Annotated in this window: 55 protein-coding genes and 1 tRNA gene (1 of these 56 running past the window's edge); 25 read left to right on the top strand and 31 right to left on the bottom strand. The window is 62.9% G+C overall.

Annotation, left to right across the window (positions count from 1 at the left end):
• Window positions 1–153, top strand: the 3' end of a protein-coding gene (locus tag ACI3KW_RS20095) for an alpha/beta hydrolase (protein ID WP_404849564.1). It extends 858 nt beyond the left edge of the window; 153 of the gene's 1,011 nt are visible here — the last part of the coding sequence; its start codon lies off the left edge, out of view; it ends in the stop codon at window positions 151–153.
• A 34-nt stretch (window positions 154–187) separates the two neighbouring features.
• Entirely contained in the window at window positions 188–799 is a 612-nt protein-coding gene (locus ACI3KW_RS20090; RefSeq protein WP_404849563.1) for a nucleotidyltransferase family protein, read from the top strand.
• On the opposite strand, the gene ACI3KW_RS20085 is transcribed toward ACI3KW_RS20090, so the two are convergent.
• From ACI3KW_RS20085 to ACI3KW_RS20065, 5 genes are all read right to left on the bottom strand, one after another.
• Window positions 800–1,210 (bottom strand): VOC family protein, encoded by a 411-nt coding sequence (locus tag ACI3KW_RS20085; protein ID WP_404849562.1) that lies wholly within the window; start codon window positions 1,208–1,210, stop codon window positions 800–802. It abuts the gene before it with no gap.
• A gap of 68 nt (window positions 1,211–1,278) precedes the next feature.
• Window positions 1,279–1,764 carry a bacterioferritin gene (gene bfr, locus ACI3KW_RS20080; protein WP_035103068.1) on the bottom strand — a complete coding sequence of 162 codons (486 nt, stop codon included), beginning with the start codon at window positions 1,762–1,764 and terminating at the stop codon, window positions 1,279–1,281.
• Window positions 1,730–2,041 (bottom strand): (2Fe-2S)-binding protein, encoded by a 312-nt coding sequence (locus ACI3KW_RS20075; RefSeq protein ID WP_113123676.1) that lies wholly within the window; start codon window positions 2,039–2,041, stop codon window positions 1,730–1,732. The genes bfr and ACI3KW_RS20075 overlap by 35 nt, the downstream gene beginning before the upstream one ends.
• 110 nt (window positions 2,042–2,151) lie before the next feature.
• Window positions 2,152–2,847 carry a DUF599 domain-containing protein gene (locus ACI3KW_RS20070; protein WP_404849561.1) on the bottom strand — a complete coding sequence of 232 codons (696 nt, stop codon included), beginning with the start codon at window positions 2,845–2,847 and terminating at the stop codon, window positions 2,152–2,154.
• An 81-nt stretch (window positions 2,848–2,928) separates the two neighbouring features.
• On the bottom strand, window positions 2,929–3,966 hold the full coding sequence (locus ACI3KW_RS20065; protein ID WP_404849560.1) for an aldo/keto reductase: 1,038 nt from the start codon (window positions 3,964–3,966) through the stop codon (window positions 2,929–2,931).
• Window positions 3,967–4,189: 223 nt separating this feature from the next.
• On the opposite strand from ACI3KW_RS20065, the gene ACI3KW_RS20060 reads away from it, so the two are divergent.
• From ACI3KW_RS20060 to ACI3KW_RS20020, 9 genes are all read left to right on the top strand, one after another.
• Window positions 4,190–4,266, top strand: a tRNA-Met gene (locus ACI3KW_RS20060).
• 276 nt (window positions 4,267–4,542) lie between these two features.
• Window positions 4,543–4,635 carry a K(+)-transporting ATPase subunit F gene (gene kdpF / locus ACI3KW_RS20055; RefSeq protein WP_162740466.1) on the top strand — a complete coding sequence of 31 codons (93 nt, stop codon included), beginning with the start codon at window positions 4,543–4,545 and terminating at the stop codon, window positions 4,633–4,635.
• Between the two features lie 16 nt (window positions 4,636–4,651).
• Complete coding sequence (gene kdpA / locus ACI3KW_RS20050; RefSeq protein WP_404849559.1) at window positions 4,652–6,361, top strand: potassium-transporting ATPase subunit KdpA; 1,710 nt, start codon at window positions 4,652–4,654, stop codon at window positions 6,359–6,361.
• Between the two features lie 9 nt (window positions 6,362–6,370).
• Window positions 6,371–8,425, top strand: a complete 2,055-nt coding sequence (gene kdpB, locus ACI3KW_RS20045) for a potassium-transporting ATPase subunit KdpB (RefSeq protein ID WP_404849558.1) — start codon at window positions 6,371–6,373, stop codon at window positions 8,423–8,425.
• A 162-nt stretch (window positions 8,426–8,587) separates the two neighbouring features.
• Window positions 8,588–9,154 (top strand): potassium-transporting ATPase subunit KdpC, encoded by a 567-nt coding sequence (kdpC, locus tag ACI3KW_RS20040; RefSeq protein ID WP_404849557.1) that lies wholly within the window; start codon window positions 8,588–8,590, stop codon window positions 9,152–9,154.
• A gap of 1 nt (window position 9,155) precedes the next feature.
• A complete protein-coding gene (locus ACI3KW_RS20035; protein ID WP_404849556.1) occupies window positions 9,156–11,822 on the top strand; it encodes an ATP-binding protein in 2,667 nt (888 codons plus the stop codon).
• Window positions 11,819–12,502, top strand: coding sequence for a response regulator (locus tag ACI3KW_RS20030; RefSeq protein ID WP_404849586.1), 684 nt, complete (start codon window positions 11,819–11,821; stop codon window positions 12,500–12,502). The genes ACI3KW_RS20035 and ACI3KW_RS20030 overlap by 4 nt, the downstream gene beginning before the upstream one ends.
• Before the next feature lie 88 nt (window positions 12,503–12,590).
• A complete protein-coding gene (locus tag ACI3KW_RS20025) occupies window positions 12,591–13,262 on the top strand; it encodes a GntR family transcriptional regulator (RefSeq protein ID WP_404849555.1) in 672 nt (223 codons plus the stop codon).
• Between the two features lie 42 nt (window positions 13,263–13,304).
• Entirely contained in the window at window positions 13,305–14,732 is a 1,428-nt protein-coding gene (locus tag ACI3KW_RS20020; protein WP_404849554.1) for a mannose-1-phosphate guanylyltransferase/mannose-6-phosphate isomerase, read from the top strand.
• A 6-nt stretch (window positions 14,733–14,738) separates the two neighbouring features.
• Here ACI3KW_RS20020 and ACI3KW_RS20015 read toward each other — a convergent pair whose 3' ends face one another.
• Window positions 14,739–16,133, bottom strand: coding sequence for an L-serine ammonia-lyase (locus ACI3KW_RS20015; protein ID WP_404849585.1), 1,395 nt, complete (start codon window positions 16,131–16,133; stop codon window positions 14,739–14,741).
• A gap of 140 nt (window positions 16,134–16,273) precedes the next feature.
• On the opposite strand from ACI3KW_RS20015, the gene ACI3KW_RS20010 reads away from it, so the two are divergent.
• Complete coding sequence (locus tag ACI3KW_RS20010) at window positions 16,274–16,873, top strand: alpha/beta hydrolase (RefSeq protein ID WP_404849553.1); 600 nt, start codon at window positions 16,274–16,276, stop codon at window positions 16,871–16,873.
• A gap of 5 nt (window positions 16,874–16,878) precedes the next feature.
• On the opposite strand, the gene ACI3KW_RS20005 is transcribed toward ACI3KW_RS20010, so the two are convergent.
• A complete protein-coding gene (locus tag ACI3KW_RS20005) occupies window positions 16,879–17,325 on the bottom strand; it encodes a hypothetical protein (RefSeq protein ID WP_404849552.1) in 447 nt (148 codons plus the stop codon).
• A 151-nt stretch (window positions 17,326–17,476) separates the two neighbouring features.
• On the opposite strand from ACI3KW_RS20005, the gene ACI3KW_RS20000 reads away from it, so the two are divergent.
• Window positions 17,477–18,526, top strand: coding sequence for a DUF3298 domain-containing protein (locus ACI3KW_RS20000; RefSeq protein WP_404849551.1), 1,050 nt, complete (start codon window positions 17,477–17,479; stop codon window positions 18,524–18,526).
• Here the strand turns inward: ACI3KW_RS20000 and ACI3KW_RS19995 are convergent.
• Together ACI3KW_RS19995 and ACI3KW_RS19990 are read right to left on the bottom strand one after the other, a co-directional pair.
• Complete coding sequence (locus tag ACI3KW_RS19995; protein WP_404849550.1) at window positions 18,523–18,819, bottom strand: GNAT family N-acetyltransferase; 297 nt, start codon at window positions 18,817–18,819, stop codon at window positions 18,523–18,525. The two genes, ACI3KW_RS20000 and ACI3KW_RS19995, sit on opposite strands and share 4 nt — an antisense overlap.
• A 47-nt stretch (window positions 18,820–18,866) precedes the next feature.
• The gene (locus tag ACI3KW_RS19990; protein ID WP_162740464.1) at window positions 18,867–19,568 is read right to left on the bottom strand and encodes a DedA family protein; all 702 of its coding nucleotides are present in this window, start codon (window positions 19,566–19,568) and stop codon (window positions 18,867–18,869) included.
• 107 nt (window positions 19,569–19,675) lie between these two features.
• On the opposite strand from ACI3KW_RS19990, the gene ACI3KW_RS19985 reads away from it, so the two are divergent.
• A complete protein-coding gene (locus tag ACI3KW_RS19985) occupies window positions 19,676–20,074 on the top strand; it encodes a RidA family protein (RefSeq protein WP_404849549.1) in 399 nt (132 codons plus the stop codon).
• A 205-nt stretch (window positions 20,075–20,279) separates the two neighbouring features.
• Here ACI3KW_RS19985 and ACI3KW_RS19980 read toward each other — a convergent pair whose 3' ends face one another.
• Genes ACI3KW_RS19980 through ACI3KW_RS19970 form a run of 3 tightly spaced genes read right to left on the bottom strand, consistent with a single transcriptional unit; the run spans window position 20,280 to window position 22,376 of the window.
• Entirely contained in the window at window positions 20,280–21,131 is an 852-nt protein-coding gene (locus ACI3KW_RS19980) for a fumarylacetoacetate hydrolase family protein (RefSeq protein WP_404849548.1), read from the bottom strand.
• Window positions 21,132–21,167: 36 nt separating this feature from the next.
• A complete protein-coding gene (locus ACI3KW_RS19975; RefSeq protein WP_404849547.1) occupies window positions 21,168–21,602 on the bottom strand; it encodes an RbsD/FucU family protein in 435 nt (144 codons plus the stop codon).
• Window positions 21,603–21,632: 30 nt separating this feature from the next.
• Complete coding sequence (locus ACI3KW_RS19970) at window positions 21,633–22,376, bottom strand: GntR family transcriptional regulator (RefSeq protein WP_262171451.1); 744 nt, start codon at window positions 22,374–22,376, stop codon at window positions 21,633–21,635.
• A gap of 123 nt (window positions 22,377–22,499) precedes the next feature.
• On the opposite strand from ACI3KW_RS19970, the gene ACI3KW_RS19965 reads away from it, so the two are divergent.
• The gene (locus ACI3KW_RS19965) at window positions 22,500–24,050 is read left to right on the top strand and encodes a UxaA family hydrolase (protein WP_404849546.1); all 1,551 of its coding nucleotides are present in this window, start codon (window positions 22,500–22,502) and stop codon (window positions 24,048–24,050) included.
• A 16-nt stretch (window positions 24,051–24,066) separates the two neighbouring features.
• Here ACI3KW_RS19965 and ACI3KW_RS19960 read toward each other — a convergent pair whose 3' ends face one another.
• The 6 genes from ACI3KW_RS19960 to ACI3KW_RS19935 all read right to left on the bottom strand — a co-directional run bounded on the left by ACI3KW_RS19960 (window position 24,067) and on the right by ACI3KW_RS19935 (window position 29,340).
• Window positions 24,067–24,699 (bottom strand): class I SAM-dependent methyltransferase, encoded by a 633-nt coding sequence (locus tag ACI3KW_RS19960; protein ID WP_404849545.1) that lies wholly within the window; start codon window positions 24,697–24,699, stop codon window positions 24,067–24,069.
• Window positions 24,696–25,601, bottom strand: coding sequence for an SMP-30/gluconolactonase/LRE family protein (locus tag ACI3KW_RS19955; RefSeq protein WP_404849544.1), 906 nt, complete (start codon window positions 25,599–25,601; stop codon window positions 24,696–24,698). The genes ACI3KW_RS19960 and ACI3KW_RS19955 overlap by 4 nt, the downstream gene beginning before the upstream one ends.
• Before the next feature lie 57 nt (window positions 25,602–25,658).
• On the bottom strand, window positions 25,659–26,846 hold the full coding sequence (locus tag ACI3KW_RS19950; RefSeq protein ID WP_404849543.1) for an L-lactate dehydrogenase: 1,188 nt from the start codon (window positions 26,844–26,846) through the stop codon (window positions 25,659–25,661).
• Window positions 26,847–27,628: 782 nt separating this feature from the next.
• Complete coding sequence (locus tag ACI3KW_RS19945; protein WP_404849542.1) at window positions 27,629–28,426, bottom strand: anti-sigma factor family protein; 798 nt, start codon at window positions 28,424–28,426, stop codon at window positions 27,629–27,631.
• Window positions 28,423–28,929 carry a sigma-70 family RNA polymerase sigma factor gene (locus tag ACI3KW_RS19940; protein WP_404849541.1) on the bottom strand — a complete coding sequence of 169 codons (507 nt, stop codon included), beginning with the start codon at window positions 28,927–28,929 and terminating at the stop codon, window positions 28,423–28,425. The genes ACI3KW_RS19945 and ACI3KW_RS19940 overlap by 4 nt, the downstream gene beginning before the upstream one ends.
• A gap of 18 nt (window positions 28,930–28,947) precedes the next feature.
• Window positions 28,948–29,340 carry a hypothetical protein gene (locus tag ACI3KW_RS19935; RefSeq protein ID WP_113123895.1) on the bottom strand — a complete coding sequence of 131 codons (393 nt, stop codon included), beginning with the start codon at window positions 29,338–29,340 and terminating at the stop codon, window positions 28,948–28,950.
• A gap of 203 nt (window positions 29,341–29,543) precedes the next feature.
• Here ACI3KW_RS19935 and ACI3KW_RS19930 point away from each other — a divergent pair, with 203 nt between their 5' ends.
• The 6 genes from ACI3KW_RS19930 to ACI3KW_RS19905 all read left to right on the top strand — a co-directional run bounded on the left by ACI3KW_RS19930 (window position 29,544) and on the right by ACI3KW_RS19905 (window position 38,979).
• Window positions 29,544–30,494: a carbohydrate kinase gene (locus ACI3KW_RS19930; RefSeq protein ID WP_404849540.1), complete on the top strand. Its 951-nt coding sequence runs from the start codon at window positions 29,544–29,546 to the stop codon at window positions 30,492–30,494.
• Between the two features lie 77 nt (window positions 30,495–30,571).
• A complete protein-coding gene (gene dps / locus ACI3KW_RS19925; RefSeq protein WP_404849539.1) occupies window positions 30,572–31,048 on the top strand; it encodes a DNA starvation/stationary phase protection protein Dps in 477 nt (158 codons plus the stop codon).
• A 75-nt stretch (window positions 31,049–31,123) separates the two neighbouring features.
• Entirely contained in the window at window positions 31,124–31,672 is a 549-nt protein-coding gene (locus ACI3KW_RS19920) for a dihydrofolate reductase (RefSeq protein ID WP_404849538.1), read from the top strand.
• 418 nt (window positions 31,673–32,090) lie between these two features.
• Window positions 32,091–36,833 (top strand): glutamate synthase large subunit, encoded by a 4,743-nt coding sequence (gltB, locus tag ACI3KW_RS19915; RefSeq protein WP_404849537.1) that lies wholly within the window; start codon window positions 32,091–32,093, stop codon window positions 36,831–36,833.
• A gap of 109 nt (window positions 36,834–36,942) precedes the next feature.
• Window positions 36,943–37,542 carry a glutathione S-transferase family protein gene (locus tag ACI3KW_RS19910; RefSeq protein ID WP_404849584.1) on the top strand — a complete coding sequence of 200 codons (600 nt, stop codon included), beginning with the start codon at window positions 36,943–36,945 and terminating at the stop codon, window positions 37,540–37,542.
• Window positions 37,543–37,551: 9 nt separating this feature from the next.
• Window positions 37,552–38,979, top strand: a complete 1,428-nt coding sequence (locus tag ACI3KW_RS19905) for a glutamate synthase subunit beta (protein ID WP_404849536.1) — start codon at window positions 37,552–37,554, stop codon at window positions 38,977–38,979.
• Between the two features lie 57 nt (window positions 38,980–39,036).
• On the opposite strand, the gene ACI3KW_RS19900 is transcribed toward ACI3KW_RS19905, so the two are convergent.
• The 3 genes from ACI3KW_RS19900 to galE all read right to left on the bottom strand — a co-directional run bounded on the left by ACI3KW_RS19900 (window position 39,037) and on the right by galE (window position 42,464).
• Window positions 39,037–40,197, bottom strand: coding sequence for a DUF459 domain-containing protein (locus ACI3KW_RS19900; RefSeq protein ID WP_404849535.1), 1,161 nt, complete (start codon window positions 40,195–40,197; stop codon window positions 39,037–39,039).
• 70 nt (window positions 40,198–40,267) lie between these two features.
• Entirely contained in the window at window positions 40,268–41,473 is a 1,206-nt protein-coding gene (locus tag ACI3KW_RS19895) for a lytic murein transglycosylase (protein ID WP_404849534.1), read from the bottom strand.
• A 4-nt stretch (window positions 41,474–41,477) separates the two neighbouring features.
• Window positions 41,478–42,464 (bottom strand): UDP-glucose 4-epimerase GalE, encoded by a 987-nt coding sequence (gene galE, locus ACI3KW_RS19890; protein WP_404849533.1) that lies wholly within the window; start codon window positions 42,462–42,464, stop codon window positions 41,478–41,480.
• A gap of 96 nt (window positions 42,465–42,560) precedes the next feature.
• On the opposite strand from galE, the gene galU reads away from it, so the two are divergent.
• The gene (galU, locus tag ACI3KW_RS19885; RefSeq protein ID WP_404849532.1) at window positions 42,561–43,445 is read left to right on the top strand and encodes a UTP--glucose-1-phosphate uridylyltransferase GalU; all 885 of its coding nucleotides are present in this window, start codon (window positions 42,561–42,563) and stop codon (window positions 43,443–43,445) included.
• A gap of 63 nt (window positions 43,446–43,508) precedes the next feature.
• Here galU and ACI3KW_RS19880 read toward each other — a convergent pair whose 3' ends face one another.
• The 7 genes from ACI3KW_RS19880 to eda all read right to left on the bottom strand — a co-directional run bounded on the left by ACI3KW_RS19880 (window position 43,509) and on the right by eda (window position 48,925).
• Window positions 43,509–44,798, bottom strand: coding sequence for an outer membrane beta-barrel protein (locus ACI3KW_RS19880; protein WP_404849531.1), 1,290 nt, complete (start codon window positions 44,796–44,798; stop codon window positions 43,509–43,511).
• A 95-nt stretch (window positions 44,799–44,893) separates the two neighbouring features.
• On the bottom strand, window positions 44,894–45,346 hold the full coding sequence (locus ACI3KW_RS19875) for an NfeD family protein (protein ID WP_404849530.1): 453 nt from the start codon (window positions 45,344–45,346) through the stop codon (window positions 44,894–44,896).
• A gap of 9 nt (window positions 45,347–45,355) precedes the next feature.
• Window positions 45,356–46,348, bottom strand: a complete 993-nt coding sequence (locus ACI3KW_RS19870) for an SPFH domain-containing protein (RefSeq protein ID WP_404849529.1) — start codon at window positions 46,346–46,348, stop codon at window positions 45,356–45,358.
• Window positions 46,349–46,424: 76 nt separating this feature from the next.
• Window positions 46,425–47,105: a molybdate ABC transporter permease subunit gene (gene modB, locus ACI3KW_RS19865; RefSeq protein ID WP_404849528.1), complete on the bottom strand. Its 681-nt coding sequence runs from the start codon at window positions 47,103–47,105 to the stop codon at window positions 46,425–46,427.
• Between the two features lie 14 nt (window positions 47,106–47,119).
• Window positions 47,120–47,851, bottom strand: coding sequence for a molybdate ABC transporter substrate-binding protein (modA, locus tag ACI3KW_RS19860; RefSeq protein WP_404849527.1), 732 nt, complete (start codon window positions 47,849–47,851; stop codon window positions 47,120–47,122).
• A 65-nt stretch (window positions 47,852–47,916) separates the two neighbouring features.
• A complete protein-coding gene (locus ACI3KW_RS19855) occupies window positions 47,917–48,285 on the bottom strand; it encodes a winged helix-turn-helix domain-containing protein (RefSeq protein WP_404849526.1) in 369 nt (122 codons plus the stop codon).
• A gap of 4 nt (window positions 48,286–48,289) precedes the next feature.
• On the bottom strand, window positions 48,290–48,925 hold the full coding sequence (gene eda / locus ACI3KW_RS19850) for a bifunctional 4-hydroxy-2-oxoglutarate aldolase/2-dehydro-3-deoxy-phosphogluconate aldolase (RefSeq protein ID WP_113123687.1): 636 nt from the start codon (window positions 48,923–48,925) through the stop codon (window positions 48,290–48,292).
• Between the two features lie 122 nt (window positions 48,926–49,047).
• Between eda and nadA the strand changes: the two genes are divergently transcribed.
• On the top strand, window positions 49,048–50,115 hold the full coding sequence (gene nadA / locus ACI3KW_RS19845) for a quinolinate synthase NadA (protein ID WP_404849525.1): 1,068 nt from the start codon (window positions 49,048–49,050) through the stop codon (window positions 50,113–50,115).
• On the opposite strand, the gene ACI3KW_RS19840 is transcribed toward nadA, so the two are convergent.
• Complete coding sequence (locus ACI3KW_RS19840; protein WP_404849524.1) at window positions 50,112–50,564, bottom strand: hypothetical protein; 453 nt, start codon at window positions 50,562–50,564, stop codon at window positions 50,112–50,114. The two genes, nadA and ACI3KW_RS19840, sit on opposite strands and share 4 nt — an antisense overlap.
• Before the next feature lie 76 nt (window positions 50,565–50,640).
• Here ACI3KW_RS19840 and ACI3KW_RS19835 point away from each other — a divergent pair, with 76 nt between their 5' ends.
• The gene (locus ACI3KW_RS19835; protein WP_404849523.1) at window positions 50,641–52,227 is read left to right on the top strand and encodes an L-aspartate oxidase; all 1,587 of its coding nucleotides are present in this window, start codon (window positions 50,641–50,643) and stop codon (window positions 52,225–52,227) included.
• A gap of 236 nt (window positions 52,228–52,463) precedes the next feature.
• On the opposite strand, the gene ACI3KW_RS19830 is transcribed toward ACI3KW_RS19835, so the two are convergent.
• On the bottom strand, window positions 52,464–52,919 hold the full coding sequence (locus tag ACI3KW_RS19830) for an Hsp20 family protein (RefSeq protein ID WP_113123691.1): 456 nt from the start codon (window positions 52,917–52,919) through the stop codon (window positions 52,464–52,466).
• Between the two features lie 546 nt (window positions 52,920–53,465).
• On the opposite strand from ACI3KW_RS19830, the gene ACI3KW_RS19825 reads away from it, so the two are divergent.
• Window positions 53,466–54,440, top strand: a complete 975-nt coding sequence (locus ACI3KW_RS19825) for an alpha/beta fold hydrolase (protein WP_404849522.1) — start codon at window positions 53,466–53,468, stop codon at window positions 54,438–54,440.
• A 40-nt stretch (window positions 54,441–54,480) separates the two neighbouring features.
• On the opposite strand, the gene hisN is transcribed toward ACI3KW_RS19825, so the two are convergent.
• A complete protein-coding gene (gene hisN, locus ACI3KW_RS19820; RefSeq protein ID WP_404849521.1) occupies window positions 54,481–55,266 on the bottom strand; it encodes a histidinol-phosphatase in 786 nt (261 codons plus the stop codon).
• Window positions 55,267–55,373: the final 107 nt, after the last annotated feature.

The following is a 55,373-nucleotide window of genomic DNA, read 5'->3' as shown; positions in this document are numbered from 1 at the left end:
GTGAGTTTTTTCCAGATGTTCGGGGCGTTTCCGAGCGGGGTGCCGTATGTCGCGGTGGCGCCGGAGCCGCCCGAGCAATTGCCGGAATCGATCGCGCCGATGGACCAGATCATCCAGCAGATGGATGCCATGTTCCAGCCGATCCAGAAATAGGCACAGCGCCGGAGAATCGCGCTAGCTTGCTCGCATGAGCGATCATTTGCGATTTTCCGGCGCCAGCCACGAGGTTCAGGTCGAGACCGTTAAAGCCATCATCCGGCGGCAGCCGGTGCTGATGACTATTCTCCAAAGGCTGCGCGACATGGCCTTGCCCGACCCGCTGCTGGGGTCTGGCGCGATCTATAATTCAGTGTGGAACGAGCTGACCGGAAAGCCGCCGCTGACCGGCATCAAGGATGCCGATGTCGTTTATTTCGACGATAGCGACCTCTCCTATGAAGCCGAGGACCGCGTGATCCGCCGCGCGGCGGCAGTGTTCGGCGATCTGCCGCTGCCGGTCGAGGTGCGCAACCAGGCGCGGGTGCATTTGTGGTTCCCGCAGAAGTTCGGAACGCCCTATCCGCAATTGCGCAGCAGCGCCGAGATGATGGACTATTTCGCGTCCAAGACCCATGCGGTCTCGGCGCGGCTCGAGGATGACGATGCGATCAGCATCTTCGCGCCATTCGGGCTCGATGACATATTCTCGTTCCGCATTACGCCCAATCCGGCGCTCGACAACCGCAATACCCATAACGCCAAGGCCGAGCGCAACAAGGGCATCTGGCCTGAACTGACCGTGGTGCCATGGCCGGATTGATCAGGCGGGATCGAACCTGACTGACTCGGCCGAGCGCTGCACCGGGCCGTGGAATACGGCTTCGATATTGTTGCCATCGGGGTCGAGCACGAAGGCGGCGTAATGGCCGGGATGGTAGTGCCGCTCGCCGGGCGGACCATTGTCGCTGCCGCCGGCGGCGAGGGCGGCCTTGTGGAAAGCATCGACCATGGCGCGGTCCTTGGCCTGAAAGGCCAGGTGGATATGGGTGGGCACGGTCCTGGCATCGGCGGCATCGACGAACAGCTCATCGACCTGGAACCAGTTCTTGCCCGATTGCTCGATCCTGTGGCCGAGCACGGCCAGCACCTTTTCGTAGAAATAGCGCGTATTGGCAAAATTCCTGGCACGCAAATGGACATGGTCGATGAGGCGGCCGGTGTGCCAGGTCATGGATAATCCTCACGCAAAAAGACCGCCCAGGGGATAGCCGGGCGGTCCATAGAAAATAGGCAAAAAGCTTATTCGGCTTCGTCGGCGGAAGCGGAATTGAGCTGGCCGTATTTTTCTTCGCCGATCTTGGAGAGCAGCTCGAGCTGGGTTTCGAGGAAGTCGATGTGACCTTCCTCGTCGGTCAGCAGGGCCTCGAACAGGTTCTTGGAAACATAGTCGCCCAGGCTTTCGCACAGCTCGCGGCTGGCCTTATAGGCGGCGCGGGCATCGTATTCGCCGGCAAGGTCGGCTTCGAGCACTTCCTTGATGGTCTGGCCGATTCGCAGGGGCGCGACGCGCTGCAGGTTCGGATGGCCTTCGAGAAAGATGATGCGCTCGATCAGGCGATCGGCGTGATGCATTTCCTCAATTGATTCAGCGCGTTCCTTGGCGGCGAGCTTCTTATAGCCCCAGTCGTCCAGGAGACGGAAGTGCACCCAATACTGGTTCACCGCGCCGAGTTCGAGAAAGAGGGCCTCGTTAAGCCGCTCGATGACTTGTGCTTCGCCTTTCACGACGTACTCCACTCTGCTGTTTCTTGAGCTTCTCCAGCCCGGTCTGAATGTGGATCAGATCGGCAGGCGGATGGGCTTGCTGCGAGTGGTAGTTTTCGGTGACGCGAACAATAATGTCCACCACATTCGGCACGCAACCGCTGCATTTGGCGCGACGGTTAAGTTCGTTATAGACCTTGGCCGGAACCACCAATTGCCATGGGTCGGCCTTGAGAAGGTCGAGAACGATGTCCTCGATTTCCTTGGACGTGATCATGTTGCATTGGCAGACGAGCATTTGTGCCGGCTTGTCAGGGTGGAGCTTGCTGGGCGGCATAAAGCGTGCAGCATTCATGATTGTCAATGTCAGAAATTAATATCGCCGAACACATTTGCCGGAAATGGGGCTCAGCTATCGGCCTTCTGCTGGCGGCGGGCGGCGATGACCGCGGCAAGAGCCGCCGTGCGATGCGCGGTCGAGAAGAATTCGCGATGGGCCAGGATGAATATGGTGGCAAGGCACGTGGCGATGGCCAGCCATTCGGAGGCGAACCAGGCCACCGTCGCCACCGAGAAATAATAGGCACGGATGCCGCTATTGAAATTCTTGGCGCCCAGCGCATTCATGCGGGCAATGGCCTCGATCTCGTCATCCGGCGTCTCCACATTGTGGTCGAGCGCGCCCAGCATGATGCAGAAATGGTTGAACTGGCGCAGCGACAGGGTGAAGGCGAAAAACGCCAGCACGAATAGCGCCAGCATGACCACGAGATGGATTTCCACATCGCTGACCGAATAGGCCCGGTCCAGCGACAGGGAATCGAGCGCTGCCATCAATGTCGGCAATTGCCCGAACACGGCAAACACCGCCAGCACCATCAGCACTGCCGTTGAGGCGAGGAAACTGACCGATTGCATGATATTGCCCGACAGGATGGCGTCGAACGGGGTTTCACGCTTGGCGGCATTGGCGACCCAGCGCCGGCGCTGCATGTTCATGATCACCGAGAGCGAGGGCCGTCGCCGCTCGATCCAGGGCACAATGATATTGTAAGCGAAATAGCAGATCAGCGGCAGGATGGTGGAGATCAGCGTGATCGACAAGGTCATACCCCCGGAGTGATTTGCTTCACTTATAGCGCGGCCGTGAAAAAAGGCGACGGCATCAACCGCCGCCCTTGAAACCTAGATCGTGCGCGGCCAGCGGCGGTGGATCGCCTCGATCGCGGTCAGAACTTCGGGCGAGAGGGTGAGCTTGGCGGCGCCGATGGCATTGGCCAATTGGGCCGTGCTGGTGGCGCCGACAATCACCGAGGTCATGAACGGCCGGGTGAGCGCGAAGGCGATGGCCATCTGCGCCGGATCGAGGCCGTGTTCCTGGGCCAGGGCGACATACTCCTTGGCGGCAGCCTCCGAATAGGCATTGAGGCGCCAGAAGCCCTTCTGGTAGTCCGCACGGCTGCCGGCAGGAATGGCGCCATCGAAATATTTGCCGGTCAACAGGCCGCCAGCGAGCGGGGAATAGGCCAGCAGCCCCACCTGTTCATGGTGGCTGAGTTCAGCCAGATCGAGATCGAAATGGCGGCGCAGCAGGTTATATTCGTTCTGTACCGAGACCAGGCGTGGCAGGTTGCGGGCCCCGGCAATGGCCAGCCATTGGCTGATGCCCCAGGTGGTTTCGTTGGAGACGCCGGCATGGGCAATCTTGCCCTCCTTGACCAGCGCGCCCAGGGTTTCGAGCATGTCCCCGATATTGTCGAGTACGTCGGCTGTGTCCTGCCTATGGGGCGCATAGGTCCAGGAGCCGTCGAAATTATAGCTGCCGCGCGAGGCCCAATGGACCTGGTAGAGCTCGATGCGGTCGGTCTTGAGGCGCTTCAGACTCTGTTCGAGCGCGATGCGGATGGTGGCGCCATCGGGGCGGGCGCCGTTGCGAATATGGCTGCTACCGCCGCCACCGATCTTGGAGGCCAGGATCCACTGGTCGCGCTTGCCGCTCTGAGTGAACCAATTGCCGATGATCTCCTCGGTGCGCCCGGACGTCTGGACGCTGCCCGGCACAGCATAGAGCTCGGCGGTATCCATGAAATTGATGCCGGCCTCAAGCGCCATATCAATCTGGGCATGGCCTTCGGCTTCGGTGTTCTGGCTGCCCCAGGTCATGGTGCCAAGGCAGATTTCGGTGACCCGCAGCTCGGTGCGGCCCAATGGCTTCAATTTCATGAGCAAATTCCAGATGATCGGGGGAAACGGGAGGCGGCAATAAGCGGATAAAACGGGCAGCGGCGGCAGACAAGGCGCTGAACCGGTATAAGTGTCAAAAAAGCGTCATGGCGGACCGTTTAGGGGTTGAGCTGAGCGAATACACCCCCTATATACGCCTCACGTCGCGACCACCGGGTCGCCGTGATGACCAAGCCAACCGGCATTGTTATCAACGTTTTGACGCGGGATGGAGCAGCCCGGTAGCTCGTCAGGCTCATAACCTGAAGGTCGCAGGTTCAAATCCTGCTCCCGCAACCAAAAAAGCCCAGCAAAGCCAAGTGCTTTGCTGGGCTTTTCCTGTTCTGGGCCAGCGGTTCGGCGGACAGGCTGGCATTTGATCCGGGCGATGCCGGCCATGGCGTCCTTATGAAATCCTTATGCCACGGCGTCGCATTCCATATGGAAATCTGACGGCGCATGGGCGCAATGAATGGGCCTCAATTGGAGGCTCGTTATGCTCGACCTTGCATTTATTGCTCTTGGCGCCGGCACGTTGATCGCTCTGGCGATCTATGCCGCGGCGCTGCATCGCCTGTGAGCGGCACCATGCTCATCATCGCTTTTCTTATCGCGCTGGCGCTGGCCGTTTACCTTGTGGTGACGCTGCTGGCCCCTGAGCGCTTCTGATCCTTCGGAGCCAGATATGTCCCTCATTGGCTGGCTGCAAATCGGCTTCGTGCTGATTGCAGTCCTTCTGCTCGTCAAACCGCTCGGCCTTTATATGGCCAAGGTGTTTTCCGGCGAGCGCACGTTTCTTTCGCCCGTACTCGCTCCGGTCGAGCGCGGCTTTTATGCGCTGGCCGGCGTGCGCCCCGACAAGGAGCAGGGCTGGCTCGGCTATACGATCGGCGTGCTGCTGTTCAGCCTCGTCGGGTTCCTCTTTCTCTATGCCATCTTGCGGCTGCAGAATGTGCTGCCGCTCAATCCGCAGGGTTTTGCTGGCGTGCCGCCGGACCTGGCCTTCAACACGGCGGCCAGTTTTGTCACCAATACCAATTGGCAGAGCTATGGCGGGGAAACCACGATGAGTCATCTCAGCCAGATGCTGGGCCTCACCGTGCAGAACTTCGTGTCTGCCGCCACCGGCATTGCCGTGGCCATGGCGCTGACCCGGGCCTTTGTGCGCTCGGGCGCCAGTGAGCTGGGCAATTTCTGGGTCGATCTGACCCGCGCCACGCTTTATGTGCTGCTGCCGCTCGCCATCGTGGTGGCACTGGCTTTTGTCGCCATGGGCTTGCCGCAGAGCCTTGATGCCAGCTTTACGGCCACAACGCTCGAAGGCGTGCAGCAGACCATTGCTACTGGCCCCGTTGCCAGCCAGGAAGCCATCAAGCAATTGGGCACCAATGGCGGCGGGTTCTTCAACGTCAATGCCGCCCATCCGTTTGAAAACCCCAATGCGTTTTCCAACTATCTCAACATCATCGCCATGCTCGGCGTCTCGGCTTCCCTGGTCTATGCCTTCGGGCAGATGGTGGGCAATCGCCGTCAGGGCTGGGCACTGATATCGGTCACGGTGATCATGCTGGTGATCGGCACCGGCGCGATTTATTGGGCCGAGACGTTTGGCAACCCGCTGCTGACCGCGGCGGGCGTCGATCCCTCGCTCGGCAATATGGAAGGCAAGGAAGTCCGCTTCGGCCAGGCCATGTCGGCGCTCTATGCCGCCGTCACCACGGGCCTATCGAATGGCGGCGTCAATGCCATGCATGGCTCGCTCACCCCGCTTGGAGGCCTCGTGCCCATGTTCCTGATCCAGCTGGGCGAAGTGCTGCCCGGCGGCGTCGGTTCGGGGCTTTATGGGCTGCTGGTCTTTGCCATTCTCGCCGTTTTCGTGGCGGGCCTGATGGTGGGCCGCACGCCCGAGCTTTTGGGCAAAAAGATCGAAGCGCGCGAGATGAAATTTGCCATGCTGGCCATTCTCATCCTGCCGCTGACTATATTGGGTTTTACCGCCGTCTCGGCGGTGGCCGAATTCGGCACCAGCTCGATCCTCACCCCCGGCCCGCATGGGCTCAGCGAAATTCTCTACGCCTATACGTCGGCAGCGGGGAATAATGGCTCGGCCTTTGGCGGGCTGACGGCGAACACGCCCTGGTACAATACCACGCTTGGCATCGCCATGCTGCTGGGTCGCTTTGCCTATCTCGTGCCAGTGCTGGCCATTGCCGGCGGGCTGGTGGCCAAGCCACACGTGCCCGCCTCCTCGGGCACGTTCCCCACCGACAGGCCGCTATTCGTGGGCCTCCTCATCGGCATCATCATCATTCTGGGCGGGCTGCAATTCTTCCCGGCCCTGGCTCTGGGTCCCATTGTCGAGCATTTCGCCATGCTGGCCGGGCAGAGCTTTTAGGAAATCAACATGTCCACTTCCGCCAAATCCATTTCCATTCTCTCGCCCGCCATTCTGGTGCCGGCGCTGCGTGACGCGGTGATCAAGCTCGATCCGCGCCAGCTGATCCGCAATCCGGTGATTTTTGTCACTGAAGTGGTGGCTGTGCTGGTCACTGCCATCTTTGTTCAGGACCTGTTAGGGGGCGTGGGTGCCGGTTTTTCCGGCCAGATCGCGCTCTGGCTATGGTTCACGGTACTGTTCGCCACTTTCGCCGAAGCCGTTGCCGAAGGGCGCGGCAAGGCGCAGGCGGAGAGCCTGAAACGCAGCAAATCGGACCTCGTCGCCAAGAAAATGCTGTTCGCCAATCAGAGCGGCAATAATGGCTGCGAGGTTATCCCGGCTACGGCGCTCAAGATCGGTGACATCGTCTTGGTCGAGGTCAATGACCTTATCCCCGGCGATGGCGAGGTCATCGAAGGGGTGGCCTCGGTCAATGAAAGCGCCATCACGGGCGAGTCTGCACCGGTGATCCGCGAGGCGGGCGGGGATCGCTCGGCCGTGACCGGCGGCACGCAGGTGATTTCCGATTGGCTCAAGGTGCGCATCACCACCAAGCCCGGCGAGAGCTTTGTCGACCGCATGATCGCGCTGATCGAAGGGGCCAAGCGGCAGAAGACGCCCAACGAAATCGCGCTGTCGATCCTGCTCTCCGGGCTGACGCTGGTGTTCCTGATTGCCGTGGTGACGCTGTACGGGCTGGCGCTCTATTCGGGCACGACGCTGTCGGTCGCCGTGCTCGCAGCTTTGCTGGTCACACTGATCCCCACCACGATTGGCGGCCTGCTCTCGGCCATCGGCATTGCCGGCATGGATCGGCTCATCCGCTTCAATGTCATCGCCACCTCGGGCCGGGCGGTGGAAGCGGCGGGGGATGTCGATACGCTGCTGCTCGACAAGACCGGCACGATCACCTTTGGCAATCGTATGGCGTCCGAGTTTTTGCCGGTGTCGGGGGTGAGCGAGAAGGAGCTGGCCGAGGCGGTACTATTGGCCTCGCTCTCCGACGAAACCGCCGAGGGGCGCTCCATCGTGGCGCTTGCCAAGAGTGATTTCGGGCTCAGTGAGCCGCGCATTGTCGGCAATGGCACGACGACCATCGCCTTCTCGGCGCAGACCCGGATTTCGGGCATCGACATTGAAGGCAGGCGCATTCGCAAGGGCGCGGTGGATGCCGTGCTGCGGTTTGTGGGCCTCGACAAGGCGCAGGCCAGCCCCGAATTCAACAAGGCCGTGGGTGCCATTGCGCGCACCGGCGGCACGCCGCTGGCTGTGGCGGAAGCCGATCGCCTCCTGGGCGTCGTCCATCTCAAGGATGTGGTCAAGCCCGGCATCAAGGAGCGGTTTGCGGCCCTGCGCGCCATGGGCATCCGCACCATCATGGTCACGGGCGACAATCCCGTCACGGCCGCGGCCATTGCCTCGGAAGCGGGGGTGGATGATTTCCTTGCCGAAGCGACGCCCGAGCAGAAGCTGGAGTTTATCCGCAAGGAACAGACCGGCGGGCGGCTGATCGCCATGTGCGGCGACGGCACCAATGATGCCCCTGCTTTGGCGCAGGCCGATGTGGGTGTCGCCATGCAATCGGGCACCCAGGCGGCGCGCGAGGCAGGCAATATGGTGGATCTGGATTCCAGCCCCACCAAGCTCATCGAGATCGTCGAGATCGGCAAGCAGATCCTGATGACGCGCGGCTCGCTCACTACCTTCTCCATCGCCAATGACGTGGCCAAATATTTCGCGATCATCCCGGCTTTGTTCCTGGTCACCTATCCGCAGTTGGGCGCGCTCAACATTATGGGGCTCACTTCGCCGCAATCGGCCATCCTGTCGGCGGTGATCTTCAACGCGCTGATCATCGTGGCGCTGATCCCGCTGGCTTTGCGCGGGGTGAAATACCGCCCGGTTGGCGCCGCGGCGCTGTTGTCCCGCAACCTGCTCGTTTACGGCCTGGGGGGCCTGGTCGCCCCGTTTATCGGCATCAAGCTGGTGGATATGGCCGTGACGGGATTGGGGATCATTTGATGGCCCCGATATCACCGCGCCGCCTCCCTCCCCCTTGAGGGGAGGGAATGAGGGTGGGGGTCGGCGAGCCTCGCGCAGAAGCCGCAAAGACCCCCACCCTAGCCCTCCCCTCAAGGGGGAGGGGACGACCGAACCACCACCGCGCCTTCAAAGAAGCCCAAAATGCTCAACCAAATCCGTCCTGCCATCGTCCTCACCGTCCTGCTCTCGGCCGTCACGGGCCTCGCCTATCCCCTCGCCATTACCGCGGCGGCGCAGGTCGCCTTTCCCGAACAGGCCAATGGCAGCCGTATCGAGCGGGATGGCGTTACCATCGGCTCCGAATTGATCGGGCAGAATTTCGCCGAGCCGAAATATTTCTGGCCGCGTCCTTCGGCGACCGGGCCCGAGCCCTATAATGCGGCTGCATCCACCGGCTCCAATATCGGGCCGACCGGCAAGGCGCTGGTCGAGCGCGTTGCGGCCTCCGTGCAGGCCATGGGCGGTGGACCAGTGCCGGGTGATGCGGTCACCACGTCGGGCTCGGGGCTTGATCCGCATATTTTTCCGCAATATGCCGCCAGCCAGATCGCGCGCGTTGCCAAGGCGCGCGGGGTTGAACCAGCAGCAATCGCCAAGCTCGTCGCGGATGTGACGGAAGGCCCGGCTTTGGGTATATTCGGGGAAATGCGCGTCAACGTGCTGCGCCTCAATCTGGCGCTGGACGCGGCCGCTCCCCTCGGGAATTGATATGGCTCGCCAGACCGAAACAGACAGGCCGGACCCCGCCGTCCTGCTCCAGCTTGCCGCGCGCGAAGGCCGTGGCAAGCTGACGGTGTTTCTGGGTGCGGCGCCGGGCGTGGGGAAAACCTATGCCATGCTGGAGCGGGCACGCGGGCTCAAGGCCAGCGGCATGGACGTGGTCATTGGGCTGGTCGAAACGCACGGCCGCAGCGAAACGGCGAAGCTGGCCGAGGGCATTGAAGTGCTGCCGCGCCAGGGCGGTGACACGCCCTATGGCGAGTTCGATCTCGACGCGGCTTTGGCCCGGCGGCCGGCTTTGCTGATCGTGGACGAATTGGCCCATACCAACGCAACCGGCTCGCGCCACCCCAAGCGCTACCAGGATATTGCCGAACTGGTCGGCGCGGGGATCGATGTGTGGACGGCGCTCAATATCCAGCATCTGGAAAGCCTCTCAGACCTCGTCGCCCGCACTGCCGGCATTCCGGTGCGCGAGACGGTGCCCGACGTGGTGCTCAAGCGGGCCGATGAGGTGATCCTGGTCGATCTGCCACCCGCCGAGCTGATCGCCCGGCTCAATGCCGGCAAGGTCTATCTGCCCGACAATGCCAAGCGGGCGCTGGACGGCTTTTTCAAACCCGCCACGCTGACCGCCCTGCGCGAACTGGCCCTGCGCCGCGCCGCCGACCGGGTGGATGACCAGATGGTGGATTTCCTGCGCCAGAGCGCGGTGGAAGGCCCCTGGGCCACGGGCGAGCGGCTGCTGGTCTGCGTCGGCCCCGATGCCATGTCGGAAAGCGTCGTGCGGGTGGCCAGCCGCCTCGCCTCGGGGCTCAATGCCCGCTGGCTGGTCGTGTCGCTGACGCGGCCCGGCTCACCTCTGCCCGCGCCCGCCGATGCCGAACAGCTGGAGCAAACCCTGCGCCTGGCCGAGCGGCTGGGCGGTGAAACGCGGCGCGAAAGCGCCAGTGATTTCGTCGACGCCATCCTGCGCATCGCCCGGCGTGAGCATATTACCCAGATCGTGATCGGCCGGCCGGCGATCAGAAGCTGGCTCCGCCGCTCGCTGCCCGATGCGCTGCTGCGCGGGGCCGGCGAGATCGGCATTCACATCGTGCCCGGCGAGGGCTCGGCTCCTTCCCGCCGCGCCCGCAAATGGCCCAGCCTGCCGGAATGGGCGCTGACCCTAGGCCTGCCGCTACTCTCGGTTGGTGCCACGACGCTGTTCGGCCTGGGCCTGACGGCGCTGGTCGCGCTGCAGAACCTCTCCATGCTCTATCTCGCTGCGGTGCTGCTTTCGGCGGTGATTGCCGGGCGCGGCTCGGCGCTGATCGCGGCGGGGCTATCGTTCTTCGCCTATAATTTCTTCTTCATCGAGCCCACCGGCGAATTGACCGTGGCCCAGCCGCAGGAAGTGCTGTCGCTGGTCATCTTCATCGCCGTGGCCTTGGCGGCTGGGCAATTGGCCGCCCGCCTGCGCGAAAGCGCCACGCTGTCCCGCCAGCAGGCGCGGCAAAGCCAGGCTTTGCTCGATTTTTCCCGCAAGCTCTCGGCTGCCCATGGGCAGGAAAGCGTCGTCGACGCCATTGCCAGCCATCTCAATGCCAGCCTCGGTCGCCCCGCCATCGTGCTGGTGCCCGACGAATCCGGCGACCTGTTGCCCACCGCCGCCTGGCCGCCCGACCAGGCATTGGGCGCGGCCGAACTCACCGCTGCTCGCTGGGCCTTCGACAAGAAGGAGCCGGCCGGATTCCTGACCGGCACCCTGCCGCAAATCCATTACCTGTTCCGCCCCATCATCTCGGCGCAGCGCCTGCTGGGCGTAGCGGGCCTGGTCATGGGTCCGCGCGATATTCCTCTGGCGCCGGATGAAGAGCGCACCTGGATCGCCCTGCTCGATCAATCCGCCATAGCGCTGGACCGGGCCCGCCTCACCCGCGAAAGCGCCAGGGCCTCGGTGGCGCGCGAAAGCGAGAAGGTGCAATCGGCCCTCCTTTCCTCCCTCTCGCATGATCTGCGCACCCCGCTCGCCTCAATCACCGGGGCGGTGACCAGCCTGCGCCAGCTGGGCGACAAGATGCCGGCCGAAAGCCGGGCCGACCTGCTGCTGTCGATCGAGGAAGAGGCGGGGCGGCTCAGCCGCTTTGTCGCCAATCTCTTCGACATGACCCGGATCGAAGCGGGTATGATGAAGGCACGACGCGAGCCGATCGAGCTTGCCGCCATTATCGACACCAGCACCGCCCGGGCCCGCAAATTGCATCCTGATCTGCTCATCGAAACCAGCATCGCGCCTGGCCTGCCCCGTGCGCTGGGCGACGCGGTGCTGCTCGAACAGGTGCTGTTCAACCTGCTCGACAATGCCCGCAAATATGGCGGGGCGAACCTGCCCGTCACCATCTATGCCCGGGCCGAGGATGGCGAGGCGAGCATTGCGGTGACTGATCAGGGCAAGGGCATTCCCGAAGCCGATCTCGAAAAAATCTTCGATAAATTCTATCGCCGCGCCAAGGGCGATGGCCGCCCTGCCGGCACGGGCCTGGGCCTGTCCATCGCGCGGGGCCTGATGGCATCCATGGGCGGCTCCATCAAGGCAAGCAGTCCCGCCATTCGCAAGCGCGGCACCCGCATCACCCTGCGCCTGCCCTTGGCCGAGCCGGGAAGGGCCAGCTGATGCAGCAGCGTATCCTCGTGGTCGATGACGAGCCGCAAATCCAGCGCTTCCTCAAACCCGCATTGCTCGCCGCGGGTTTTGACGTCGAAACCGCCGCGACCGCCGCCGACGCCAAGCGCCTCGCCGCCACCCGCGCGCCGGCGCTTATCGTGCTCGATCTCGGCCTGCCCGACGGCGATGGCAAAACCGTCATTGAAACTGTGCGGGCCTTCTCGGCAGTGCCTATCATTGTCCTCTCCGCCCGCGACCAGGAAATCGAGAAGATCGCGGCGCTGGACCTGGGCGCCAATGACTATGTCGAAAAGCCCTTCGGCATTGGCGAATTGCTCGCCCGCATCCGTGTCGCGCTGCGCCAGGCCGGGTCAGGGGAGGCGCACCCTAGCCAACAGCGCTTTGGCAATCTGGTGCTCGATCTCGAATTGCGTCACGTGCTGGTCGATGGCGTGCCGGTGCATCTGACGCCCAAGGAGTTCGATCTCTTTGTTCTCCTCGCGTCCCATGCCAATCGGGTGGTCACCCACCGCCAGGCGCTGACCAGCATTTGGGGACCGGCTCACCAGGACGATGTGCAATATCTGCGCGTCGTCATCGGCCAGCTGCGGTCCAAGCTTGAAGCGGACCCCAAGGCCCCAAGGCATCTGGTCAGCGAGGCTGGCGTCGGCTACCGGCTAATGGAATAGCCGCGATGCATTGACTTCGCCCCGCCGCTCTACCACAACGCCTCGAAGAGTTATCGTGAGCGCGGATATCGGTCGGTGAGTCACTAGCATGGCCATTCCCAATGCAGTTGCGGGCCTGTTGCGGCGTCCCGCCCGGTTGGGCGACGAAGTCTATTCGGCCATTTTCGCGCGCATCATGTCCGGGGAAATCGGGCCGGGTGGGCGCATAGGCGTTGATGCCCTGGCGCGGCAATTGGGCGTATCGCAAACCCCGATCCGCGAGGCTTTGGGGCGGCTCGAGGCCGAGGGGCTGGTCGTCAAGACGCATCTGGTGGGCTATAGCGTGGCGCCGCAATTGAGCGCCCGCCAATTGGCCGAGCTTTATGAAATGCGGCTGCTGATCGAGCCCTTTGCGGCGCGCAAATGCGCCGAGGTGATGCCCGAGGCGGTGATTGCCCAGATCGAGGCTTTGTGCGCCGATATGGCGGGATTGGCCAATGCCGAAGGCCTGGATGCCTATGCCCAGTTCGGCCAGCTCGACATGGCGTTTCACGACCAGATTGCCGTCAGTGCCGACAATGCCTTGCTGTTGCAGGCGCTGGCAGGGCTGCATGCCCATGTCCACCTGTTCCGGCTGGTGCGCGAGCCCCGCGTGACCCGGACCGTGCTGGACGAGCACGAGGCGCTGGTGGCCGCCATCAAGGCGCGCGATCCCGCTGCCGCCGAGCAGGCCATGCGCCGCCATATCGAGCGCTCGCATGCCCGGTTTGCGGCGGCGTGAGGAACTGGCTAAGTTGCGGCCTCGTCTGAGTTGGAGCCTTGTATGAGTTCTCGTATCGTACCCGTCATCCTGGCCGGCGGCCAGGGCACGCGGCTGTGGCCGATGTCGCGCGCGGCGCGGCCCAAGCAGTTTTTGCCGCTGACGGGGGCACAGAGCCTGTTCCAGCAGACGCTGGAGCGGGTGGCGGACGGGCAGGTCTATACCCCCGCCATCATCATCACCAATGCCGATTACCGCTTCATCGTGGCCGAGCAGGCCAGCGAAATGGGCGCGCCGCTGGCCGGTGTGCTGCTCGAGCCGGTCGCTCGCAATACGGCGGTAGCGATCGCGGCGGCTGCAGTCTATGCGCGCAATACCTTTGGCCCCGATGCGGTGCTGCTCGTGCTGCCATCCGATCATGATGTGGCTGTGGATGCTGGCTATCTGCAGGCGGTGCAGCAGGCGGCGACCGCCGCCGCCGAGGGCCGCCTGGTCACTTTCGGCATCGTGCCGACGGCGCCTGAGACGGGCTATGGCTATATCAAGGCCGGCGCTGGCTTGGGCGAGGGCGTCAGCGCGGTCGAGCGCTTCGTCGAAAAGCCCGATCTGGTACGGGCCGAACAGATGCTGGCCGATGGTGGCTATCTGTGGAATTCGGGCATGTTCATGATCGGGGCCGAGGCATTCCTTGCCGAATGCGCGGCGCTGTCGCCCGAGACGCTGGCCGCGGCCAGTGGCGCTGTGGAAGCGGCACGGATTGATCTGGATTTCGTGCGGCTCGATGAGGCGGCATTCGCCACCGCGCCCAATATCTCAGTCGATTACGCGATCTTTGAAAAGACCAGCCGGGCCGCCGTGGTCGCGGTCAGCTTCGGCTGGTCGGACCTGGGCAGCTGGGACGCGGTCTGGAAAGCCCAGGAGCATGACGCCGCGGGCAATGCCGGCAGCGGCGCGGTGACGTTCAGCAATACCTCCAATTCGCTGGTCGTCACCGATCACGCCCATGTCGCCATCGAAGGGCTGGACGATGTCGCGGTAATCGCCAGCGAAGACGCCATCTATGTCGGCAAGCTCTCCGAAGCGCAGAAAGTGGGGCCGCTGGTCAAGCTGCTGCGCGCCGGCAAGGAGACTGTGGGGCTGACCGAAATTCACCGCACCGCCTATCGGCCCTGGGGCGGCTATGCCTCGGTGCTCAATGGCGAGCGTTTCCAGGTCAAGCGCCTCTTCGTCAAGCCGGGCAAGAAGCTCAGCCTGCAAAAGCATCATCACCGTTCCGAACATTGGGTCGTGGTGCGAGGCACCGCCGAAGTGACGCTGGATGGCGTGGTCACCATGCTCAGCGAGAACCAGTCGATCTACCTGCCGCTGGGCTGCACGCACCGGCTGGCCAATCCGGGCAAGATCGAGCTGGAATTGATCGAAGTGCAGACCGGCTCATATCTGGGCGAGGACGATATCATCCGCATCGAGGACGAGTTCGGGCGGGCTTAGGGGCGCTCAACACGCCACGACGTTGACAGCCAGCCCTGCCAGGCTCGTTTCCTTATAGCGCTCGGACATATCCAGCCCGGTCTGCCGCATGGTTTCGATGCAGGCGTCGAGCGGCACGGCATGGGTGCCGTCGCCCTTCAGAGCCAGAGAAGCCGCGGTTACGGCTTTGACGGCGCCGAAGGCGTTGCGTTCGATGCAAGGGATTTGCACCAGGCCCGCCACGGGGTCGCAGGTCATGCCCAGATGGTGTTCGAGCGCGATTTCGGCGGCGTTTTCGACCTGTTCGGGGGTGCCGCCCATAATAGCGCAAAGGCCAGCAGCGGCCATGGCCGAGGCCGAGCCGACTTCGCCCTGGCAGCCCACTTCGGCGCCCGAAATCGAAGCATTGTGCTTGATGATGCCGCCAATGGCGGCGGCGGTCAGCAGATAATCGCGCACGTCCTGCGGGCTGGCTGCGGCATTGAATTTGAGGAAATAGCGCATCACGGCGGGGATCACCCCGGCCGCGCCATTGGTCGGGGCGGTGACGACACGGCCGCCGCCGGCATTTTCTTCATTGACTGCCATGGCGTAGAGGCTGAGCCAGTCATTGGCTATTAGCGGGGTCAATTCATTGCGCTGCCATTGCGCATCGAGCTGCAAGAATATCGAGCGGGCGCGGCGCTTGACGTTGAGCCCGCCCGGCATGATGCCGTCCTGGGCCAGGCCCCGGTCGATGCAGGAACTCATCACGCCCCAGATTTCGTCGATGCCGCGATCCAGAGCCAGGCGCTTTGTCGTGGCTTCCTCATTGGCGCGCTTCATGGCGGCGATGGACAGGCCCGAGGCAGCGGCCATGGCCAGCATGTCCTTGGCGTGAGCGAAGGGATAGGGCACATCGGCCTGGGCGGGCGACGCATCCTTGAGCGCCTCCAATTCCTCGGCGCTGACCACGAAGCCGCCGCCAATGGAGAAATAGGCGCGGCGCAGCAGCAATTGCCCATCGGTATCGTACGCGGCAAATTGCAGCCCATTGGGGTGGCCGGGCAGGGCATTGCGCTTGTCAAAAACCAGATCGACAGCCGGCCGGAAGCGATAGGGCGCATGGCCGGGCGGATGCACCATGCCGGAGCGTTCGACCCCCGCGATAATGGCATCCATCGTATCGGGATCGACCGTCTTGGGGTCCTCGCCACACAGGCCCAGAATGACGGCGCGACCGCTGCCATGGCCGATGCCGGTATAGGCGAGCGAGCCGTGCAGGCTTGCCGTCAGCGCGGCGGCGCGGGCATTGGCCGGGCGGGGGCGATCATTGTGCTTGAGCTCATCGAGAAAGCGCCTTGCCGCACTCATCGGCCCCATGGTGTGGGAACTCGATGGCCCGATGCCGATCTTGAAGACGTCGAAAATCGATAGGAACATGGCCGTATAGTGCATGGAACGCGGCGACGCGCAACGCGACTATCGTTTCCCATTGGGCAACAGTGCGTGACGTTGAAGGGCGATTGTGCCGCGGCCTGCCTTCCCCGATATCGGAGGGCGAAGACATAAGGAGACAAGCCATGGCCGAGTATCACTATCGCGAAGGCAAGGGGGCCGATGCCGCTTCGCCGCTGTTCGTGCTGCTGCATGGTACGGGCGGGGACGAGAACCAGTTTTTCGAGCTGGGCGGGCAATTGCTGCCCGGCGCGCGGATTATTACGCCGCGTGGTGATGTCAGCGAGCATGGCGCGCTGCGCTATTTCAAGCGCACCGGCGAGGGCGTCTATGACATGGCCGACCTGGCGCTGCGGACCCGGCAAATGGTCGATTTCGTCACCGCCCGGCGCAATGAGACCAAGCCTTCGCGCGTGGTCGGGCTGGGCTATTCCAATGGTGCCAATATCCTCGCCGCGGTGCAATTTGCCGCGCCGGAGCTGTTCGACGCGACCATCCTGATGCACCCGCTGATCCCCTTCACCCCGCCGGCGGTGGATTTCGGCGGCCGCAAGGTGCTGATCACAGCGGGCCAGCGCGATCCCATGGCCTCGGTGGCGATGACCGAGGCGCTGGGCGATTATTTCACCGCCCATGGCGCCAGGACCGAATTGGTCTGGCACGCCGGCGGCCATGAATTGCGCCAGGAGGAATTGCGGGCGGCGCAGGGATTTCTGGCGGGGTAGGGGCGTTAAACCAGCCCATGCTCCGCCATTGCGCCCTGCTCGTCCGGCATCACATAGGCGAAAATCTTCGGCTCGCCTGACGCAATGGTGATGAAGTAGAAATTGGTGAAGGTCACATGGCCGCTTTTGCCTGCCTTGTTGGTATAGGCGAAATCCCAATCGACATCGGCGATGGCGTGCAACTCATCCAAGGGCGTGACCGTCAGGCCCTTGATGGTCATGTGCTTGCCGCCGACCTTGCGGTAATGGGCGAAGCCCTCGGGGATTTTCTTGCGGAATTCATTGTCATTGGGTCCGCCGAATACGCCTTGCGGGCTGGAGCCGACGAAATATTCGGCAAAGGCGGCGGCATGGCCGCCACTATCCTCGATGGGCGGGTCCTGCAAGGCGTCGTCGCTGCGTCGGCCATAATGGTCGAACAGGCGGCGCACCTTGGTTTCGAGCGGGTTCATCCTCTTCTCCTCTGCATCATGCCGCCACAACGCGAGCGGCGGCCATCGGGTTCACTGCCGGAGATTTGCGGTCATATTGCTGCCCGAAGGGGGTGATCTCAGACGCAAAAGCTGCCACAAACGGCCGGGCGATGCGCTTGCGGAGGACGAGATGAGCAAAACGATCAAACTATTGAGCGCATTGGCGATGCTGGGGGGCCTGACTGCGCCGGCCGCATTCGTCCTGCCGGCGGCCGCGGCGAGTTTTGATTGCACCAAGGCCTCCACTCCGTTCGAACATGCCATCTGCGACCGGCCCGAACTGTCGGCGGCCGATGAGGTATTGGCCAAGACCTTCGCCACCGCCATTGGCGGACTGACCAAGGATGGCACCGAGGCAATGCGGGCGGGCCAGCGGGTGTGGCTCGATTACGCCCAGCGGGTGTGCACCGACACTGCAACACCACTGACCGAAGGCGCTTACGACGATGACAGCGCGGCGTGCCTGTTGGAAAAATTCAAGGCGCGCAGCACGGTGCTGGAAGCCAGCCGGATGATTGGCGGGCATCGTTTTTATGTCGCCTCGCAATACCGTGCGATGCCCGACCCCAATGAGGCGGACGATCCCGATTCCTATTGGAAAGTGGCGAGCCACGAGCTGAGCTATCCGCTGCTCGACCATGACGACGCCATGGCCGAAAGCTTCAACGGCTTCATCAAGCAGAACTGGACGGCATTGGCTCCGGTCAATCCCCAAGACGATAGCGAAGCCAGCAGCGATTCCGTCGATAGTGCGGTGATCAAGCAGGTGCTCAATTCGCGCATTACGCTGGAAACCAGTACCTATTGGTTCGGCCATGGCGCCGCGCATGGCAATGGCGCTACCCGCTATCTGCATTATTTCGTGCCCGAGCACCGGGCACTAGCAGCCAGCGATATATTTGCCGGCGCGGGCTGGGAAAAGGCGCTGCTGGCGCTGGCCAAGACGGGGCTGGAGGCCGAGCATAGTGATTGGCTGCAAATGCCGGACGATGCGGACCTGGAGGCGATCATCATCGACCCGGCCCGCTGGAGCTTCGAGGACGCCTATGGGTTGGTGATCCAGTTCAACCAGTATGAAATCGCGCCCTATGCCTATGGCGCGCCCACCGTCACCATTCCCTGGGACCAGCTCGAAGAATTCAAGGCCGACAACCAGGATGTGGTGCGCTACGGCAGCTAGGCCCGCAGGTCCGCCCATTCGGGGTGGCGGCGGAACTGGGCCACGACATAGGAGCAGAGCGGGGTGATCTTGAAGCCCTGCTCGCGTGCATCGGCGATGGCGCGATTGACCAGCTTGGCGGCAATGCCACGGCCCTCATATTCGGGCGGCACGCCGGTATGGTCGATGATGATGGTGCCATTGGCTTCCTTGCGGAAGGTCATTTCGGCATCATAGCCCGGCGCCAGGTGGATGACATAGCGGCCCCGCGTCGGGCCGTCTTCGCGCTGCACGATCAGTTCGGCTTCACTCATCATTTGCACTCCTGTTGACGCTGCATGTGGGTTGGCCCCGTCCAAGCTCAATGGACCGCGTCGGAATTGCCCCAGCGGGCGCGGATCGAGCGGCCCAGGCCGCCCATCCAAGGGGCGAAGAACAGCAGGATGCGGCGATGATAATGCAGGCCCAGGAACAGCACAGTCAACACCAGCGCGCCTACCACGATGACCAGTTCGAGCGACAGGCCAATGGATTTGAGCCACGCCGTCAGCAGCATGCCGGGCAGGATATGGGCGGCGGCCCAGACAAAGGCCGAGGTCACATTGATCACGGTGAAATGGCCATAGCGCATGCCCATGATACCGGCGACGCCGGGGATCACCGCTTTGACGCCGGGAATGAAGCGCCCGATGAACACCGCCTTGCCGCCATGCTTGGCAAAGAATACTTCGCCCCTTGTGATCAGGTCCACATGGTTGCGGAAGGGCCACATGGTCTTGATCTTGTCCTTGAGGAAATGGCCGATCGTATAGGAGATGGCGTCGCCGATAATGGCGCCGATCACCGCGGCAAAATACACTTCCCAGAACGGCAACCGTCCCTCGGCAATAATGCCGCCCGCCATCAGCAGAACTGGCGTCGAGGGCACGAATAGGCCGAGGATGAACACGGCCTCGCCGATGGCAACGCCGAAAATGAACCAGAAGGTCAGCCAGAAATTGCCGGAAATGGCATCGAGGAAAGTCTCGAGATAGAGCGAGATCGTGTGGAAGAACTCGAACATGAACCGACTGCTCCGCAGCGCTGATAGCGGTGCGAACTGCCCGCCGGAGATTGACTTATGGCTGGTGCCGCACCCAGGCTCAAGCATGATCACACTGGAGTTATGCAATGAGTGAGCCGATTTACCACATGGTGGCATCCGGGCCACGCCCGGTGGCCCCATTTTCCCATGCGGTCGAGGTCGATGGCTGGGTCTTCGTGACCGGCCAGATGCCCACCGATCCGGCCGCACCCGACGCACCATTGGTGGAGGGGATCGAGGCGCAGACCAAGCGGGTCGTGGAGAATTTGCGCGTCGTGCTGGGCGGGATCGGGCTGGGCCTCGAGCATGTGACCATGGCCCGGATTTATCTAACGCAGTTCGAACGCGATTATGCCGCGCTCAATACCTTGTGGCCGAGCTTTTTTGAGCCAGGGAAGTTGCCGGCGCGCACCACAGTGGGGGTGACGGCCCTGGCCGTCGGCGCGTTGGTGGAAATCGATCTGGTAGCCAAGCGGCCGGCCTAGCCCTTCCTCCCCTCTCCCCTTGAGGGAGAGGGACGGCATTTCTGCGTTCAGCAGAAATGCCAGGGTGAGGGGTGCTGCGCTCGCCCATTGCTTTGATGCAGAAGGAAGAGACCCCTCATCCGCCCTTCGGGCACCTTCTCCCTCAAGGGGAGAAGGAAGAAAGAGCCAGCCTTTCGTGGGCGCGGGGGGATTTGCTTATGGGCTGCTAAGCCCCATAAGCCTTCACATTCTGCTGCTGCTCACCCAGGCCCTCGATGCCCAGCCGCATCACATTGCCGGGCTTGAGCCAGACTGGGTTCGGCTTGATGCCCATGCCGACGCCGGGCGGGGTACCGGTGGAGATGATGTCGCCGGGCTGCAGGCTCATGAACTGGCTGACATAGGCGACCACATTGGCGACACCGAAGATCATCGTTTTGGTGGAGCCGTTCTGGTAGCGGTGGCCGTCGACATCGAGCCACATGCCCAATTGCTGGGGATCGGCCACTTCGTCCTTGGTGACGAGCCAGGGGCCGATCGGCCCGAACGTATCGCTGCCCTTGCCCTTGTCCCAGGTGCCGCCACGTTCGGTCTGGAAATGACGTTCGGACACGTCATTGACCACGCAATAGCCGGCGACGTGATCGAGCGCGTCAGCCTCCTCGATATAGCGGGCTTCCTTGCCGATGATCACGCCCAGCTCGACTTCCCAATCGGGCTTGATGGCATTCTTGGGAATGATCACATCGTCATTGGGGCCGATAATGGCGCTGGTGGCCTTCATGAAGATGATGGGCTCGGCCGGAATGGGCGCGCCGGTTTCGGCGGCATGGTCGGCATAGTTGAGGCCAATGCAGATGAACTTGCCGACATTGGCGACGCAGGAGCCGATGCGCTGGCCGGCATCGAGCTTGGGCAGCACACCGATATCGGTGGCACGGATCTTGGCCAGGCCCTCGGGCGTCAGCGTCTCCCCGCCGATATCGCCGACAATGCCCGAGAGGTCGCGGATCGAGCCGTCTTCGGCCAGGATTGCCGGCTTTTCGGCACCCTTGGCGCCAACACGAAGCAGTTTCATAGGTCAGGTTCTCCAGAAATAGTCGAATGCGGCAGCTCAGCCCTTGGGGCGGATAATGCCCTTTTTGAGAATGATATTGCCGTAGAGCCGGCTTTCCCCGGTCTGCACGATGGCGTAGCCGGTCTTGACCCGCTCGTAGAAGGCAAAGCGTTCCAGCGAGGAGAGGCCCATGGCCGGCTCATGCTGTTTGATAATGGCCTCGAAGGCGTCCATTACCGGTTCGCGCTTGCCCGCATTGCCCACCACCTGCATGCAGATCGCGGCCTGATCGACAAAGTCGTCGAGCGGCATGACCGTGAGGATGGCGTCGAGCACGTCGGTGGCCGCAATGCCGTCGAGCCGCACCAAAACCGGGCCAGCGGAATCCGCCGGGTAATTGGCGTCGACAATGGCGATTTCATCGCCATGCCCCATGGCCCGCAGAATGCCCAGCAGATCGGGGCCGAGCAGCGGCGGAAGATTCTTGAGCATAAATGTCCTCCCTGGACACCGGCTGGGTGATCAGCCGAATGGAAACGTCTCCTCCTCGAGCGTCTTGCCATCGGCAAAGGGCTCGGGATTGTCGCGCGCAAAGGCGAAGAGTTCGACCATGACCGCGTCGATATGGGCGCGGATGGCGGCGATGGCCTGCTCCTGGTTCTCGGCCAGAATGCCGGCGAAAATGGCCTGGTGCTCGGCAATGGTCAGCGCCAGCCGGCGCGGCGTGATGATCAAGCGCCGGGCGCGATCCAGATTGGCCCGCGCCGAATCGATAATGCCCTTGATCTTGGAAAACCGCATCGAGCGGAAGATGATGTCGTGGAAATCGATATCGATCTGATGGAAGGCTTCGGCATCGTCGCGCGCTGCGGCATCGCGTTGCGCCGCCATATTGGCATGGAGCGCCGTGATGACATCGTGGTCGATATTGCCGATCAGCACCCGCAAGGCCTCGCTCTCCAGCGCCTTGCGGATCAGCATATATTCGCGGACATCGGCGATTTTGACCAGCGAGACGGTCGAGCCGCGCTGCGGGGCGATATCGACCAGCCCTTCGGCGGCCAAGCGCGCCAGCGCTTCGCTGACCGGAAAGCGGGAGACACCCAATTGCTCACAAATGGCTGATTTATCGATGCTTTGCCCCGGCGCCAGCGCCAGCGTGACGATCGCCTGGCGCAGCACATTGGTCACGTCCAGCGTGACGCTGCCGCGCGTCAGCGCCGTTGGGCGTGCAAGAAAATGGTAGGGACTTTCTGCCGATATCATGCTAACATGTTAGTTAGAGAAGTGATGTTTTACAATCGTCCAATAGCTCAGGATTGCGCGCAATCTGGAGGCAAAAGGGATGCAGGTAAAGCGCAGTTGAGATCCGACCCCGAAAGCCCCTCCATGTCCGAAACCCTGACCCGTCCCCAAAGCCGTACGCTGGTGTTGAACCCGGCCGACAATATTGCCGTGGCGCTTGCCAATCTGGAGGTGGGCAGCGACACCCCGCAAGGCGTCACCATCAAGCGCCGCGTGCCCAAGGGGCACAAATTTGCCACCCAGGGGATCCGGGCCGGCGAGGCCATCGTCAAGTTCGGGCAGATTATCGGCTTTGCCAAGGAAGCCATTCCGCCGGGCGATTGGGTGCATGAGCACAATTGCGGCATGGGCGGCGCCGATGGCAGCCTCAAGCACGATTATGCCTTTGCCGAAGGCGCCATCCCGCCCGAGATGATCCCGGTGGGCCAGCGCGCCACGTTCGAAGGCTATCGCCGCGCCAATGGCAGTGTCGGCACCCGCAATTATGTGGGCATCCTGACCTCGGTCAATTGCTCGGCCACCGTCGCCAAATTCATCGCCGAGGGCATCAACCGCTCGGGGATATTGGACGATTATCCCGAGATCGATGGCGTCGTGCCCTTCGTGCATGGCACGGGCTGCGGCATGGAATCGCGCGGCGAGGGCTTCGACATCCTCAAGCGCACGCAATGGGGCTATACGTCCAACCCCAATCTGGGCGCGGCCATGCTGGTCGGGCTGGGCTGCGAAGTGTTCCAGATCGGCCGGATGAAGGAAATGTATGGGATTGTCGAAAGCGACACATTCCAGACCATGACCATCCAGGAATCGGGCGGCACCAAGAAGATCATCGAATGGGGCATTGAGCGCATGAAGGAAATGCTGCCGGTGGCCGCCCGCGCCAGGCGGGAAACCATCGACGCATCCGAATTGACGCTGGCGCTGCAATGCGGCGGCTCGGACGGCTATTCCGGCATTACCGCCAATCCGGCCCTCGGCTATGCCGCCGACATCCTGGTGCGCAATGGCGGCACGGCGATCCTGAGCGAAACGCCAGAAATCTACGGTGCCGAGCATCTGCTGACCCGCCGTGCAGTATCGCGCGAGGTCGGGGAAAAGCTGATCAACCGTATCCATTGGTGGGAGGATTACACCGCCCGCAACCATGGCGAGATGAACAACAATCCCTCCCCCGGCAACAAGCTGGGCGGGCTGACCACCATCCTCGAAAAGTCGCTCGGCGCTGCGGCCAAGGGCGGCACGACGCCGCTGACCGCGGTTTATGAATATGCCGAAAAGGTCACCGAGAAGGGCTTTGTGTTCATGGACACGCCCGGCTTCGATCCGGTCTCGGCAACGGGGCAGGTGGCGGGCGGGGCCAATATCCTGGCCTTCACGACCGGGCGCGGTTCGGCTTATGGCTGTAAGCCGGTGCCCTCGATCAAGCTCGCCACCAATTCGGACATGTATGGCCGGATGACCGACGACATGGACATCAATTGCGGCGATATCGTCGAGGGCGTGTCCATCGAAGCCAAGGGGCAGGAGATTTTTGATCTCATGCTGCGCGTCGCCTCGGGCGAAGCCACGAAGTCCGAAGCCCTGGGCTATGGCGACAACGAATTCGTGCCCTGGCAGGTCGGGGCGACGATGTAAGCCGCCAGCAAGGCGTCTATTTGAGTGCATAGACTGACCCCGTCCGATCCGTGCTGCTGCGCTGGTCCCCCACGTCGCCGACTGCATAAGAGGCGAGGCGGGTGAGGCTTTGGTGGGGCAGGTCGCGGCGGTCGGGGTCGCCGATCAGTACCGCTATGCCTGCCTCGGCGCAGCGGACGAGGAAGGGCAGCATAAGCCTGGCGATCTCGGCATTGTAGAAGACGTCGCCGGCGGCGATCAGGTCGATATTTTGGGGTGGCGCGCCGCGCAAGTCGATGTCGATCAGCGGAAGGGCGACGCCGTTGGCTGTTGCATTGAGGGCGATGGCGGCGCGACCGTTGGGGTCGATTTCGGCGGCACTGGCTTCGGCTCCCAATCTCGCCGCGACGATGGCGACGAGGCCCGAGCCGGCGCCCAGGTCGAGCAGGCGTTGGCCCGCTACCAATCCGAGGTGAGCCCGGAAATGATGGGCCAAAGCCAGCCCGCCGGCCCATTGATAGGCCCAATAGGGCGCCGGCGGATCGTCCTCATCGCCAGCAAATTGCGATAGCCGGCTGCCGGAATGGGCGGTGTAAAGCTTGATATCCGGCAGGCTCGGGACGGGTTCGAGCCGCAGATATCGGGCGATGGCAGCATTGCGATCGATCAAGGATATTGCAGGCCGGTGGCGGTGACGTAGATCGACATCAAATACTGGCTCGAGGTGATGAAGAGCCGGTTGCGGGCCGGGCCGCCAAAGGCGACGTTGGAGGTGGATTGCCCGGTATGAATGCGGCCGAGCAGCGCGCCGGCCGGATTGTAGACGTTCACGCCGGGGCCGGCGCTGGTCCAGATATTGCCCTCAATATCGAGGCGGAAGCCATCGGGCAGGCCAGAATCGATATCGGCAAAGACGCCCGGATTGGTCAGCCGATCGCCATTGACGGTGAATTTGCGGATCTGGGCCGGCCAGTCTGGATTATGGCTGCGGCCGGTGTCGGAGACATAGAGCAGGCTTTCGTCGGGCGAAAAGGCCAGCCCATTGGGCTTGGCGAAATCGTCGGCTACCACGGTGAGCGAACCATCAGCCGGATCGAAGCGGTAGACATAGCAGCCCGCCTGTTCCTGGTCCGATTTATGTCCCTCATAGTCGGACAGAATGCCGTAGGGCGGGTCGGTGAACCAGATCGTGCCGTCGGATTTGACCACGACATCATTGGGGGAATTCAGCCGCTTGCCCTGGTAGCGATCGACCAATGTGGTGATGGTCCCATCGATTTCGGTGCGCAGCACGGCCCGGGCGCCATGCGAGCAGGAAATCAGCCGCCCCTGCCGGTCCCGCGTATTGCCATTGACGTAATTGGAGGGCGTGCGAAACGCACTCACGCCGCCATCGGGGACCCAGCGCAGCATGCGGTTGTTGGGAATGTCGCTCCACACCAACGCATTGGCATCGCCGAACCACACCGGCCCTTCGGCCCAGCGGCATTGGTCGTAGAGCACTTCCAAGGCGGCGCTGCCGATGGTCAGGTCGTTGAATTTGCTGTCGATGCGCTCAAGAACCCCGGCCATCGTATTCCTCCATATTTTTTGCAAGCATTTGAGAGGAAGGCCGGGGCGCTGGCAAGGCTAGCCGTTGGCACCGAGCGGAGAATTCCGCGGCGGCAGGTCGATGGAATAGATATTGTGCAGGCCGACATTGCGGATGTCGCGCTCGCCGCAGAGCGCCATGGTGATATCGAGTTCGCGCTGGATGATTTCGAGGGTGCGGGTGACGCCGGCTTCCCCGCCGGCGCCCAGGCCCCAAAGAAAGGCGCGGCCGATAAAGGTGCCCTTGGCGCCCAAGGCCATGGCCTTGAGCACGTCCTGGCCGGAGCGGATGCCGCCATCGAGATAGATATCGGTAAGATTGCCCACGGCATCGACGATTTCGGGCAGCACACGGATCGATGAGGGGGCGCCATCGAGCTGGCGGCCGCCATGATTGGAGACAATAATGGCGTCGGCGCCATGGGCGACAGCGGCCTTGGCGTCCTCGGCGTCGAGGATACCCTTGACGATGACCGGGCCACCAAAGCGCTCCTTGACCCAGGCGACGTCCTTCCAGCTCAGCGCCGGATCGAACTGATTGGCGGTCCAGGCCGACAGCTTGGAGAGATCGCCGGCATTTTCGACATGGCCGACAATATTGCGGAAGCTGCGGCGCTTGGTGCCCAGCATGCCCAGGGCCCAGCCCGGCTTGCGAGCCATTTCAAAGACGAAGCGCGGGGTGAATTTGGGCGGGGCGGACATGCCATTGCGCAAATCCTTGTGGCGCTGGCCCAGAATCTGCAGGTCCATGGTCAGCACCAGGGCCGAGCATTTGGCCGCCTTGGCGCGATCGATCAGCCGCTCGATAAAGGCGCGGTCGCGCATCACATAAAGCTGGAACCAGAACGGCTTGCTGGTGTTCTCGGCGACGTCCTCGATGGAGCAGATCGCCATGGTGGAGAGGGTAAAGGGCACGCCGAATTTCTCAGCGGCGCGAGCGGCTTTGATCTCGCCATCGGCGTTTTGCATGCCGGTGAGGCCCGTGGGCGCAATAGCCACAGGCATGCTGGCCTTCTCGCCGGTCATGGTGGTGGCAAGGCTGCGCCCGTCCATATTGACTGCCACGCGCTGGCGCAGCTTGATCTTCTGAAAATCTTCCTGATTGGCGCGATAGGTGCTCTCGGTCCAGGCGCCGCTATCGGCATAGTCGAAGAATTGCTTGGGCACCTTGCGCTTCGCCGCGGCCATCATTTCTTCGATGGTGAGAATCTTGTCGAGGGACGGCATGGCGCGGGCTCCGGGGAATGGTCTGGCGCTGGCCTAGCAACTAACATGTTAGTCGTCAATTGGCCATGCGGAAGCGCCGCCTGGTGCGGTTGTCAAATAGACGGACGGACCCCGAGACGGCTTTCGCCTCGTGATGAGTTTAAAAATGAGACGGAAACCGTCTCGGGGTGCCGGGACTTTTTCGGACGGCGCGATCGCAGACCCCAGCGTTTGCCGTAGCGCCCGCCCGATTGCCTCGTCCGCTCGACCCCGAGCGAAGCGCGACCCCCACTCCCCCGGCTGGCTTCCGGACGCTCGTCGCTGCAGCGCCGCCCGTGTCCCGGAAGATGGAGGGAGTATGGGGCAGGTTTTGGGGGTGGGGGATAAAATGGATAGGTGAGCTCTTTGCTGTCCCCCAACCACAATGTCATCCCCGCGAAAGCGGGAACCTCTGTTTGCTTTCTTCAGCATCCCGAAACAGAGGTTCCCGCTTTCGCGGGAATGACATTGTGGGGTGCATGCCACCATTGCCCTCAATGTCACCGCTCTCCCTCGGGCTTGTCCCGAGGGCCCTTCCCAATCCGGCGCAAGTGGCGAGTGGCCCTCGGGTCGGGCCCGAGGAAGAGCGGTGGGGAGGGGAGATTGGGGATGATTCTGGGATCGCTCGAACAACCACGGTGTCATTCCGGCGCAGGCCGGAATCCATGCTGAAGGCCATCCCGGCGCTGGATGCATGCGGATTGCCACGGACCTGGATTCCGGCCTGCGCCGGAATGACGCCGTGGGTGGGGTAGCTTAGGGCGCTAACCCCAGTTCGCCCGTGCCACATCGCCCTCGGTCAGCTGCTGATACACCGCCCGCGACACGGTCTTCATTTCTGCCTCGGGCAGGGTGCCTACCACTGTACAGGTGATGCGGGCATTGGCCCAATAGAAGGCTTCGGCGCCGTCCTGGCTGGCGAATTGATAGGCGGGGGCGCGGTCGGGCAGGGCGGCGGTGACATAGACGGTGATGCGCTGCTTGGCGGCGTTTTCATACATCAGCTGGGCGGCGCGGCCGCCGCGACTGGGTTCGCCCGGCAAGAGGCGCCCGCCCACCAGCGTAAAGCCTTCGGCACTCAGATCGGGCATGCCCAGATTGGTGTCGAGACGGTTGGAGAGCCAGCTGGACAGGTGCTCGCTATCGCTGCCGGGCACTTCCACGGCATGCCGGTTTTCGGCGACGAACACCGTGTGCGCATTGACCGCGTCGGCAATCAGATATTGGCTCGATGGCTCGGCATCAAACAGCGGTCGGGCAAACCAGCCGGCGCCCAGACCCAGGCCGACCAGCACCAATGCGGCGGCGGCCCAACCAAAAGCACTGCTGCGGCGGCGACCCAGCTCAGCCGCTATGCGGCGGGGCCGCAGGCGGGCGGGTACGGGTTCGGCGCCGGCCGGACCAAACAGCGTGCGCAAGGCATCGGACTGGCGCTGCCAGGCGGCGATTTCGGCGGCGAGATCGGGATTGGCGGCCAGATGGGCTTCCACCGCAGCGCGCTCGGCTTCCGGCAATTGCCCATCGGCAAAGGCCAGCAATCTATCGCTGGTGAACTCGCTCATTTGACCGTCCTCAGATGCGGCTCGGCCGGGTTGCCGGTGGCTAGCCGCAGCGCCGCACGGGCGCGGCCCAGCCGGGACATCAACGTGCCGAGCGGAATCTTCAAAATGTCGGCGGCCTCGGCATAGGGGAGGCCCTCCAATGCAACCAAGAGAATGGCTTCCTTCTGTTCAAGCGGCAGGGTTTCGATGGCGCGTGCCATTTCGGCCAGCGCGATATGGCCGGGCTGGGGCGCGGGCGCTCCCGGCTCGGCAATGGCGTCCATGGCCAGGAACGTGCCGTGCCGGCGCGTGGCGCGCAGGCTATTGCGATAGAGATTGACCAGGATGGTGAACAGCCAGGCGCGGACCTCGCCACTGGGGCGAAATAGTCCGCGCCGGGAAATGGCGCGTTCCAGGCAATCCTGCACCAGATCATCGGCCAGATCGATATTGCGCGTCAGCGCCCGGGCATAACGCCTGAGGGCCGGCACGCAGGCTTCGATCTGGTCGAGAAAATCTTGCAAGGCCGGGAATCCAGAACCTTATTCGACGGCAAGATGCCAGACGCCGCCGACGCCGTCACCGGTGATATCGCCCGGCTTGGCATCGCTCTTCCAATAATACAGCGGCCAGCCCTTATAGGCCCACATCTTGGAGCCATCGGTGCGGTCGACAATGGTGAATTCGCCTTCGGGCTTGGCCGAAGCATCCGCCATGAGCGGGGGCCAGTTGACGGCGCATTGCTCGTAGCAATTGGTGACGCCGGGAGCGTCCTTGTCGAAGATATAGAGCGTCATGTCATTGGGGCCGGTCAGCACGGTCTTGCCGCCGATCTCGGCGGATTTGACGGCGCCGCCGACATAGTCTTCGGCAAAGGCGGGGGCGGCGAACAGCGCCAGCACGGCAGCGCCAGCCAGGACAGAACGAAGTTTCATTTGGTATTCCCTCCGAGTTGCGGGGTCTTTCCTTGAAGGCCCTCGACCCCAACAACACCGCTCGGCCCGGTTTAATCCGCAGCACCCAAAATATTTCTATCGGCTGGACGAATACGGCGGGGCCGCACTGGTGACAGCAGCTGCAAAAATGATATTGGCTGGCTCCGCGCCAGCGGGGCGCCCGGTGCCTGGAGGTCAAATCTATGTTCGTGGTGAGCGGCGAAAGCCTGATCGATCTGGTGTCCGAGCCGCGCGGGGCGGATGGATCCATCGTCATGCAGGCCCATCAGGGCGGCTCGCCCTATAATTGCGCCATCGCGCTCTCCAAGCTGGGCAATGATACGGGTTTTTTGTGCCCCATTTCCAAGGACGGGTTCGGCTCCTATCTGCTCGAGCCGCTGGATGCTGCCGGAGTGACGCCCCTGCTCAAGGAGCGGGTGTTCGCGCCGACCACATTGGCGGTGGTGACGCTGGATGCGCAGCGCAAGGCGCAATATGAATTTTACCGCAATGCCGACCATGCCTTTACCGAGGCGGGGCTGATCGCGGCGCTGCCCGAGCAGATCGAGGTCTACCAGACCGGCGGTTTCTGCCCGATCCTGCCCGAGGATGCGGCGATCTGGCTGCAGGTGATCAAGGCGGCGATTGCCCGGGGCGCGACGATCACCATCGACCCCAATGTGCGGCCATCTTTGGTGGAGGATTTCGAGGGCTATAAGCAGCGGCTCAGCCAATTCCTCGATCTGGCGCATCTGGTGAAGGTGTCCGAGGAAGATCTGGCCGAACTCGACGCAGAAAAGAGCATCGAGCAGCATGCCGCCGATCTGCTGGCGCGGCCTAATTGCGAACTGGTGGTGGTGACGCTGGGCGAAAAGGGCTCGCGCGCCTTTACCGCTGCCGGCGAAGCCCGCGCCGATATCTATTCCCCGCCGTTCTTTGGCGACACGGTGGGCGCCGGCGATAGTTTGATGGCCGGCATTTTGACCTGGCTGCACGAGGCGGGGGATCTCAAGCCGGGCAGGCTCAGGCAGCTCGACAGTGCGGCCTTGGCGACCACGCTGCGTTTCGGCGCGGTGGTGGCCGGGCTCAATTGCGCCGAGCAGGGCTGCAAGCCCCCGACCCGGGCGCAGGTCGATGCGGTGCTGGCGGCATAGAAGACTTCAGCGCCGGACGGAACCTGCGGGCACGCGCCCTAGTTGAAGCAGCAGCTTCTCCTCAAGGACACCTCAGCATGAAAACGCCCGCCATCAAGCTCGCTTCCAGCAATGCCAAATCCGCCATCATCGATATCCTCAATGGCAGGCTGGCCGACGCCATCGATCTGGCGCTGATCACCAAGCAGGCGCATTGGAACCTCAAGGGGCCTAATTTCATCGCCGTGCATGAAATGCTCGATCCGATGCGCGCCAGCATCGACACCCATGTCGACATCATTGCCGAGCGCATCGCCCAGCTCGATGGCATTGCCCTGGGCACCAGCCAGGTCGTCGCCAAGGCCAGCAAGCTCGAGCCCTATCCCACCGATATCCGCAAGACCGCCGACCATCTGGCGGCGCTGGCCGACCGCTATGCCGCCCTTGCCAATCAGGTCCGCGCGGATATCGACGCCACCGACGAAGCCGGCGATGCCGACGCGGCCGATATCCTCACCGCCTTCTCCCGCGACCTCGATAAAAATCTCTGGTTCATCAAGTCGCATCTGGAATAGGGCAGGCACCGCCACCTTTACGCCACCGCTCTTGCACCCTACCTTTCCTGGGCGCATGCCCAGGAGACTGAAATCTTGCCTCACGATATCGTCGGCCACGCCATTGTCTCTGCCGATGGCAAGATCGCCACGGCCGATGGCGCCATGCCGGCCGAATTGCGCAACGCGCTCGACTGGCAGCGCTTCCAGACCCATCTTGATCGCGCGAGCCTGGTCGTCCTCGGCCGCCCGGGCCACGAGCGCAATCCCAATCCGGGGCGCAAACGTCTGGTGGTTACCTCCACCGTTGGCGACCTGGCGCTCGATCCGGCCGACAAGCATGCCCATTTCTGGAACCCGGCGGGCCTCTCCTTCGATTCGGCGCTGACCGCCCTGGGCATTGCCGAAGGGACGATCGCCATTACCGGGGTGTTCGACCTGTTCCGCGAGCGCTTCACCGCCTTCGATCTGGCCGAATCCAATGTGGTGCTGATCCGCGATGGCCAGCCCTGTTTCAGCACCGGCCATCCCCGCCTCGTGCTGGCGGATTGCGGGCTTTTCCCCGTCAGTTTCGAAGCGCTCGACCCCGAGGCCAATGTCACGCTGACCCGCTGGCGGCGCCTGCCGGATAGCGAACTCCTATGATTTCCTATAGCTGGATTGGAAATCTCCTATAGGACTTTTGTAAATCCGCTTGCAGCCAGTTTGGAATTATGCAAATGTGACCTTGTTAGGGCAGCACGACTGTCCTATCTGACGCGTCGCCCCGCTCTCCGCGGCCAGCACGCACGCTGGTCCGGCTGGCCCGCTTCATGTGAGCGGAAACGGATAGGCGGGGTTGAGATACAACCCGAATTGAGCGGCCATTTGGATGCAGCGCCGCTCCCCACGCATGGACGTATTTGGCAATGCGAGCCGTACTGTAGTAGTACGACCCGCCTGAACACTGCGCCCACCAGAGGACGAGACCGCATCCATAAGCCCCAACGGGCACCATCAGGATGCACACGACATAGCGACAGAGCCCGGCAACGGGCGCGATCAACAAGCGAGGAACAACGATATGGCACACGCGCGGAACGGACAGCTTACTCCGGTCACCACCAAAGCCACCAATCGCAAAACCTTGATTGAGCATGCTCGCCCCGTCACTGGTCGTCCCGAGGCGCAGGGTCTTTACGATCCGGCCAACGAACATGATGGCTGCGGCATCGGCATGATCGCCAATATCAAGAACAAGCCCAGCCATGAAGTGGTGGAAAAGGGTCTCGAAATCCTCGAGAACCTGGAACATCGCGGCGCCGTGGGTGCCGATCCGCTGATGGGCGACGGCGCCGGCATTCTGGTGCAGACTCCGCATGGCTTTTTCAGCCAGGTGCTGGATTTCCCGCTGCCGGAAAAGCACCACTATGCCGTGGCCATGCTGTTCTATCCCAACATTGTCGCCCTGCGCGACAAGTGCGCCGAAGCCGTGCGCGGTGTGCTGGCCCGCGAAGGCCTGACGCTGCTGGGCGAACGCGTCGTCCCCACCGATAATTCGGCCCTCAGTGAAGGCGTCATCGCCACCCAGCCGATCATCGAGCAGATGGTGATTGCCCGCCCGGCCGGCCTGACGCTGGACGAGTTCGAGCGCAAGCTGCTGATCGTGCGCAAGGTGATTTCCAACACCGTCTATGCCGCCATTCCCGAAAGCGATGGCGACAATGGCTTTTATGTCGTCTCCATGTCGGCGCGCACGCTGGTCTATAAGGGCATGTTTCTGGCCTTCCAGCTCAAGGCCTTCTTCCCGGACCTGTCCGACGAGCGCTTTGAATCCGCCATTGCCCTGGTACACCAGCGTTTTTCGACCAACACCTTCCCCAGCTGGAAGCTGGCCCATCCCTATCGCATGACTACCCATAATGGTGAAATCAACACCATTCGGGGCAATGTGAACTGGATGGCGGCCCGTCAGGCTTCGGTGTCCTCGCCGCTGTTCGGCGACGACATCACCAAGATCTGGCCCATCTCCTATGAAGGCCAGTCCGACACGGCCTGCTTTGACAACGCGCTCGAATTCCTCGTGCGCGGCGGCTATTCGCTGCCCCACGCCGCCATGATGCTGATCCCCGAAGCCTGGGCCGGCAACCCGCTGATGGACGACACGCGGCGCGCTTTCTACGAATATCACGCTGCCCTGATGGAGCCGTGGGACGGCCCCGCTGCCATGTCGCTATCGGACGGCCGCTATGTCGTGGCCACGCTGGACCGGAACGGGCTGCGCCCCGCCCGCTATCTCGTGACCCGCGAAGGCCATGTTGTGCTCGCCTCGGAATCCGGCGTGCTGGATATCCCGGACGAGGACATTGTCGAACGCTGGCGCCTGCAGCCGGGCCGCATGCTGCTGCTTGATCTGGAGGAAGGCCGCATCATCTCCGACGAGGAGATCAAGCGCACCCTCGCCACCAAGAACCCCTATGCCGAATGGCTCGCCCGCAGCCAGATCGTGCTCGAGGACCTGCCCGAGACCGAGCCCAAGGCTCCGGTCACCAGCGAAAGCCTGCTCGATCGCATGCAGGCCTTTGGCTATACCCAGGAAGACATCAAGCTGCTGATGGCTCCCATGGCCACCACCGGCCAGGAAGCCGTCGGCTCGATGGGCACCGATACGCCCATCTCGGCGCTGAGCGATAAGTCAAAGCTGCTCTACACCTATTTCAAGCAGAACTTCGCCCAGGTCACCAATCCGCCCATCGATCCGATCCGCGAGGAATCGGTGATGAGCCTGGTGAGCTTCATCGGCCCGCGTCCGAACATTTTTGATCTGGAAGGCGTGTCGCACCAGAAGCGGCTGGAAGTTCGTCAGCCCATTTTGACCAATGAGGATCTCGAAAAGATCCGCGCCATTGGCGACATGGAAGACAACCAGTTCAAGACCAAGACGATCGACATCACCTATCCCGCCGATATGGGCGCGGTGGGCATGGAAGCGGCTATCTCGGCCATTTGCGAAAAGGCCGAGGCCGCCATTGCCGGCGAGTACAATATCATTGTGCTCTCCGATCGCCTCGTCGCGTCCGACCGCATCGCCATTCCCGCGCTGCTGGCCACGGCCGCCGTGCATCACCACCTGATCCGCAAGGGGTTGCGCACCTCCTCGGGCCTGGTCGTCGAAACCGGCGAAGCCCGCGAAATGCACCATTTCGCCATGCTGGCCGGCTATGGCGCCGAAGCCATCAACCCGTACCTCGCCTTCGAAGCGCTTGCGGCCCTCCAGGCCGAAGGCGAGTTCCCGGCCGAGGTCGATGCCTCCGAAGTGGTCTATCGCTACATCAAGTCGGTCGGTAAGGGCCTGCTCAAGGTCATGTCCAAGATGGGCATTTCCACCTACCAGTCCTATTGCGGCGCGCAGATTTTCGACGCGGTCGGTCTCAAGACCGATTTCGTCAAGCGCTTCTTCTTCGGCACCGCCACCACCATTGAAGGCGTGGGCTTGGTCGAAGTGGCCGAGGAAACCGTGCGCCGGCATCGCGATGCCTTTGGCGACGATGTGGTGCTGCGCAAGGCGCTCGATGTGGGCGGGGAATATATGTACCGCATCCGCGGCGAAAAGCATGCCTGGAGCCCCGACGTTGTCGCGGACCTGCAGCACGCCGTTCGCACCAAGGATGAAAGCCCCGAAACTGCGCAGGATCGCTACAACAGCTTTGCCGAACGGGTAAACACCGGCGAAAACGGCTACCTGGCCATTCGCAACCTGTTCGATATCAAGCCGCTCGGGGGGGCCGTGCCGCTTGAGGAAGTCGAACCGGCAGTCGATATCGTCAAGCGCTTCGTCACCGGCGCCATGTCCTTCGGCTCGATTTCGCGCGAAGCCCATACCACCCTTGCCCAGGCGATGAACCGCATTGGCGGCAAGTCGAACACCGGCGAAGGCGGCGAGGAACCCGATCGCTATAAGCCGCTGCCCGATGGCAGCCAGAACCCGCTCCGCTCTGCCATCAAGCAGATCGCCTCGGGCCGCTTCGGCGTCACCGCCGAATATCTGGTCAATGCCGATGCCCTCCAGATCAAGGTTGCGCAGGGTGCCAAGCCCGGCGAAGGCGGCCAATTGCCCGGCCACAAGGTCGATTGGATCGTCGCCAAGACGCGCCATTCGACCCCCGGCGTGGGCCTGATCAGCCCGCCGCCGCATCACGATATCTATTCCATCGAAGATCTCGCCCAGCTCATTTACGATCTCAAGAACGTCAATGAGCAGGCCGATATCTCGGTCAAGCTGGTCTCCGAAGTCGGCGTCGGCACTGTTGCTGCCGGCGTTGCCAAGGCCCGTGCCGACCACATCACCGTCTCCGGCTATGATGGCGGCACCGGCGCTTCGCCCTTGACCTCGCTCAAGCATGCCGGCGGACCGTGGGAAATCGGCCTGGCTGAAACCCACCAGACGCTGGTGCTGAACCGCCTGCGTTCGCGCGTCGTGCTGCAGGTCGATGGCGGTCTCAAGACCGGCCGTGACGTGCTGATCGGCGCCCTGCTCGGCGCCGACGAATTCGGCTTCTCGACCGCGCCGCTGATCGCGGCCGGCTGCATCATGATGCGCAAGTGCCATCTCAACACCTGCCCGGTTGGCGTCGCCACCCAGGACCCGGTGCTGCGCAAGCGCTTCAAGGGCACGCCCGAGCATGTCATCAACTACTTCTTCTTCATCGCCGAAGAACTGCGTGGCCTCATGGCTGAGTTGGGCGCGCGCAATCTCAAGGACCTGGTCGGCCGTTCCGACCTGCTCGATCAGAAGCGCCTCAAGGATCATTGGAAGAGTGAAGGCGTCGATTTCACCAAGCTGTTCTACAAGCCCGAGCCGATTGGCGGGGACACGCTCTATCACTCCGAGTTCCAGAACCACCATCTGGAAGCCGTGCTCGATCGCAAGCTGATCGAGCTGGCCCAGCCGGCTCTGGACAATGGCACCCCGGTACAGATCGAGCTGCCCATCCGCAGCCGCGATCGCTCGGCCGGCGCCATGCTGTCGGGTGCGCTGGCCCGCAAGTATGGTCATGAAGGCCTGCCGGACGACACCATTTCGATCAAGCTGACCGGCACGGCCGGCCAGGCCTTCGGCGCCTTCCTGGCTCGCGGCATTTCCATCGACATGGTGGGCGACGCCAATGACTATGTCGGCAAGGGTCTGAGCGGCGGCCGCATCGTCGTGCGCCCCTCCGACAAGGCCACCTTCGTGCCGGAAAAGTCGATCATTGTCGGCAATACCGTGCTCTACGGCGCCATTGCGGGCGAGTGCTACTTCCGTGGCGTGGCCGGCGAACGCTTCGCCGTCCGTAACTCGGGCGCCGTCGCGGTCGTCGAAGGCACTGGCGATCATGGCTGCGAATATATGACCGGCGGCGTCGTCGTCGTCATCGGCCAGACCGGCCGCAACTTCGCTGCCGGCATGTCGGGTGGCGTGGCCTATGTGCTCGACGAAGACGAGACCTTCCGTGACCGGTGTAACCTGGCCATGGTCGATCTCGAGCCCGTGCCCGAGGAAGAAAACCTCATGCAGAAGCTCCACCATCACGGTGGGGATCTCGAATGGCACGGCCGCGTCGACATTTCCGGCGATATGACCCGGCACGACGACGAGCGCCTGCACCAGCTCATCTCCAACCACCTGCACTATACCGGCTCGACCCGCGCCAAGTTCATCCTCGACAACTGGGTCGAGATGCGCCCCAAATTCGTGAAAGTGATGCCGGTCGAATATCGCCGCGCCATCCGCGAAATGGAAAAAAAGCGCGCCAGCGGCACCATGGGCATGGCGGCGGCGGAATAGAATGGGGGAGGTCGGTGTCATGACCTCCCTGTTCCACCGCCAGAGCAGTTTCAACCACCGGGTCCTTCCCGCGCCAGCGGGAACCCATCCGGGCGAAGAGAATAAGATGATGCAAATCTATGGCGACCTTGCGTCAGGCAATTGCCTCAAGGTCAAGTACATCGCTGACGCAATCGGCCAGCCCTATGTCTGGCACGATGTCATCGCCAGGACCGGCGCCACGGCGACGCCGGAATTTCTGGCGCTCAACCCTGCTGGCCAGGTGCCCGTTGTCGTGCTCGACGATGGACGCCCGCTGGCGCAGTCCAATGCCATCCTGCGCTATCTGGCGCTGGGCTCCCGCTTTATTCCCAGTGATGCCTATGAGGCCGCCAAGGTGGACGAATGGCTGTTCTGGGAACAATATAGCCACGAGCCGACGGTGGCGGTGGCGCGCTCCCGTATCCGCTACAATGGCCAGACCTTTGCGACCCTCGATGCGGATCTGGTGGCCCGCGCCAACAAGGCGCTCGACCGGCTGGAACAGGCATTGGCCGGCAGCACGTTCCTGGTCGGGAACACCATGAGCATTGCCGACATTGCTCTGCTGGCCTACACCCGCCTGGCTCCCGAAGCCGGCTTTGATTTATCTGGGCGGCCCGCGCTGTTGCGCTGGATTGCGGCCTGCGAACAAGAACTCGAACTACCTGCCGTAACGGCAGCGAATTAGGGGCACGATATGGGTAAGGTAACAGGTTTCCTCGAGATCGAGCGTGAAGAGCCCCGGTACGAACCGGCGTCCGATCGCATCCGCCATTTCGGCGAATTCACCGTGCCGATGTCGGAAGGCCGCGTGGTCGACCAGGCGGCGCGCTGCATGGATTGCGGCATTCCGTTCTGCCATGGCGATACTGGCTGCCCGGTCAACAACCAGATCCCGGACTGGAATGACCTCGTCTATAATGGCGATTGGGAAGAGGCGGCGCGCAACCTGCACTCGACCAACAATTTCCCCGAATTCACCGGCCGCATCTGCCCCGCCCCCTGCGAGGAAGCCTGCACGCTCAATCTCGAAGATACGCCCGTCGCCATCAAGACGGTGGAACAGGCCATTGCCGACCGCGCCATCCGCTCGGGCTGGGTCAAGCCACAGCTGCCCAAGGCCAAGACCGGCAAGTCGGTCGCCATTGTCGGCTCCGGTCCCGCCGGGCTCGCGGCCGCTCAGCAACTCGCCCGCGCCGGCCACGATGTTCATGTCTATGAACGCGAGCCCAAGGCCGGTGGCCTGATGCGCTATGGCATTCCCGACTTCAAGATGGAAAAGGACCATATCGACTTCCGCGTCAGCCAAATGGAAGCCGAGGGTGTCACTTTCCACTATGGTGTCAATGTCGGGGTTAACAGTCCGCTAACCGATTTGCAGCAGAAGCACGACGCGGTGCTGCTCGCCGGCGGCTCGGAAAAGCCCCGCGATGTCGATGCCGAAGGCACCCATTTCAATGGCGTGCACTTCGCCATGCCCTTCCTCGTGCAGCAGAATCGGCGGCTCGGCGGCGAGGATGTCAGCGAAGAAATCCAGCTCACGGCAGCCGGCAAGCATGTCGTCGTTGTCGGTGGTGGCGATACCGCAAGTGACTGTGTTGGCACGTCTTTTCGGCAGGGCGCCATTGCCGTGACCCAGCTCGACGTGCGCGCCCAGCCGCCCGAGCTTGAGAACAAATTGACCAATTGGCCCAATTGGGCGGTCAAGATGCGTACCTCGTCCAGCCAGGCCGAAGGCGCCATCCGCGAATTCGCCGCCGGCACGATGAAGATCATCGGCAATGCCAAGGGCCAGGTCACCGGCGTCGAATGCGCCCGCGTCGATCGCAAGCGCCAACCCATTGCCGGTACTGAGTTTATTATCAAAGCGGACCTCGTCCTGCTGGCCATCGGCTTCGCCCATCCGATCCACGAAGGCATGCTGACCGAACTGGGCGCCCAGCTCGACAAGCGCGGCAATCTCTTCGCCGACACGCTGAGCTACAAGACCACGGTGCCCAAGGTCTACGCCGCCGGCGACATGCGCCGCGGCCAGTCCCTGGTCGTCTGGGCGATCCGGGAAGGGCGCCAGGCTGCTCGCTCCATCGACTTCGATCTGATGGGCAAGACGGACCTGCCGCGCTAAAAACAATGGGGCAGCCAAGGCTGCCCCATTCGACTAAAACCCCGTAATCACTGGGACTTAGCGCCCGCTGGCATTCTCGACCTGGTTTGCAGCTGGATCGATTCCCACGCCAAATGCATCCACCCGCCCGATCGGCGCGGCCACCAATTCGTCCAGCGTAAAGGCCGGTGCGGCAGGCGCGCCTGCCGCGGTCAGCAACTCCCCGGCCCGCTGCGGCGCCCGGCTCAGCGGGATCACCGCCCCCGCCACTTCGAGCAGCCGGATCTGCCCAAGTCCTTGATAAGGCGGGCGTAACATCGCTGCCGCATCGGTTCCCAGCAGCGGATCGCCCACCGCCACACTCACTCCGCTGCCGCGGTAGAAGGTGCGGATGGTCTGGCTCAGGTAGAATGCCAGTTTATCCGCGCCAGCCGCCGAAAAATGGATGCCGTCATCCTTGCGCATCAGCGCATTCTGCCCGCTGACATCAGGCCCATAGGAGGAATATTTGCCGTCCTCGCCCAGAAATCTCTCATAGATATCAAGGAATTCGGCGCCGCCGGAAAAACTGGCCAGTTTCTGGATATTGCTGATCTGGGTCATCGCGGTGGAATAATCGCCCTTGGCCATGGGCGGCAATCCCACCCAGATCACCGGCTTGCGCGCCGCCCGTAATTGACCCAGAAAATCAGCAATCCGCGCCTGATAAGCCGCATTCCATGGCTCGCTCAGCGCCGCATAGGAGCCGATATCCTGCCGGTCGTTGATCCCCATGATGACCACGGCGAGATCAAAACTATCGGCGGCGATCTGCTCGCCAATCGCCTTGTCCCAGTCGAAATAATCGGCCCGCACAAAGCCTGACGAGCCCACGCCCTGGCCGATTACCACCAGATTGGGGTCCTCGGCATAGAACCGCTCCAGCGCCTTGGCCAGGTCCACCGCCAGCGAATCCCCGAACACCGCCAGCCGTGTAGCGTCAGCCGCCTTCTCGATCTGCGGCTTGGGCGGCGGCAGGCTGGCCCGCGGTGCCGACGGCTGCGAACGCGGTTGCTGGCGGGGCTGTTGGCGTGGCTGCTCCACCGGCGCCTGCGGCTGGTCATCGCCAAACAGCAGGTCAAACAAAGTCCGCCGTCGCTGTTGCTGAGCCACCACGAGCGTCTCGTTCTGGGCAAAGGCCGGCGCCACGTCGATCAGGACGAGCAAAGCCACCATGATTGCCACAACAAGCCGCTTCATTTCAGTCTCACGCATCTTTCGCGCTGTTTTAGCAAAGCCGGGCGACAAAACCACGCCTGTCGCCCCAATGTTACCGCGTCGCGGCCGCCAGTGCTTCATAGGACGCCCGGGTGATGAAGCCATCGGCCACCTCGCCCCGCGCCGCCTGGAACCGCGCATAGGCCGCCTGGCTGATCGGCCCGATCCGCCCATCCACCGCCCCGCGATAGAGCCCCAGATCGATCAACGCCTGCTGAATGGCCTTACGCTGCGCCAGATTCGGGAACGCCGTGCTGCGCGGCCAATCCTGTACAAAGCTGCCGACGCCCTTGAGCCGGTCGGTCATATGCGCCACGCTCATGGCGTAGCTATCAGAGAAATTGTAGCCTTTGAGCACCAGATAATTCCCGGTCATCAGGAATTTCGGGCCCTCCTTGCCCGCCGGCACATAGAGAAACACGGGCGTGCGCGCATCGGCAAAAGCCCGCCCATTGGCCCGAGTTACACCACGCTCGGCAAAGAACGAGATGGGTCGCAACTGCTCCCGGTCGGCCAGCAGATAATCAAACCCCGCCGGCAAGACGACCTCAAAGCCCCAATCCACCCCGGGCTGATAGCCCAGATCGCGCAGGAACTTGGCTGACGTCGCCAGGGCATCGGCCAGCGAATTGTGCAAGTCGATCCGCCCATCGCCATCCCCGTCGGTGCCATGCGCCACCACGTTGCTCGGATTGACCTGCAAATGCCCGATGGCTCCCGCCCAGGACCCCACCAGATGGGATGCGTCGAGCGGCCCACGCTGCACCAAAAGCAGCGCTCCGATCAGGTCGGCCTCATCCTCCACCAGCCGCGTCCGCCGCTGATGCACCAGCGTCGCCAGCGAGCGCACGATAGGCCGGATCAGGCTGGCATTGCCCAGCACGGTGCCATAATCGGTTTCCATGCCCCAGATGGCACCCAGCACATAGGGATCAACGCCGTAGCGCTGCCCGACACTGCTGAAGAGGTCGGCATTGCGTGCCAGTGCCGCCTTGCCCCGCTCGATCCGCCCCGCGGTCACCCTTCCCTCGATATAGTCCCACATCGGCGTGGTGAATTCGGGCTGGCTGGTGACCAGATCCGGCACGCGCGGGTCCGGCGTCAGCCCCGTCATGGCCGCATCATAGGTGGCCGCGCTCACCCCCGCTGCCAGAGCCTTGGCGCGGAAATTGGCGATGAAGCTAGCAAAGCTCTCGACCGGCTGCGCCTGAACGGAGGCGACCATCAGCAGCAAAAACAGCCCGATCGGGCGAACCATGGGCTTACCTATTTCTCACCATCAGATGCCGCTCCCAATCATAGGCCGACTGAACGATTTCATTGAGATCATCATGCTTGGGCACCCAGCCGAGGAGCGAGCGCACCTTCTCGCCAGTCGCGGTGATCGAGGCCGGATCACCCGGCCGGCGCGGGCCTTCCTCGGCCAGAAAATCGACACCCGACACGGCTTTGACCGTATCGACCACCTGGCGCACCGAATAGCCCTGCCCATAGGCGCAATTGAGCGTGGTGCTGTCGCCACCGCCACGCAAATGCTTGAGCAGCAGCGCATGGGCCGCGATCAGGTCGGTGACGTGGATATAGTCGCGCACGCAGGTGCCATCCGGCGTTTCGTAATCGGTGCCGAAAATATCCATCTTGGCGCGCTGGCCCAACGCCGTCTGGCACGCCACCTTGATCAGGTGGGTGGCCAAAGGCGTTGATTGCCCGCTGCGCTTGCCCGGATCGGCGCCGGCCACATTGAAATAGCGCAGCACGCCATAGGTCATGGGGTGCGCTGCCGCCACGTCGGATAGCATCCATTCTGTCATCAGCTTGGAGCGGCCATAAGGCGACATCGGGTTGAGCGGAGTGGTCTCCACCACGGGCGCCAGACCGGTCATGCCATAGACGGCAGCGGTCGAGGAGAAAATGAAATGCTTGACCCCGCCCTTGACGGCCGCTTCGATCAGATTGCGAGAAGTGGCAGTATTATTGCCGTAATATTTTAGCGGATCGGCAACCGATTCGGGGACCACAATGGAGCCGGCAAAATGCACGATCTCGGTGATCCTGTGGGTTTCGATCAGCTTCAGCACGAAGTCGATATCGCCGGCATTGCCCTGGACGAATTTGGCCCTGCCATCGATCGCCCAGTCGAAACCGGTGACCAGATTGTCCAGCACCACCACGTCTTCCCCGGCGTCGGTGAGGTTGAGCACCATATGGCTGCCGATATAGCCAGCGCCGCCCGTAACCAGTACCGTCATACCGTAACTCCTGTCTTGAGAACGCAATTTTGCCCTGATGATATACTGCATGTCTTGAGATAGCTTTACCCCTGCCACTCAAATGGAGTTCCCGATTTGCCAAAGCGCGTAAGAACGGCCGTGTTTCCTGTCGCAGGCCTCGGCACCCGGTTCCTGCCGGCCACCAAGGCAATGCCCAAGGAAATGTTGACGGTAGTGGACCGCCCACTGATCCAGTATGCGGTCGATGAGGCACGCGAGGCTGGTATCGAGCACTTCGTCTTCGTCACCGGCCGCAACAAGGGCGTCATCGAGGACCATTTCGATCGCCAGTTCGAGCTGGAGACCACGCTCGAGGTTCGCGGTAAAAACAATGCGCTCAGTGAGTTGCGCAAGGACCTGCCCTCGGCCGGCCGCACCAGCTTCACCCGCCAGCAAGAGCCTTTGGGCCTGGGCCACGCCGTGTGGTGCGCTCGTGATATCGTGGGCGACAATCCCTTCGCCCTGCTGCTGCCCGACATGCTGTTCAAGGGCGAGCCGGGCGTGCTGCGCCAGATGATGGATGCCTATGAAGAAACCGGCGGCAATGTCATCGCCGTCGAGGAAGTACCGCCGGCCGAAGTTTCCTCCTATGGCGTGATCGCCCGGGGCGAAGGCGAGGACAATGGCTTCCGCGTCACCGGCATGGTGGAAAAGCCCAAGGTAGAAGAGGCCCCGTCCAACCTCATCATTTCGGGCCGTTACATCCTGCAGCCCGAGGTGTTCTCGCTGCTGGCCGACCAGCCCAAGGGCGCCGGCGGGGAAATCCAGCTTACCGATGCCATGCAGACCCTGATGCATACCCAGCCCTTCACCGGCGTCAAATATCAGGGCAAGAGCTTTGACTGCGGCTCCAAGATCGGCTTTCTGACCGCCAATGTGGTTTATGCGCTGGACCGCAACGACATCCGCGACGGCTTCCTCAAGGAATTGCAGAAGCTCGATCTGGGCGCTCATTTCTAGGCAGACTGGCCCGGTCTCACGACCGGGCCGCCGCCAAATCCCCAGGCACATCCCTGCGACAAATCAGCGCGAGACGGTCAGCCCGACCATGATGCGGTGGCTGTCTTCGACGCCCTCCGTGGTGCTGTCGCTATGGGAAAAATCGTAATCGGCCGACACCGTCGTATGCGGGCCGAGCTGATAATCGGCACCCAGGCCATAGCCGTTGCCATCTTTGGTCTCGGGACTGCCCTCGTAACGCGTCGTGCTCCAATCGGCGGAGGCGCGGAGCGCCAGCCAGGAATTGACCGCATAACCGATTTCGCCGCTTGCTGCATAGCGCACCGCGGTGGTGCCAGCTGACGTAGGACCGGGCGGCTCGACGCTGGTCGATAGCGTACCGGTCGCGCTCCAGCGCTCGTCGGGGGTGAAGGTGACGCTGGCGTTGTAGAGATGAGTGACCACCTCGCCCAGGCTCGCCTCGTCGAAGCGGCGCAGGTTGAGACCGGTCGAGGCCGTGGCCTGCCAGACGCTGCTCCAGCGCCCGGTGACGCCGGCCTCGATACTGGCTTCATTGGCATCGGTCTTGAGCAGCAGGACCGAGGAAGGATGGTCGAACATGTCCCGGCCCAGACCCGCACGGCCGAAGACTTCAAAGATCGGCGTCACCTGGAAGCCCAGCCGCAAGCCGGAATCCAGCGCCCAGACGGCGCGATCGGCATTGTCGATCACGCTGCCATCCACGAGGCCGGTTTCCCCATAGACGCTGCGCTGCACGGCCCCGGTCACGCCCAGATTGAAGCGGCCGAACTTGCGGGTCACGCCCAGCTCGACGCCGCCGGAAATGCGCTGTGGCGGGTCGGCGATATTGCTGGCGACGCCCGGCATACCGGGCAGGTCCTGCGTGAGGGAGAAATTGGCATCGGCCGAGGCAAGGGTTTCCCGATCAAGCGCGTAATCGCCCGACAGGTTGAGCCGCAAGGCGGTAACATCGATCTGCCCGTCATCGGGCCGGGTCACTTCGGCTTCCGCATCGAGGCCAATGGCCGAGCGGGAGCCCACATGGTTCAGCGTTACGCTGGGGACCAGCCGCGTGTCGAAGCGCTCTCGTTCGGCGCTCTGGGTATAGGTGCCACGCAGCGCCACCGACCAATCGACGTCGAAGAATGGATCATAGGGCTCGGGAACGCCGCTGCCATCGGCCAATACCGGGCCGGCAGCGGGATAGATATCCGGCAACAGCCGCTGATTGTCGGTGCCGGAGCCGTCCCCAGCGGGACGCTCGGAACCGGCCATGGCCGGCTCGACAAGGCAGGCAAGGCCAAGCGCAAAAGCGCCGGCCCATTGTCCCGATTGCCGTATGCGCCAGGGCAAGGTCCGCTCCGCCAGCTGAAATCAGCCCGCGACGATGAAATCCGGGCCTTACCCAATCCTTTCATCTTATGGTTAACGAAAGTTTGCTGCCGCCCTTAGGAAATGGGCTCGACCTTGAGCACGGCGCCATCGCTGCCGACAATCCGTACCCGGGTCCCCACGGGCAGGTCCGGTCCGGCGACGCGCCACACCGAATCGCCCAACACGATCCGCCCGAAGCCGCCCGCAATGGGCTGCTCCAGCACGGCTTCCTGGCCGGTATAGCGATCGGCCCGGCGGTTGAGATAGGGGCTGTCATTAGCCGTTTCGCGACCACGGCTCCAGCGGGTCCACAGGAAGATCGTCACCAGCGACAACGCCCCGAAGATCAGCCATTGCAGCGGCCAGCCGATCGGCTGGAACAGGGTGAGCAGGCCCACAATCAGCCCAGACACCCCCATCCACAGCAGAAACCCGCCGGGCACGACCAGCTCAAGCGCCAGCAGGATCAGCCCGGCAACGATCCAGGACCAGGGGCCATAGTCGGCAATGAACTGCACGACCTGCATCTAAGCCTCCTATTGCGAGGAACCCGTCGACGGCGGGCGGCTCGGTCGCGCCGCCGCCGGAGCGCCGCCGCCAAAAGTCTCCTTGGCGATTTCGGCAATGCCGCCAATCGCCCCGATCACGCTGGAGGCTTCCACCGGCAGCATCAGGATTTTCTGGTTGGGCGAAGTGGCGATGGCTTCGAGCGCCTTGATGTAATTATTGGCCACGAAATAGTTGATGGCCTGCACATTGCCCCCGGCAATGGCGTCGCTCACCATCTGGGTTGCCCGCGCTTCAGCCTCGGCCGAACGCTCGCGCGCCTCGGCGTCGCGGAACGCGGCTTCCTTGCGGCCCTCCGCTTCCAGAACCTGCGCCTGCTTGGCGCCTTCGGCCTGCAGGATCGCCGATTGGCGGCGCCCTTCGGCTTCAAGGATCGCCGCACGCTTTTCGCGCTCGGCCTTCATCTGCCGACCCATGGAATCCACCAGATCCTTGGGGGGATCGATGTCCTTGATTTCGATACGGGTGATCTTGATGCCCCAGGGCGACACGGCCGTATCGACCACGCGCAGCAGGCGCTCATTGATTTCGTCGCGATGGCTGAGCAGCTCATCAAGGTCCATCGAGCCCATCACCGTACGGATATTGGTCATGGTGAGGTTGAGAATGGCGTTTTCGAGCCCCGAGATTTCGTAGGCGGCGGCAGCCGCGTCCAGAATCTGGTAGAAGGTCACGCCATTGGCCGTGATCGAGGCATTGTCACGGGTGATGACTTCCTGGTGGGGAACGTCGAGCACCTGCTCCATCACATTGATCTTTTTGCCCACCGTATCGATGAACGGCACGATCAGATTGAGGCCGGGCCTGAGGGTGCGGGTATATTTGCCGAACCGCTCGATGGTGTAATTAAAACCCTGCGGCACCGTCTTGGCCCCGGCAAACAAGACCAGCAGCGCCAGAATGCCCAGGCCGATCAGCGTGATGCTGAGCCCATCCAGCGCAAAGCCGTTGGTGATTTCCATCAGCGATTCTCCCTTATTCTTCATGGCGGCGACATTATGCAGGCGCGCCCCTTTGGGCAATCTGTTCCGGCAGGGCTCATGGCATGGGCGTATTCAGTCGCCGGTCGACAGTTAGCGTCACCGCGATGACCACAAAGGCAAAGATGACCATGCCCAGCGCCAGCACGTGGGCGTTGCCCCATTGCAGCCGCTCGACATAGTCGTAGAGCGCAATAGCGATCACCTTGGTCTGGCCCGGAATATTGCCGCCGATCATCAGCACGACGCCGAATTCGCCCACCGTATGGGCAAAGGTCATCACCGCGCCGGTAATGTAGCCCGGCCGCGCCAGCGGCAGCACTACGCGCCAGAAGCGTTGCCCATTGCTGGCCCCCAGGCTCGATGCGGCTTCCAGCGGCTCATTGCCGATGGCGGCAAAGGCGTTGCGCAGCGGCTGGATCATGAAGGGCAGGGAATAAAAGAATGAGCCGATGACGAGGCCCGTAAACGAAAAAGCCAGCGTGCGCCCGCCCCAGAGCCCAGCAATCCAGCCGCCCGGCCCATTGGGCCCGAGCGCCAGGAGCAGATAAAACCCGAGCACGGTCGGCGGCAGCACCAGCGGCATGGACACCACCGCCCCCACCAGTTCGCGATACCGGCTCTGGCTGCGCGCCAGCCACCAGGCAATCGGGGTGCCCGCCAATAGCAGGATGAGCGTATTGATGGCCGCTAGGCTCAGCGTCAGGCTGACGGGCTGCCAGATTTCGGCAAGGCTCATCCTGTCGGCTCCGTTTATTCGACGGTGTAGCCTGCGGCTTTTATCACGGCCACGGCCTTGTCGCTCTTGAGGAAATCAATGAACGCCGTCGCTGCCGGATTGGCTTCGCCGGTCTTGAGCAGTACTGCGTCCTGCCGGATCGGCTCATAAAGCTCGGCCTGCACGATCCACACGCCTTGCTTGCCCACTACCTGGCTGGCGGCGACAAAGCCCAGTTCCGCATTGCCGCTTACGACAAATTGCAGCGTCTGGCTGATATTCTCGCCGGTCACGATCTTGGGCTGCACGGCATCATAAATCCCCAGCGCCGTCAGCGCTTCCACCGCCGCACGGCCATAGGGCGCAGCCTCGGGATCGGCGATGGCGAGCTTGTCAAACGGTCCTTTGAGCGCGGCTTCCCCGTCGGTCACGTCGATCGAGGTCGAATAGAGCGCCAGCGTGCCGATGGCATAGGTGAAGACCGTGCCATCCACGCCGAACCCATCCGCTACCACCTTGGTGGGCCGCTCATCATCGGCCGCCAGCAGGATTTCGAACGGGGCGCCCTGGGTGATCTGCGTATAAAGCTGCCCGGTTGCCCCGAAGCTGAGCACCAGATCATGCCCGGTCTCGGCCTTGAACAGCGCCGCCAGTTCCTCGGCAACCTTGGTGAAATTAGCGGCGACAGCCACGCTGGCACTGTCGGCGTAAGCCGCCGTGGTGGCCAGCAATCCGGCCAGAAGTGTGCCCAGGAAAACGCGTTTCATCGACAGCTCCGATATGTTCTAAAAACCATATCGGTTTTGGCAAAGCCAAGGCCTGCCCGCAAGCGTTATTTCCGCGGCGCCATATCGAGCATGGCGCGCAGCGCCACGACATTGCCGGCAATCGCCGCCCGCGTCCGCTCCTGCATCTGGCGATAATGCCCCAGCACGGCCCGTCCGGCCTGGGTCAATTGCGCCCCGCCCTGCGTCGCCCCGCCGCGGCTGGATTCGACAAGCACAATGCCAAAGCCCTCATTGAGCGCCTGCACCAGCCCCCAGGCCCGCTTATAGCTCATCCCCATAGCCTTGCCGGCCGCCGAGATGGACCCGGTGCTGCCTATCAGTTCCAAGAGATCCGCCCGGCCCGGCCCCAGATAGGCCGTTTCGCTGAGTGTGACGCGCAGATGGCTGAGGCCGTCTTCGGGCACGTCGGCCATGGGTCTACCCCCGCAGCGCGGCAGCCTCACGCGCCAGCGCTTCAATCCGCGCAAAATCATTGGCCGCCAGCGCATCACCCGGCATGATCCAGCTGCCGCCGACGCAGATCACGTTGGACAGGCCGAGGTAAATCTTGGCCTTGGCGGGATCGATGCCGCCCGTGGGGCAGAAGGTGATATCGGGCAGGGGCGAGGCAAAAGCCTTGAGCACCGGGGCGCCGCCATTGGCTTCGGCCGGGAAGAATTTGAGGAAGCTATAGCCGCGCTCGGCCGCCGTCATGGCTTCGCTGGGCGTGGCAATGCCGGGGAGCAGGGGAATGCCGATATCGTCGGCGGCGTCGAGAATGCGTGGGGAAATCCCCGGCGACACCATGAAGCGGCACCCGGCATCAACCGATTGCTTCATATGGGTGGCATTGCGCACCGTGCCCGAGCCGACAATGGCGCCGGTCACCTTGGCCATTTCTTCCATCACCTTGAGCGCATTGGGGGTGCGCAGGGTGACTTCCAATATCGGCAACCCGCCTGCCACCAGGGCTTCGGCTAAGGGCCGCGCCTGGGACACGTCATCAAGAATGATCACCGGCACGACCGGCGCCAGCGACAGGATGGAACGGATGGCGGACGCGTCTTGCGGCATGGCTCGGCCTCTCGAGGGGAACGTTGAGGAACGGTTAGGCGCATGGAAAAATTCCCGCAACCCCGTTCATTGAAAAGCCGTCAAATAATCCCTAGGTTCCGCCCCACCATTGGGAGGCCAGTATGGTTCAGACGATCAACGCTACAACGCCGCTGGACGAAGCGCGCGCCATTCTGGCCCAGAATTTCGATCTCAAGTTTTCCAAAGCCATCGAGCAGGCCACGGAAAGCGTGTTTGATCGCGTCAAGGACAAGATCCCCGCCATTGAATGGCCCTTCTATGCCCCGCTGATTTTCGAGATCAACCGGCTCAAGAAGGAAAAGGATGCGGTCATTCTGGCGCATAATTACCAGACCCCGCAAATCTATCACGGCGTCGCCGACATCGTGGGCGATAGCCTGCAATTGGCCATTGAAGCCACCAAGGTGACCCAATCGGTCATCGTGCAATGCGGCGTGCACTTCATGGCCGAGACCTCAAAGCTGCTCAACCCGAGCAAGACCGTGCTGATCCCCGATAGCCGCGCCGGCTGCTCGCTCGCCTCCTCCATCACCGTCGAGGATGTCATGGCCATGCGCGCCATGTATCCCGGCGTGCCGGTGGTGACCTATGTCAACACCTCCGCCGCCGTAAAAGCGGTGACCGATGTGTGCTGCACCTCGTCGAACGCGCTCGACATCGTCAATCGCGTCGAGGGCGACACGGTGATCATGATCCCCGATCAGTATCTGGCGCAGAACACCGCCAAAAAGACGCATAAGAAAATCATCACCTGGGCCGGCGCCTGCGAAGTGCACGAAACCTTCACCGCCGATGACATTGCCGAATTGCGCCACGCCTATCCCACGGCCAAGATCATCGCCCATCCCGAATGTCCGCCCGAAGTGATCGACGCGGTGGACTTTGCCGGCTCCACCGCCGCCATGATCGATTGGGTCAAGACCGAACGCCCGGCCCGCGTCGTCATGGTCACCGAATGCTCGATGTCGGATAATGTGGCCAGCGAAACCACCGGCGTCGATTTCCTGCGCGGCTGCAATATCTGCCCGCATATGAAGCGGATTAACCTCGAAAACGTGCTCTGGTCGCTCCACACCATGACCGAAGAAGTCACTGTTCCTCTCGACATCATTCCCCCAGCGCGGCTGGCGGTGGAACGCATGATCGAGATGAGCCGGAAAGGCGACTAAGCGCCGAGCACGCTGCGCCGATGGAACGCCAGATGGGCGGGGCTCGGCTGGAACAGGGGCTCGACAGGCACCACGAGGCGCCCGCTGGTGTGCAGGCGGATGGCGAGCGCGCGGGGCAAGGCATCGGGGTTGGGGACGACGACGGCGTAATCGTCTTCGACGAGAAACAGTCCGTCCCGGAAAGCGCGGGCCGCGTGTTCTTCGAGGGCCAGGTAGTTGTTGATCTGCAGCGGCCCGCCGGCATCGCGCGGACGGATGGCGATGACTTCGAGATGGGGGTGAATGAGACCGATATCGGGCTGGAATTGCTCGCCAGTCAATGCGCAGCGGTAGCTATACGCGGTCAGCACCAGCCGATAGACAGATTCATAGGCATCCAGAGACGGAGCAGCGGCAAAACCCTGCTGGGCGAATTCACCGAACGCATTTTCCTTATCCGAACTTGCCATCTGTCGCGGTCCCAGCCCTGCTACGGACCTGACCTTAGGCAAAAATACGTATCTTGAGAACAGGGCGGAGCCCGGCATGACCACCTTCGACAACACGCTTAACGCCGATGGCGCGCTCATCGTCGGCGCCGGTCTTGCGGGTCTGTTCACCGCACTCAAGCTGGCCCCCCGGCCGGTGACTGTGCTCTCGCCCAAGCCACTTGGCACCGGGGCCTCCTCGGCCTGGGCACAAGGGGGTGTCGCGGCCGCCGTCGGTAAGGGCGACAGTTCGCACGCCCATGCGGTCGATACCGAAATGGCCGGCGCCGGCATTGTCGACCATGGCACGGCCGAAAGCGTCACCGCGGAAGCCGCCGCGCGCATCGAGGATCTAGCCCGCTGGGGCACGCCCTTTGACCGCGATGATTTCGGCAATTTCGCCTTGGGCCGCGAAGCCGCGCACTCGGCCAATCGCATCGTCAAGGTCGAGGGCGACCGCGCCGGCTGGGCCATCATGCAGGCGCTGATTGCCGAAGTGCGCCGCACCCCCTCGATCCGCGTCGTCGAAGGCATTACCGCGCTGAGCCTGGCGCGGGACAATGGCCGCATTGTCGGCGTCTTCTGCCGCAAGCTGGGCGACCGCTATTCCGAGCCCGTCTTCATCCGTGCCCGTGCCACCATCCTCGCCGCTGGGGGGCTGGGCGGGCTCTATGCCGTCACCACCAATCCGCCGGGCGTGCGTGGCCACGCCATGGGCATGGCGGCTCGCGCGGGGGCATTGATCGCCGACGCCGAATTCGTGCAATTCCACCCCACCGCCATCGCCACCGGCGCCGATCCGGCCCCATTGGCCACCGAGGCTTTGCGTGGGGAAGGGGCAATCCTGGTCAATGATCTGGGCGAGCGCTTCATGCCCGCCATCCATCCTGATGCGGAACTCGCCCCGCGCGACATCGTCGCCCGCGCCAATTTCCGGCAGATTCAAGCGGGCCGAAAGGTGTTCCTTGACACCCGCAAAGTGCTGGGCGAGGCCATCCTCACCCGTTTCCCCACCGTGGCCAAATATTGCCTCGATGCCGGCATCGATCCGGTCGCGGGCATGATCCCGGTGACGCCCGCGGCGCATTTCCACATGGGCGGCGTCAAGGTTGATGAACGCGGCCGCTCCTCGCTGCCGGGCCTGTGGGTCTGTGGCGAAGCCAGCTGCACGGGCCTGCATGGCGCCAATCGCCTAGCGTCCAATTCCCTGCTCGAAGCCACCGTCTATGGCGCCCGCATTGCCGAGGATATTGGCGGGCTCGAACCCGTCCGCTCGCTCGCCCCGTTCAAGGGCATCGAATGGGATGAAGCCGAAGGCGAAAAGGCCGAACAGGTGCTGCGCAACCTGCCTGCCGTGCAGCAATTGCGCCATATCATGACAGATCTGGTTGGAGTCGAGCGCAATGCCGAGGGCCTCAAACAGGCTCTGCGCGCCATCGCCACGCTCGAGGCCAATGCCGAGCACGTCACCCGCGCCTATCTCAACATGACCACCTCGGCCACCATGGTCGCCGCTGCCGCCCTCAAGCGCACCGAAAGCCGGGGCGGTCATTTCCGCACCGACTATCCCCAGACCAATGAAAGCTGGGAGCACCACACCACGATGACGCTGGAAGAGGCGCTGGAAATCCGGTCCGGCGCTTAGGACCAATCGACATTCAACTGATGCTGGCCTGCAAATGGAGGTTTTCCGCGCTTCCGGTGCTCACGTACCCAAAAGTACGCTGCGCTCCGGTTCTCGAACACCACCATATTCGCTGGCGCGGACCTTCGGTTCGGCTCAACCTGAGTGAATGTCGATTGGTCCTAGGCCGGCAGTCCCGAACGCAAAAAAGCGCGGCCCTTGCGGACCGCGCTTTTTCTCGTCTCGGGAGGAGGCGATTAGTTGACGGACTTGTCCTCAATGGAGGCGGCGGCGCCGTTGATCGCGATCTGGCGCGGCTTTTTGCTTTCGGGCAATTCGCGCTTCAGTTCGAGATGGAGCAGGCCGTTTTCGAGCGTGGCGCCCTGAACCTCGACATAATCGGCCAGCTGGAAGCGCAGCTCGAAGGCGCGCTCGGCAATGCCGCGATGGAGGAATTCACGGGCCTTCTCGGCGCTCTCCTGGGGCTTGGCGCCCTTGACCACGAGGCTGTTCTCCTTGGTTTCGATGGCGATGTCGCCATTGGAGAAACCGGCCACGGCGATGGAGATGCGATAGGCATCTTCGCCGGTGCGCTCGATATTGTAGGGCGGGTAGGTCTTGGTTTCCTGGCCGCTCAGGGTATCGAGGCGGTTGAACAGACGGTCAAAGCCGACCGTGGAACGGTAGAAGGGGGAAAAATCGATGGTCTGCATGTCACATTCTCCTGTGAGCAACGTGGATCTCCCGGTGGTCTGCACAAGCGTCCCCAGCATTAGGCGAACGCATGATCGGCAGGTCGGGGCCCCCGGATTTCCGGCGGGCCAACAAGATGTAGGGAGAGGGCGAAATGGTTCAAGAGCCCCGAAGCTGAATGAATTATGAACCGAAAATGAACGGGCCCGTCCGGTTTGGTTCAGGCAGGGGGGCGTAAAGCTTATCTCGTGTTCAGGAGACATCTTGGATACGCCCCGCGGTCCATCATCCGCCCCCCGCATGGACCGCACCTAAAAAAAGAGACCAGCGTCCCCCACCAGGCCGCTGGTCTTCTTTTTTTCTGGGTGCCTTTCTGCTTTTGACGGCCTGCCCGGCTCCTGCTGCGATATCGCAAACGGAGGTTTCCGCCTGCGCGGGAATGACATTGTGGGTTAGCAATGACGGTCGGATAATGCGGAAATGCCCCGTGGCGGGCATAACGCTTCCCATACCAATTTTCGGATAGGGTAGAGCCGGTACCCAGACCGAAAAGCGACGTTTTCTCCATGACCATTACTGTCGATCCCGATGGACCCGAGCTGGTCAATATTGCGTCCAATCCGGTGCCCGAGGGGGTGCGGGCGGGGTATTTTGCCACTGAGGACAAGGTGCGGCTGCGTTATGCGATCTGGCCCAAGGGGCAGGGCGCGCCGCGGGGCACGATTTGTCTGGTGCAGGGGCGGGCCGAATTCATCGAAAAGTATTTCGAGACGGTTGCGGATTTCCGCAAGCGGGGCTTTGCCGTGGCGACCTTCGATTGGCGCGGGCAGGGTGGCTCGGAGCGGCTGATCGGCAATCGGGGCCTGGGTTATGTCGACCGGTTCGATGATTACTGGACCGACCTCAAGAGCTTTCATGGGCAGATTCTGCTGCCCGATTGCCCGCCGCCCTATTATCTGGTGGGCCATTCCATGGGCGGGCTGGTGTGCCTCAATGCCGGCACGCGCGACCGCATGATGTTCGAGCGCATGTTCCTGTCGGCGCCCATGCTGGCGCTGGACAACCAGCCACTGAGCATGGCGGGCATGGCGCGGCTGACCGAGACGCTGAGCTTTGTGGGCCTTGGGCGGCTGCCGGTGCGGCGCCGGGCGGACAGGCCGGCAAGCGAACTGACCTTTCCGGGTAATCCGCTGACCTCAGACATGCTGCGCTATATGCGGATGATCGACGCGCTCAAGGCGCAGCCGGGGTTGGAGACCGGATCGCCCACCATTCGCTGGGCGGCGGCGGCCATGGGGGCGATGGCGAAGGCGGGCCGGGACGATTTTCCGGGGCAGATCAAAATCCCGGTCCTGATGCTGGCGGCAGCGCGGGACGAAGTGGTGTCAACGGCCGCAATTGAGCGGTTGGGGCTGCGCATGCGCACGGGCCACCATCTGCTGGTGGGCGGTGCGCGGCACGAATTGTTCATGGAAAACGACACGATCCGCGGGCAGGTTCTGGCCGCGTTCGACGCCTTCATCACGGATTTGACGGTTTAGGTTTCGGCCGTTGGCATCAGGCTGGACGAGGTCGTGCCCCTCAGGCCGCGTTGATCAATTCCAGCGCTTTTTTCAGAAGCTCGGGAGTGGCGGCTGCCACCACGTCGCCGCCGCCGGTGGGTTCGCTGCCGTCCCAGCAGGCGATGGCGCCGCCGGCTTGCCGGATGATGGGAATGAGGGCTGCGATGTCATAGGTGTTGAGGGAGGGCTCGATGACGAGGTCCGCGTGGCCGGCGGCGAGCAGGGCATAGCCGTAGCAATCCATGCCGAAGCGTTGCAGGCGGGTGGCTGATTCCATGGCCTGCCATTTGGGCCAGTGTTCGCCGAGGAACAGGTTCGGCGTGGTGGTGAAAACACGAGATTGGGCCAGTTCGGTCTGGCCGCTGGTGCGGATGGGCTGGGCTGCGCCGGCGCGGCGATAGGTGGCGCGGCCGGGCACGGCGAGGAAGGTTTCGCCAATGAAGGGTTGGCTCATCAGGCCGGCAATGGCGACGCCATTATGGGCAAAGCCGATCAGCGTGCCCCAGACGGGGGCGCCGGAAATGAAGGAACGGGTGCCATCGACCGGGTCGATGATCCAGCAATATTCGCTGTTGCCCGAGGTGCCCCATTCTTCCCCGATAATGGCGTGATCGGGGAATGCCTCGGCGATGACGGCGCGGATGGCGGTTTCGGCTGATTTGTCGGCCTCGGTGACGGGGTCGAAGCCTTGGCTGAGCTTATTGTCCACGGCCAGCGATGTGCGGAATAGCGGCAGCGTGCATGTCGCGGCGGCGTCGGCGGCGGCGAGCAGGGTGGCTTCGATTTTAGCGAGGTCGAGGGGCATGGATGGGTCCGGGGCGCGACCCCGTGGTTCGACAAGCTCACCATGAGGTCTACTGAGGGATTGGGGGCGGTGGTAGCACGGTGGGGGTGAAAAGAGGAAGCAAACGG

It is taken from the genome of Devosia sp. ZW T5_3, from assembly GCF_044987315.1.
Taxonomy (GTDB): Bacteria; Pseudomonadota; Alphaproteobacteria; order Rhizobiales; family Devosiaceae; genus Devosia.
The sequence above is the reverse complement of the archived record's forward strand: the minus strand, read 5'-3'. Positions and strand labels throughout refer to the sequence as shown.

What these genes read in the sequence shown, in the direction of transcription:
- ACI3KW_RS20025 (WP_404849555.1), top strand. Translation starts at nt 12,591, where the DNA reads ATGGCCATTCCCAATGCAGTTGCGGGCCTGTTGCGGCGTCCCGCCCGG.
- dps (WP_404849539.1), top strand. Translation starts at nt 30,572, where the DNA reads ATGAAAACGCCCGCCATCAAGCTCGCTTCCAGCAATGCCAAATCCGCC.
- ACI3KW_RS20010 (WP_404849553.1), top strand. Translation starts at nt 16,274, where the DNA reads ATGGCCGAGTATCACTATCGCGAAGGCAAGGGGGCCGATGCCGCTTCG.
- ACI3KW_RS19830 (WP_113123691.1), bottom strand. Translation starts at nt 52,919, where the DNA reads ATGCAGACCATCGATTTTTCCCCCTTCTACCGTTCCACGGTCGGCTTT.
- ACI3KW_RS19900 (WP_404849535.1), bottom strand. Translation starts at nt 40,197, where the DNA reads ATGAAGCGGCTTGTTGTGGCAATCATGGTGGCTTTGCTCGTCCTGATC.
- ACI3KW_RS19985 (WP_404849549.1), top strand. Translation starts at nt 19,676, where the DNA reads ATGAGTGAGCCGATTTACCACATGGTGGCATCCGGGCCACGCCCGGTG.
- ACI3KW_RS19945 (WP_404849542.1), bottom strand. Translation starts at nt 28,426, where the DNA reads ATGAGCGAGTTCACCAGCGATAGATTGCTGGCCTTTGCCGATGGGCAA.
- nadA (WP_404849525.1), top strand. Translation starts at nt 49,048, where the DNA reads ATGGTTCAGACGATCAACGCTACAACGCCGCTGGACGAAGCGCGCGCC.
- kdpA (WP_404849559.1), top strand. Translation starts at nt 4,652, where the DNA reads ATGTCCCTCATTGGCTGGCTGCAAATCGGCTTCGTGCTGATTGCAGTC.
- ACI3KW_RS20035 (WP_404849556.1), top strand. Translation starts at nt 9,156, where the DNA reads ATGGCTCGCCAGACCGAAACAGACAGGCCGGACCCCGCCGTCCTGCTC.
- gltB (WP_404849537.1), top strand. Translation starts at nt 32,091, where the DNA reads ATGGCACACGCGCGGAACGGACAGCTTACTCCGGTCACCACCAAAGCC.
- ACI3KW_RS19980 (WP_404849548.1), bottom strand. Translation starts at nt 21,131, where the DNA reads ATGAAACTGCTTCGTGTTGGCGCCAAGGGTGCCGAAAAGCCGGCAATC.
- ACI3KW_RS19955 (WP_404849544.1), bottom strand. Translation starts at nt 25,601, where the DNA reads ATGGCCGGGGTTCTTGAGCGCATCGACAGCAAATTCAACGACCTGACC.
- ACI3KW_RS19910 (WP_404849584.1), top strand. Translation starts at nt 36,943, where the DNA reads ATGCAAATCTATGGCGACCTTGCGTCAGGCAATTGCCTCAAGGTCAAG.
- ACI3KW_RS20085 (WP_404849562.1), bottom strand. Translation starts at nt 1,210, where the DNA reads ATGACCTGGCACACCGGCCGCCTCATCGACCATGTCCATTTGCGTGCC.
- ACI3KW_RS19875 (WP_404849530.1), bottom strand. Translation starts at nt 45,346, where the DNA reads ATGCAGGTCGTGCAGTTCATTGCCGACTATGGCCCCTGGTCCTGGATC.
- kdpB (WP_404849558.1), top strand. Translation starts at nt 6,371, where the DNA reads ATGTCCACTTCCGCCAAATCCATTTCCATTCTCTCGCCCGCCATTCTG.
- ACI3KW_RS20015 (WP_404849585.1), bottom strand. Translation starts at nt 16,133, where the DNA reads ATGTTCCTATCGATTTTCGACGTCTTCAAGATCGGCATCGGGCCATCG.
- ACI3KW_RS19840 (WP_404849524.1), bottom strand. Translation starts at nt 50,564, where the DNA reads ATGGCAAGTTCGGATAAGGAAAATGCGTTCGGTGAATTCGCCCAGCAG.
- ACI3KW_RS20075 (WP_113123676.1), bottom strand. Translation starts at nt 2,041, where the DNA reads ATGCTCGTCTGCCAATGCAACATGATCACGTCCAAGGAAATCGAGGAC.
- ACI3KW_RS20090 (WP_404849563.1), top strand. Translation starts at nt 188, where the DNA reads ATGAGCGATCATTTGCGATTTTCCGGCGCCAGCCACGAGGTTCAGGTC.
- kdpC (WP_404849557.1), top strand. Translation starts at nt 8,588, where the DNA reads ATGCTCAACCAAATCCGTCCTGCCATCGTCCTCACCGTCCTGCTCTCG.
- ACI3KW_RS19935 (WP_113123895.1), bottom strand. Translation starts at nt 29,340, where the DNA reads ATGAAACTTCGTTCTGTCCTGGCTGGCGCTGCCGTGCTGGCGCTGTTC.
- ACI3KW_RS19835 (WP_404849523.1), top strand. Translation starts at nt 50,641, where the DNA reads ATGACCACCTTCGACAACACGCTTAACGCCGATGGCGCGCTCATCGTC.
- ACI3KW_RS20000 (WP_404849551.1), top strand. Translation starts at nt 17,477, where the DNA reads ATGAGCAAAACGATCAAACTATTGAGCGCATTGGCGATGCTGGGGGGC.
- ACI3KW_RS20020 (WP_404849554.1), top strand. Translation starts at nt 13,305, where the DNA reads ATGAGTTCTCGTATCGTACCCGTCATCCTGGCCGGCGGCCAGGGCACG.
- eda (WP_113123687.1), bottom strand. Translation starts at nt 48,925, where the DNA reads ATGCCGCAAGACGCGTCCGCCATCCGTTCCATCCTGTCGCTGGCGCCG.
- galE (WP_404849533.1), bottom strand. Translation starts at nt 42,464, where the DNA reads ATGACGGTACTGGTTACGGGCGGCGCTGGCTATATCGGCAGCCATATG.
- ACI3KW_RS19995 (WP_404849550.1), bottom strand. Translation starts at nt 18,819, where the DNA reads ATGAGTGAAGCCGAACTGATCGTGCAGCGCGAAGACGGCCCGACGCGG.
- ACI3KW_RS20065 (WP_404849560.1), bottom strand. Translation starts at nt 3,966, where the DNA reads ATGAAATTGAAGCCATTGGGCCGCACCGAGCTGCGGGTCACCGAAATC.
- ACI3KW_RS20005 (WP_404849552.1), bottom strand. Translation starts at nt 17,325, where the DNA reads ATGAACCCGCTCGAAACCAAGGTGCGCCGCCTGTTCGACCATTATGGC.
- hisN (WP_404849521.1), bottom strand. Translation starts at nt 55,266, where the DNA reads ATGCCCCTCGACCTCGCTAAAATCGAAGCCACCCTGCTCGCCGCCGCC.
- ACI3KW_RS19930 (WP_404849540.1), top strand. Translation starts at nt 29,544, where the DNA reads ATGTTCGTGGTGAGCGGCGAAAGCCTGATCGATCTGGTGTCCGAGCCG.
- ACI3KW_RS19970 (WP_262171451.1), bottom strand. Translation starts at nt 22,376, where the DNA reads ATGATATCGGCAGAAAGTCCCTACCATTTTCTTGCACGCCCAACGGCG.
- ACI3KW_RS19825 (WP_404849522.1), top strand. Translation starts at nt 53,466, where the DNA reads ATGACCATTACTGTCGATCCCGATGGACCCGAGCTGGTCAATATTGCG.
- ACI3KW_RS19965 (WP_404849546.1), top strand. Translation starts at nt 22,500, where the DNA reads ATGTCCGAAACCCTGACCCGTCCCCAAAGCCGTACGCTGGTGTTGAAC.
- ACI3KW_RS19990 (WP_162740464.1), bottom strand. Translation starts at nt 19,568, where the DNA reads ATGTTCGAGTTCTTCCACACGATCTCGCTCTATCTCGAGACTTTCCTC.
- ACI3KW_RS19870 (WP_404849529.1), bottom strand. Translation starts at nt 46,348, where the DNA reads ATGGAAATCACCAACGGCTTTGCGCTGGATGGGCTCAGCATCACGCTG.
- ACI3KW_RS19975 (WP_404849547.1), bottom strand. Translation starts at nt 21,602, where the DNA reads ATGCTCAAGAATCTTCCGCCGCTGCTCGGCCCCGATCTGCTGGGCATT.
- ACI3KW_RS19905 (WP_404849536.1), top strand. Translation starts at nt 37,552, where the DNA reads ATGGGTAAGGTAACAGGTTTCCTCGAGATCGAGCGTGAAGAGCCCCGG.
- ACI3KW_RS19895 (WP_404849534.1), bottom strand. Translation starts at nt 41,473, where the DNA reads ATGGTTCGCCCGATCGGGCTGTTTTTGCTGCTGATGGTCGCCTCCGTT.
- modA (WP_404849527.1), bottom strand. Translation starts at nt 47,851, where the DNA reads ATGAAACGCGTTTTCCTGGGCACACTTCTGGCCGGATTGCTGGCCACC.
- modB (WP_404849528.1), bottom strand. Translation starts at nt 47,105, where the DNA reads ATGAGCCTTGCCGAAATCTGGCAGCCCGTCAGCCTGACGCTGAGCCTA.
- ACI3KW_RS19855 (WP_404849526.1), bottom strand. Translation starts at nt 48,285, where the DNA reads ATGGCCGACGTGCCCGAAGACGGCCTCAGCCATCTGCGCGTCACACTC.
- ACI3KW_RS19950 (WP_404849543.1), bottom strand. Translation starts at nt 26,846, where the DNA reads ATGCCGTCCCTCGACAAGATTCTCACCATCGAAGAAATGATGGCCGCG.